The sequence below is a fragment of the Streptomyces nymphaeiformis genome (genome assembly GCF_014203895.1).
GTDB lineage: Bacteria > Actinomycetota > Actinomycetes > Streptomycetales > Streptomycetaceae > Streptomyces > Streptomyces nymphaeiformis.
Genome location: NZ_JACHJY010000004.1, coordinates 616,777 through 659,243, shown reverse-complemented (window position 1 = coordinate 659,243; position 42,467 = coordinate 616,777). Strand labels below are relative to the sequence as shown.

41 protein-coding genes, 3 tRNA genes and 1 pseudogene are annotated in these 42,467 nt (G+C 72.8%); 18 read left to right on the top strand and 27 right to left on the bottom strand.

Annotated features, from left to right (window positions below; translation table 11 throughout):
• Positions 1 to 107: 107 nt before the first annotated feature.
• Complete coding sequence (gene upp, locus GGE06_RS17150) at positions 108 to 743, bottom strand: uracil phosphoribosyltransferase (RefSeq protein ID WP_017240523.1); 636 nt, start codon at positions 741 to 743, stop codon at positions 108 to 110.
• Positions 744 to 835: 92 nt separating this feature from the next.
• Between upp and GGE06_RS17145 the strand changes: the two genes are divergently transcribed.
• From GGE06_RS17145 to GGE06_RS17105, 9 genes are all read left to right on the top strand, one after another.
• Entirely contained in the window at positions 836 to 1,045 is a 210-nt protein-coding gene (locus GGE06_RS17145; protein WP_116165408.1) for a hypothetical protein, read from the top strand.
• Positions 1,046 to 1,262: 217 nt separating this feature from the next.
• Positions 1,263 to 1,799 carry a tRNA adenosine deaminase-associated protein gene (locus GGE06_RS17140; RefSeq protein WP_116159856.1) on the top strand — a complete coding sequence of 179 codons (537 nt, stop codon included), beginning with the start codon at positions 1,263 to 1,265 and terminating at the stop codon, positions 1,797 to 1,799.
• Between the two features lie 77 nt (positions 1,800 to 1,876).
• A complete protein-coding gene (tadA, locus tag GGE06_RS17135) occupies positions 1,877 to 2,305 on the top strand; it encodes a tRNA adenosine(34) deaminase TadA (protein WP_221518243.1) in 429 nt (142 codons plus the stop codon).
• Positions 2,306 to 2,384: 79 nt separating this feature from the next.
• A tRNA-Ser gene (locus tag GGE06_RS17130) sits at positions 2,385 to 2,469 on the top strand.
• A gap of 407 nt (positions 2,470 to 2,876) precedes the next feature.
• Positions 2,877 to 3,041, top strand: coding sequence for a hypothetical protein (locus tag GGE06_RS17125; protein WP_181924568.1), 165 nt, complete (start codon positions 2,877 to 2,879; stop codon positions 3,039 to 3,041).
• Positions 3,042 to 3,050: 9 nt separating this feature from the next.
• Positions 3,051 to 3,344, top strand: coding sequence for a Dabb family protein (locus GGE06_RS17120; protein ID WP_116159858.1), 294 nt, complete (start codon positions 3,051 to 3,053; stop codon positions 3,342 to 3,344).
• A gap of 221 nt (positions 3,345 to 3,565) precedes the next feature.
• A complete protein-coding gene (locus GGE06_RS17115; protein WP_116165409.1) occupies positions 3,566 to 4,411 on the top strand; it encodes an RNA polymerase sigma factor SigF in 846 nt (281 codons plus the stop codon).
• Between the two features lie 235 nt (positions 4,412 to 4,646).
• Entirely contained in the window at positions 4,647 to 5,579 is a 933-nt protein-coding gene (locus GGE06_RS17110; RefSeq protein ID WP_116159859.1) for an RNA polymerase sigma factor SigF, read from the top strand.
• A gap of 50 nt (positions 5,580 to 5,629) precedes the next feature.
• A complete protein-coding gene (locus tag GGE06_RS17105; RefSeq protein ID WP_221518131.1) occupies positions 5,630 to 6,421 on the top strand; it encodes a hypothetical protein in 792 nt (263 codons plus the stop codon).
• Positions 6,422 to 6,485: 64 nt separating this feature from the next.
• On the opposite strand, the gene GGE06_RS17100 is transcribed toward GGE06_RS17105, so the two are convergent.
• Both GGE06_RS17100 and GGE06_RS17095 read right to left on the bottom strand, forming a co-directional pair.
• Entirely contained in the window at positions 6,486 to 6,968 is a 483-nt protein-coding gene (locus tag GGE06_RS17100; RefSeq protein WP_221518130.1) for a hypothetical protein, read from the bottom strand.
• A gap of 144 nt (positions 6,969 to 7,112) precedes the next feature.
• The gene (locus GGE06_RS17095; protein ID WP_184931182.1) at positions 7,113 to 8,036 is read right to left on the bottom strand and encodes an oxidoreductase; all 924 of its coding nucleotides are present in this window, start codon (positions 8,034 to 8,036) and stop codon (positions 7,113 to 7,115) included.
• Between the two features lie 48 nt (positions 8,037 to 8,084).
• Here GGE06_RS17095 and GGE06_RS17090 point away from each other — a divergent pair, with 48 nt between their 5' ends.
• A complete protein-coding gene (locus GGE06_RS17090; protein WP_116159862.1) occupies positions 8,085 to 8,720 on the top strand; it encodes a TetR family transcriptional regulator in 636 nt (211 codons plus the stop codon).
• 86 nt (positions 8,721 to 8,806) lie between these two features.
• Here the strand turns inward: GGE06_RS17090 and GGE06_RS17085 are convergent, their stop codons facing one another.
• A complete protein-coding gene (locus GGE06_RS17085) occupies positions 8,807 to 9,040 on the bottom strand; it encodes a hypothetical protein (protein ID WP_116159863.1) in 234 nt (77 codons plus the stop codon).
• Positions 9,041 to 9,198: 158 nt separating this feature from the next.
• Here GGE06_RS17085 and GGE06_RS17080 point away from each other — a divergent pair, with 158 nt between their 5' ends.
• Positions 9,199 to 9,642 (top strand): MarR family winged helix-turn-helix transcriptional regulator, encoded by a 444-nt coding sequence (locus GGE06_RS17080; RefSeq protein ID WP_184931181.1) that lies wholly within the window; start codon positions 9,199 to 9,201, stop codon positions 9,640 to 9,642.
• Positions 9,643 to 9,732: 90 nt separating this feature from the next.
• Positions 9,733 to 11,247, top strand: a pseudogene (locus GGE06_RS17075) (MDR family MFS transporter); the annotation flags it as partial.
• A gap of 87 nt (positions 11,248 to 11,334) precedes the next feature.
• On the opposite strand, the gene GGE06_RS17070 reads toward GGE06_RS17075, so the two are convergent.
• From GGE06_RS17070 to GGE06_RS17030, 9 genes are all read right to left on the bottom strand, one after another.
• A complete protein-coding gene (locus GGE06_RS17070; protein WP_116159866.1) occupies positions 11,335 to 12,120 on the bottom strand; it encodes a TetR/AcrR family transcriptional regulator in 786 nt (261 codons plus the stop codon).
• A 35-nt stretch (positions 12,121 to 12,155) separates the two neighbouring features.
• Entirely contained in the window at positions 12,156 to 13,658 is a 1,503-nt protein-coding gene (locus GGE06_RS17065) for an MFS transporter (RefSeq protein ID WP_116159867.1), read from the bottom strand.
• A gap of 76 nt (positions 13,659 to 13,734) precedes the next feature.
• Positions 13,735 to 15,978 (bottom strand): ArnT family glycosyltransferase, encoded by a 2,244-nt coding sequence (locus tag GGE06_RS17060; protein ID WP_184931180.1) that lies wholly within the window; start codon positions 15,976 to 15,978, stop codon positions 13,735 to 13,737.
• On the bottom strand, positions 15,975 to 17,234 hold the full coding sequence (locus GGE06_RS17055) for a bifunctional glycosyltransferase family 2/GtrA family protein (RefSeq protein ID WP_116159869.1): 1,260 nt from the start codon (positions 17,232 to 17,234) through the stop codon (positions 15,975 to 15,977). Before GGE06_RS17055 ends, GGE06_RS17060 begins: the two co-directional genes overlap by 4 nt.
• A 25-nt stretch (positions 17,235 to 17,259) precedes the next feature.
• The gene (locus tag GGE06_RS17050) at positions 17,260 to 18,828 is read right to left on the bottom strand and encodes a sensor histidine kinase (protein ID WP_312883166.1); all 1,569 of its coding nucleotides are present in this window, start codon (positions 18,826 to 18,828) and stop codon (positions 17,260 to 17,262) included.
• A gap of 5 nt (positions 18,829 to 18,833) precedes the next feature.
• Positions 18,834 to 19,589 (bottom strand): response regulator transcription factor, encoded by a 756-nt coding sequence (locus GGE06_RS17045; RefSeq protein ID WP_116165411.1) that lies wholly within the window; start codon positions 19,587 to 19,589, stop codon positions 18,834 to 18,836.
• Positions 19,590 to 19,675: 86 nt separating this feature from the next.
• Positions 19,676 to 20,548 carry an amidohydrolase family protein gene (locus tag GGE06_RS17040; RefSeq protein ID WP_116159871.1) on the bottom strand — a complete coding sequence of 291 codons (873 nt, stop codon included), beginning with the start codon at positions 20,546 to 20,548 and terminating at the stop codon, positions 19,676 to 19,678.
• Positions 20,541 to 20,876: an antibiotic biosynthesis monooxygenase family protein gene (locus GGE06_RS17035; RefSeq protein ID WP_116159872.1), complete on the bottom strand. Its 336-nt coding sequence runs from the start codon at positions 20,874 to 20,876 to the stop codon at positions 20,541 to 20,543. Before GGE06_RS17035 ends, GGE06_RS17040 begins: the two co-directional genes overlap by 8 nt.
• Before the next feature lie 74 nt (positions 20,877 to 20,950).
• Positions 20,951 to 21,817, bottom strand: a complete 867-nt coding sequence (locus tag GGE06_RS17030) for a DUF2797 domain-containing protein (protein WP_184931179.1) — start codon at positions 21,815 to 21,817, stop codon at positions 20,951 to 20,953.
• 27 nt (positions 21,818 to 21,844) lie between these two features.
• Between GGE06_RS17030 and GGE06_RS17025 the strand changes: the two genes are divergently transcribed.
• Entirely contained in the window at positions 21,845 to 22,249 is a 405-nt protein-coding gene (locus tag GGE06_RS17025) for a hypothetical protein (RefSeq protein WP_116159874.1), read from the top strand.
• On the opposite strand, the gene GGE06_RS17020 is transcribed toward GGE06_RS17025, so the two are convergent.
• Positions 22,234 to 23,043, bottom strand: coding sequence for a BRO-N domain-containing protein (locus GGE06_RS17020; RefSeq protein WP_116159875.1), 810 nt, complete (start codon positions 23,041 to 23,043; stop codon positions 22,234 to 22,236). The genes GGE06_RS17025 and GGE06_RS17020 overlap by 16 nt on opposite strands.
• A gap of 153 nt (positions 23,044 to 23,196) precedes the next feature.
• On the opposite strand from GGE06_RS17020, the gene sigJ reads away from it, so the two are divergent.
• Positions 23,197 to 24,144 carry an RNA polymerase sigma factor SigJ gene (gene sigJ, locus GGE06_RS17015; protein WP_116159876.1) on the top strand — a complete coding sequence of 316 codons (948 nt, stop codon included), beginning with the start codon at positions 23,197 to 23,199 and terminating at the stop codon, positions 24,142 to 24,144.
• Between the two features lie 92 nt (positions 24,145 to 24,236).
• On the top strand, positions 24,237 to 25,424 hold the full coding sequence (locus GGE06_RS17010; protein ID WP_116159877.1) for an NAD(P)/FAD-dependent oxidoreductase: 1,188 nt from the start codon (positions 24,237 to 24,239) through the stop codon (positions 25,422 to 25,424).
• A gap of 110 nt (positions 25,425 to 25,534) precedes the next feature.
• On the opposite strand, the gene GGE06_RS17005 is transcribed toward GGE06_RS17010, so the two are convergent.
• A tRNA-Arg gene (locus tag GGE06_RS17005) sits at positions 25,535 to 25,607 on the bottom strand.
• A gap of 319 nt (positions 25,608 to 25,926) precedes the next feature.
• Positions 25,927 to 26,017 (bottom strand) — tRNA-Ser (locus GGE06_RS17000).
• Positions 26,018 to 26,200: 183 nt separating this feature from the next.
• Here GGE06_RS17000 and GGE06_RS16995 point away from each other — a divergent pair.
• On the top strand, positions 26,201 to 26,665 hold the full coding sequence (locus GGE06_RS16995) for an SSI family serine proteinase inhibitor (RefSeq protein ID WP_376773554.1): 465 nt from the start codon (positions 26,201 to 26,203) through the stop codon (positions 26,663 to 26,665).
• 112 nt (positions 26,666 to 26,777) lie between these two features.
• Complete coding sequence (locus GGE06_RS16990; RefSeq protein WP_184931178.1) at positions 26,778 to 30,464, top strand: PAS domain-containing protein; 3,687 nt, start codon at positions 26,778 to 26,780, stop codon at positions 30,462 to 30,464.
• An 80-nt stretch (positions 30,465 to 30,544) separates the two neighbouring features.
• Here GGE06_RS16990 and GGE06_RS16985 read toward each other — a convergent pair whose 3' ends face one another.
• The 10 genes from GGE06_RS16985 to GGE06_RS16940 form a co-directional block, all read right to left on the bottom strand.
• Positions 30,545 to 32,197: a long-chain fatty acid--CoA ligase gene (locus GGE06_RS16985; RefSeq protein WP_116159880.1), complete on the bottom strand. Its 1,653-nt coding sequence runs from the start codon at positions 32,195 to 32,197 to the stop codon at positions 30,545 to 30,547.
• 133 nt (positions 32,198 to 32,330) lie between these two features.
• Positions 32,331 to 32,876 carry a SigE family RNA polymerase sigma factor gene (locus tag GGE06_RS16980; RefSeq protein ID WP_116159881.1) on the bottom strand — a complete coding sequence of 182 codons (546 nt, stop codon included), beginning with the start codon at positions 32,874 to 32,876 and terminating at the stop codon, positions 32,331 to 32,333.
• A gap of 142 nt (positions 32,877 to 33,018) precedes the next feature.
• Positions 33,019 to 34,137: a DUF1906 domain-containing protein gene (locus GGE06_RS16975; RefSeq protein ID WP_221518129.1), complete on the bottom strand. Its 1,119-nt coding sequence runs from the start codon at positions 34,135 to 34,137 to the stop codon at positions 33,019 to 33,021.
• 52 nt (positions 34,138 to 34,189) lie between these two features.
• Positions 34,190 to 35,356 carry a lipid-transfer protein gene (locus GGE06_RS16970; protein WP_116159883.1) on the bottom strand — a complete coding sequence of 389 codons (1,167 nt, stop codon included), beginning with the start codon at positions 35,354 to 35,356 and terminating at the stop codon, positions 34,190 to 34,192.
• A complete protein-coding gene (locus tag GGE06_RS16965) occupies positions 35,353 to 35,736 on the bottom strand; it encodes a MaoC family dehydratase (protein WP_184931176.1) in 384 nt (127 codons plus the stop codon). The genes GGE06_RS16970 and GGE06_RS16965 overlap by 4 nt, the downstream gene beginning before the upstream one ends.
• Positions 35,736 to 36,770, bottom strand: coding sequence for an acyl-CoA dehydrogenase family protein (locus GGE06_RS16960; RefSeq protein ID WP_184931175.1), 1,035 nt, complete (start codon positions 36,768 to 36,770; stop codon positions 35,736 to 35,738). The genes GGE06_RS16965 and GGE06_RS16960 overlap by 1 nt, the downstream gene beginning before the upstream one ends.
• Before the next feature lies 1 nt (position 36,771).
• Entirely contained in the window at positions 36,772 to 37,686 is a 915-nt protein-coding gene (locus tag GGE06_RS16955) for a bifunctional MaoC family dehydratase N-terminal/OB-fold nucleic acid binding domain-containing protein (RefSeq protein ID WP_184931174.1), read from the bottom strand.
• Positions 37,683 to 38,849 (bottom strand): acyl-CoA dehydrogenase family protein, encoded by a 1,167-nt coding sequence (locus GGE06_RS16950; protein WP_116159887.1) that lies wholly within the window; start codon positions 38,847 to 38,849, stop codon positions 37,683 to 37,685. The genes GGE06_RS16955 and GGE06_RS16950 overlap by 4 nt, the downstream gene beginning before the upstream one ends.
• A gap of 173 nt (positions 38,850 to 39,022) precedes the next feature.
• Positions 39,023 to 39,328: a hypothetical protein gene (locus GGE06_RS16945; RefSeq protein ID WP_116159888.1), complete on the bottom strand. Its 306-nt coding sequence runs from the start codon at positions 39,326 to 39,328 to the stop codon at positions 39,023 to 39,025.
• A gap of 441 nt (positions 39,329 to 39,769) precedes the next feature.
• On the bottom strand, positions 39,770 to 40,285 hold the full coding sequence (locus GGE06_RS16940; RefSeq protein ID WP_116165412.1) for an O-acetyl-ADP-ribose deacetylase: 516 nt from the start codon (positions 40,283 to 40,285) through the stop codon (positions 39,770 to 39,772).
• Between the two features lie 403 nt (positions 40,286 to 40,688).
• On the opposite strand from GGE06_RS16940, the gene GGE06_RS16935 reads away from it, so the two are divergent.
• Complete coding sequence (locus tag GGE06_RS16935) at positions 40,689 to 41,954, top strand: hypothetical protein (RefSeq protein WP_184931173.1); 1,266 nt, start codon at positions 40,689 to 40,691, stop codon at positions 41,952 to 41,954.
• 76 nt (positions 41,955 to 42,030) lie between these two features.
• Here GGE06_RS16935 and GGE06_RS16930 read toward each other — a convergent pair whose 3' ends face one another.
• A complete protein-coding gene (locus tag GGE06_RS16930) occupies positions 42,031 to 42,225 on the bottom strand; it encodes an antitoxin (protein ID WP_116159890.1) in 195 nt (64 codons plus the stop codon).
• Positions 42,226 to 42,467: the final 242 nt, after the last annotated feature.

Sequence of the window (42,467 nt, the reverse complement as noted above, 5' to 3'; positions counted from 1 at the left end):
CCGGCTGTTGCTTATTCGGCGGAGCCGGCTGTTGCTTATTCGGCGGAGCCGGCTGTTGCTTATTCGGCGGAGCCGGCTGTTGCTTATTCGGCGGAGCCGGCTGTTGCTTATTCGGCGGAGCCGTACATGCGGTCGCCCGCGTCGCCCAGGCCCGGGACGATGTAGCCGTTCTCGTTGAGGCGCTCGTCGACCGAGGCCGTCACGACGGTCACCGGCGTGCCCGCGAGCTCGCGCTCCATGACCTCGACGCCCTCCGGAGCGGCGAGGAGCACGACCGCGGTCACGTCGTCGGCGCCGCGCTTGATCAGCTCCTGGATCGCCGCGACCAGCGTGCCGCCGGTCGCCAGCATCGGGTCCAGGACGTACACCTGGCGGCCCGAGAGGTCCTCCGGCATCCGCGTCGCGTAGGTCGACGCCTCCAGCGTCTCCTCGTTGCGGATCATGCCGAGGAAGCCGACCTCGGCCGTCGGGAGCAGCCGGACCATGCCGTCGAGCATGCCGAGCCCGGCGCGCAGGATCGGGACCACCAGCGGACGCGGGTGCGACAGCTTCACGCCGGTCGTGGGCGTGACGGGGGTCTCGATGTCGACCTGCTCGGTCCGCACGTCCCTGGTGGCCTCGTAGGCGAGCAGGGTGACCAGCTCGTCGGCGAGACGGCGGAAGGTCGCGGAGTCCGTGCGCTTGTCGCGCAGGGTGGTGAGCTTGTGGGCGACCAGGGGGTGGTCGACGACGTGGAGACGCATGACTCAACAGTAGCCCGCCGAGCACTGGCGTCGACCCACGGCGCCGGGGCAGAGTGGGGGCACAGGGACCCAGCGATGGGGTGGTGTGGCCGATGCCCGACCTGGAAGAACCGGCCGAGGAGGCCGCCGAGGGGGCGGTCCGCACGCCGGCACCGGAGACCGACGCGGAGCGCCGCAGGCGCCGCGCCCAGTTCCTCCGTGAGCTCAACGAGGCCAAGGCGCTGCGCGAGCGCGTGCAGCCGCGGCGCGCCCGGGCCGCCCGGATGCGCCAGGCCATGCGCATGCGGACCTTCCGCTGGTGAGGCCGTACGGGGAGCGGGGCAGCGCTAACCGGCCATGCGCCCCCCTCGTGCGCCGGGGTCGCACGCCCACCCGATCGCGGGGTCGTTCAGACTGATGCACGACGCAAGAGCCGAAGACCTCTCCTGACGGCGACGTTTCTGTCACGATGCCGATTGGGCGGGGCATCAGGCTCGCGCCGCCGGAACGTCACACCTCTGATCAGTGGGAGAGAGTCAGGTGTACTTCGCCGCACTGCTCGCGCGCACCGAAGACGGGTGGGAAGCGAGCGACACGGAGCTCGACGACGTGGAGACCCTGTCGGATCTGGCCGAGCTCGCCCGTGAGGCCTCGGACGACGACACGGTGATCGTCTTCATCGAGCAGGAGGACGCGTGGTTCGGGATCGTCCGGATCGAGGGTGAGGAAGACCCTCGCATCTACGTCTCGGACGGGGCCGCCGCCGCCCGTTCCTCGTACGGGGAGATGCTCACCCGGGAACTCCTCGGCGACGACCTGGACGACCTGGTCGACGACCTGGACGACCTGGACCTGGACGGCACCGAGGACGGGGAGCCGCTCGACGCCGACGCGGACGAGGACGACGAGGCGGGCTCCGTCGCCGCCGAGGCCGTCCCGGCCGCCCCGGTGGGCGACCGGCTGATCCTGGCCGACCTCGGGATGTCGGCGGAGGACCTGCTCGCCCTCGACACCGACGCGCTCTCGGAGATCGCGGACGCGCTGGGCGCAGCCGAGGTCCTGGAGGCCGTCCGCTAGTGGCAGCCGCGGCACCCGCACCCGAACCGACGACCGAACCGCCGGGCGATCCCGTGCGGGACCCCTGGCGGGACGTCATGCGGCTCGCTCTCGCCGAGGCCGATGCGGCCGCGCCGGCCGGTGACGTACCGGTCGGCGCGGTCGTGCTCGGCCCGGACGGCACGGTGATCGCCCGCGCGCACAACGAGCGGGAGGCCACCGGCGACCCCACCGCGCACGCCGAGGTGCTCGCCCTGCGCCGGGCGGCCGCGGCGACCGGCGAGTGGCGGCTGACGGGCTGCACGCTCGTCGTGACCCTGGAGCCGTGCGTGATGTGCGCCGGCGCACTCGTCCAGTCGCGCGTCGAGCGGGTGGTGTTCGGGGCGCTCGACGAGAAGGCGGGCGCGACCGGTTCGCTCTGGGACCTCGTACGGGACCGCCGGCTGAACCACCGCCCCGAGGTGATCCAGGGCGTCCTCGGCGAGGAGTGCGCGGCGCAGTTGACGGCCTTCTTCCGCAGCCGCTGACGCACCCGCCGACCCCTGCTCCGACCTGGTCTTCGATACGGATTTCATGCCAGGGCCAACTTCGGCTAAGCTCTCTCTCGGTAGCGTGTCCGAGCGGCCGAAGGAGCTCGCCTCGAAAGCGAGTGTGGCGCAAGTCACCGAGGGTTCAAATCCCTCCGCTACCGCTTCGATCGAAGGGCCCGGCGCATCAGCGCCGGGCCCTTCGGCGTATCCCCGTATCCCCGGTCCGTACGGGAAAGGCCCCGGTCGCGCTCGTCACGCGGCCGGGGCCTTCTCACGTAGGACGGGGGGAACGGCATCGGGGGGACAAGCCGCTCCCCCCGATGAGAACCGGTCCGACAAGTCCTGCGCCACGGTCAGGGGGGAAGCTCGCGGCGCGGACCCCGCAGTGCGGTCCGGTTCCTTCGAGTCCCGCGGATTCCTGCCAGATCCGCCGGGCTCGACATCCATACTGCTCTGCCGTCACCCTTCCGGGGGACGGCGAAAGGCCCGGATCTCCGGGCCCTTGGTCCATAAGGCCTCGGTTAGAGTGGCGCGGTCGTACGGCGGGGAACAGGGGAGGGCCGGACAGATGGCGCAGGCGAAGAAGATCGCGCTCTACGCGGTCGTGGTCTTTGTGCTGTACACGATCGTCAACTCCCCCGCCCGGGCCGCCGACCTGGTCCAGGTAGGGTTCGAGGGCATTTCCAGCGCCGCCCAGGGCGTCGGTCAGTTCATGACCGAGCTCGTGAACTAGGAGCCCACCGTGATCCGCCATCTGGTCCTCTTCAAGCTCAACGACGGCGTCTCGCGCGACGAGCCGCGCGTGGTCGCCGGCGTCGAGGCGTTCCGTGCGCTCGGCGGGCAGATTCCGGAGCTGAGGTTCTGGGAGTGCGACTGGAACATCACGGACCGGCCGATCGCGTACGACTTCGCCATCAACTCGGCCGTCGAGGACACGGACGCGCTCCAGCGCTACCTGGACCACCCCGCGCACCAGGACGGCGTCGCCCAGTGGCGCGAGTTCTCCACCTGGGTGATCGCGGACTACGCCTTTTAGTCCTCTCTTCACCCCGAGGCCCCCTGCCGTCGCGGCGGGGGGCCTTTTCCGTGCGTGACCTCCCCTTTTTCCGCCACCATGCCCTCAACACGTCAGTATGCGGTGCTTGCACACAGTGGACATGTCTTGTGATGCTATGACCGCTTTTGACGGATGAGTTGACCGTAGTTGACCCAGTTACCCAGTCGACCAGCAAGACCAGCCAAAGGGGTGGCGTGAACGTGCCGGCCAGTACAGCACCTCAGGTCCCGCCCCAGCACGAGGCGGCCGGGCCGGAGGCTCCGCGTCCGCGGCCCCAGAGCACGCGCGGCGCCGACACCCGGGCCCTCACCCAGGTGCTCTTCGGGGAGCTCAAGAACCTGGAGCCGGGCACCACCGAACACCACCGGGTGCGCGGGGCGCTCATCGAGGCCAACCTGCCCCTCGTGCGGTACGCGGCGGCCCGCTTCCGCTCCCGCAACGAGCCGATGGAGGACGTCGTCCAGGTCGGCACCATCGGCCTCATCAACGCGATCGACCGCTTCGACCCCGACCGGGGCGTCCAGTTCCCCACCTTCGCGATGCCCACCGTCGTCGGCGAGATCAAGCGGTACTTCCGCGACAACGTCAGGACCGTGCACGTGCCGCGCCGGCTGCACGAGCTCTGGGTCCAGGTGAACGGCGCCACCGAGGACCTGACGACCGCCCACGGCCGCTCCCCCACGACCGCGGAGATCGCCGAGCGGCTGCGGATCGGCGAGGACGAGGTGCTCGCCTGCATCGAGGCCGGCCGCTCGTACCACGCCACCTCCCTGGAGGCCGCGCAGGAGGGCGACGGGCTGCCCGGGCTGCTCGACCGGCTCGGCTACGAGGACCCCGCCCTGGCCGGCGTCGAGCACCGCGACCTCGTCCGGCACCTGCTCGTCCAGCTGCCCGAGCGCGAGCAGCGGATCCTGATGCTGCGCTACTACAGCAACCTGACCCAGTCTCAGATCAGCCAGGAGCTCGGCGTCTCCCAGATGCACGTGTCAAGACTCCTCGCCCGCAGCTTCGCCCGCTTGAGATCCGCAAACAGGATCGAGGCGTAACCGGAACGGGTAGACCGGTTCGGAGCAGTTCGACGGCGCCTCAAATGCCGTACACCCCTTGTTTCCTGCGGATATGTCACCTCGCCGTGTCGACAAGTCACTACAGCGTGTTGCCGACATGTGACATTCTGCTGGAACCGAGTTTGCCGCAGCCCCGCCGCCGGTATTCAGGTGGTGGCTGCGTTCCTCAGATGGTCGCGGCCACCGCGACCGTCCGCGACCTCAAGGGGGTGGCATGTCCACAGAACTGGGCAGCTCGAAGGTGCTCACGCTCACGCCCGTTCCCGTGCCCGTGCAGACGACCGCGCCGACCGCGACCGACAGCACGGAGACCGTGAACACCGCTGAGACCACCGAGACCGCGCCTCCGCCGATGCTCGTCTCCCCCGGCGCCCTCGACACCCGCACCCTCTCGCGCTCCCTCTTCCTGCGGCTGCGCGCCCTCGACGCCGAGGGCGCCGCCGCCGACAGCCCGGAGCGGACCTACGTCCGCGACACCCTCATCGAGCTCAACCTCCCGCTCGTGCGGTACGCGGCGGCCCGCTTCCGCTCCCGCAACGAGCCGATGGAGGACATCGTCCAGGTCGGCACCATCGGCCTGATCAAGGCGATCGACCGGTTCGACTGCGAACGGGGCGTGGAGTTCCCGACGTTCGCAATGCCGACCGTCGTCGGCGAGATCAAGCGCTTCTTCCGCGACACCTCGTGGTCGGTGCGGGTCCCGCGCCGCCTCCAGGAGCTGCGCCTCGCCCTCACCAAGGCCAGCGACGAGCTCGCGCAGAAGCTCGACCGCTCCCCCACCGTGCCCGAACTCGCCGCTGTGCTCGGGGTGTCGGAGGAGGACGTCGTCGACGGCCTCGCCGTCGGCAACGCGTACACCGCCTCTTCGCTCGACTCCCCCTCGCCCGAGGACGACGGCGGCGAGGGCTCGCTCGCGGACCGCCTCGGCTACGAGGACACCGCCCTCGAAGGCGTCGAGTACCGCGAGTCGCTCAAGCCGCTGCTCGCCAAACTCCCGCCCCGGGAGCGGCAGATCATCATGCTCCGCTTCTTCGCGAACATGACGCAGTCGCAGATCGGCGAGGAGGTCGGCATCTCCCAGATGCACGTCTCGCGGCTCCTCACCCGCACCCTCGCCCAGCTGCGCGAAGGCCTCATCTCGGACTGACTTCCGCAAAACCCCGCCCTGTTGACGCCACGTCAGCCAGACTGGGGCGCATGTGGCGCAGGAAGCCGGGACTCGTGGCGGTGGCGCTCTGCCTCGGCGGGGCGCTGACCGCGTGCGGCAGCGGAGGGGACGGCGAGGGGTACGCGGCGGTCGGCGCCGGCCCCTCCCCGAAGGGCGCGGTCGCCCCTTCGGGCGTGGTCACCCTGGTCCCCCTGGAGCCCTCGGAGAGCGGGACGACGTCCAGCACGTCCTCCCCGTCCCCGGGGCCGTCCGGGCTGCCCGGGGCGCCTCCCACGGGCCGGAACGGGGCTTCTCCGGGCCCGTCGGGGACCTCGGCGGCCGCCGGAACCCCCGACACCCCCGGATCCTCCCGCACGAACACGGGCACGGGGTCCGGTACGGCCCCGACGACCGCGCCCGGTCGCGGAGGCGGCGGCACCCCGCCCCGTACCCCCTCCACGACACCGGGACCCACGCCGCCCGGCACCGGCACCGGCACGCCCCCGACCCCACCCGCGCCGACCACCCCGCCCGGGCCCGCCGTGCTCACCGTCTCCACGCCCGGCCTCGCGGCCGGCGACCACCGCTGGTGCCAGCGGGTCACCGTGACCTTCCGCAACACCGGCGGCTCCCCCGCCACCTCGGGCACGGTCACGTTCGCGACCCACGTCATCGGCCTGCTCGGCACCGACTGGGGCACGTTCACCAGCAACCAGCCCCTTCCCGCGCCGATCGCCGCCGGGGCGGCGCGCACGCGGACGTACACCGTCTGCGTGGAGTCGTGGCGGGTCCCGCTGGGGATGACCGTCGACACCCGGCAGGTCACGGCGGCCTGGTCCTGACACGCGAACGGCCGGCCGGAGGATCCGGCCGGCCGTCATCCACGGACCTTCGGTCAGGGGACCTCTAGTCGGGGACGGGCGTGAACATCGTGCTCGGCTGGTACCAGTTGGTGCACTCGACGACGTGGGTGCCGACCGGCGTCGTCACGTCGGAACAGGTGCGCATCCAGTCGCTGCCGTAGGCCACGCTGCTGGTACCGACGAACGAGAAGGTGGTGCGCAGCTTCTTGCCGTACGGACCGGTCCAGCTGGTCGGGTTGGGGCCCGTGGCGGCCTTGTCGATCCACACGGCGTTCACCTTGCCGCCGTTGATGTCGAAGGCCATACCCGTCGCCTTCTTGTCCACGGCGCAGTAGTTCCAGATCAGGCGGGTCTCGGAGTAGGCGCGCCGGACGATCTGCTGACGGAAGCCTTCGAGCTCGCCGCCCGTGCCGCAGCCCGGCGGGAGGTCGGCCTGCGTCCGGGCGACCGGAGCGGCGGTCGCCGCGTTGGCCTGCACCGTCCCGACACCGAGCAGGCAGACGGCGGCCGCGGACGCGGCCAGCATGCGGTGAAGCATGTTTCACCCTTTCCATGTATATGGCTTGGTGGTACGTGCAACTGCCGTCTCATCCTTCTCGGGCCGCCGAGGACCGACCAGGCAGAAAGGGTGGCGGAACCGGACAAAGGCCGGGCCCCGGAATCACCGGGGTCAGAGCGCGGGGAAGCGCACCCCCGTCAGGCGCTCCGACTCCTCCCAGAGCCTGCGGCCCGTCCCGGGGTCGCCCGCCGCGTCCGAGAGGCGCACCCGGGTCGGGGCCCCGCGCAGCTCGCCCATGCCGTCCGGGCCGATGAACTCCCCGCCCACGACGGACGCGTCGGTCGCCGCGTACAGCTGGGGCAGCGCGCCCCGCTCCGGACGCTGGGCGAGCAGCGGATTGCCGACCCGTCCGAAGAACAGCTTCGCCAGACCGGAGGTGTCCTTCATCTGCAGGTTCGTGGCCGTGTAGCCGGGGTGGGCGAGCACGCTGCGGACCGGGCTCGCGGCCGCGGTCAGGCGGCGGTGCAGCTCCGCGCCGAAGACGGCGTTGGCGAACTTGGACTGGTTGTAGAAGCCCATGGGCGAGTAGCCGCGCTCGCCGCTCAGGTCGTCGAAGCGGAGGCTGCCCTGCCGGTGGTTGATCGAGCTGACCGTGACGACCCGGGGGGCCTTTCCGGCGGCGAGCAGGTCGAGCAGCAGGCCGGTGAGCGCGAAGTGGCCGAGGTGGTTGGCGGCGAACTGGATCTCGTGGCCCTGGGGCGAGAGCGTGCGGGGCGGCGCCATGACGCCCGCGTTGTTGACGAGCACGTCGAGGCGCGGCTGCTCCGCGCGCAGGCGGTCGGCGAAGGCGCGCACCGAGTCGAGGTCGGCGAGGTCGATCCGGCGTACGGCGAGGAGGCGCGCGTCGACGTCGAGGCCCTCGACGGCGCGGCGGCCCTTCTCCTCGTCCCGCACCGCGAGGATGACGCGCCCGCCCCGGCGGGCGAGCTCGCGGGTGGTGGCCAGGCCGAGGCCGCTGTTGGCCCCGGTGACGACGAAGACCCGTCCGGTCTGGTCCGGGATCAGGTCGGCGGTCCAGCGCTGCTTGTCAGTCATACGGCACACGTTGCCGTTCGTGTCACCGAGTGTCAAGCGTGTCCGTGAATGCCATGGGCGGCACCGCGTTACCATCGGACCGTGACCACCCTCGCCCAGCGCAAACGCCAGCTCGTCGCGACCGAGCTCACCGAGGCGGCACTCCAGCTGCTCGCCCTCCGGGGCTTCGACGCGGTGACCGTCGACGAGATCGCGACCACCGCCGGGGTCTCCAAGCGGACCTTCTTCCGGTACTTCGCGTCCAAGGAGGACGTGGTCGTCCAGTTCCTGGCCGGGATGGGTGCCGACATGCGCGCGGGGCTCGCCGCCCGGCCCGCCGGGGAGCGCCCCTCCGAGGCGCTGCTGCACACCGTCTCCGTACCGCTGGCCGCCTGCGGCGAGCACGCCGAGCGCGCCCTTCCGGTGGTCAGGCTGATCCTGCGGACGCCCGCGCTGCTCGCCCGCTTCCTCGAGCACCAGGCCCGGTGGCGCGAGGAGCTGACGGAGGAGCTGGCGGCCCGGCTCGGGCGCGACCCCGGGACCGACCTCTACCCCCGGCTCGCGGCGGGCATGGCGCTGGCCGCGTTCGACGCCGTACTGCACCGGTGGAGCGAGGGTGGCGACTCCGAGGCCGCCGAGGACCCGGCCGCGCTGATCGGGGAGGCCTTCGCGGTGCTCGCGCCCTCCCTGGACGCCATCGCGTAGAGCGGGCAGAAGAAGAGCGGGCAGAAGAAAGGTGGACCGGTCCGCTCACTGCGGAACCGGCCCACCACGACGGGGGTACGGAGCGGTCAGCCCAGCGCCAGCCAGGCGGCGACCGCCAGGACGGCGATCACCGCGACGACGCCCACGATCAGGCCGACCCGGGGGCCGCCCGACGCGGCCACGGCCTGCGGCTGCTGTCGCTGCGGGGTGCCCTCGTCGACGAAGGCGCGGAACATCTGCGTGCTGCCGGCGGGGTCGTAACCCTCGGGGCCCTGCGGGGGCTGGCCCTGGCCGTACGGTGCTTGGGGGTTGTGTGCCATGGGCCAGGACCCTAGCGAAGTCGGGCTGGGGGGCCCAAGCCCCGGCTCCGGCGACCCGGCTTTGCCGATTCTTTAGCGCCGTTTGACCGATTTAGTTTGCCTGAAGCAACCATCCATCTCTATGGTTGCCCTAAGCAACAACATCAATGGGGTGCCCGATGGACAGAGGCAATCGGTACGAGAACCTCGCCCGCCAGGTGAGCGCCGTCGGAGCGGTGAAGCGCGGACTCGCGCGGACCCTGCCCGCCGACTGTCCCAGCGGATCCGCGATCGTCCTCGCCCTGCTGAACCACCACGGGGACGTACGGATGAGCCGGGTGGCGGAACTGATGGCCGTCGACCTCTCGGTCGGCAGCCGTCACGTGGCCCACACCGTGGACCGCGGATGGGTCGAGCGCCTGCCCGACCCGTCCGACAAGCGCTCCCGCATCCTCCATCTGACCCCGGCGGGCGCGGACATGCTCGCCACGCTCGACCGACGGCTGACCGCCATGCTCGCCCACACGCTCGCGGACTGGTCCGACGAAGACGTCGAACAGCTCACCACCCTGCTCGCCCGCCTCCGCGATTCCTTCGGGGACTGCCGGGCCCACCACGCTTGAGAACGAAGGAAGTTGATGGCTACGACCACACCCGAGACCGGTGTGCGCGGCGGGAGCGCCAAGGAGGGGGACACCTCCGGCGGCGCCCCCATGACCCACCGGCAGATCATGGAGGCGCTGTCCGGGCTGCTGCTCGGCATGTTCGTCGCCATCCTGTCCTCGACGATCGTCTCCAACGCCCTCCCCCAGATCATCACCGACCTGGACGGCGGCCAGTCCGCCTACACCTGGGTGGTCACCGCCTCCCTCCTGGCGATGACCGCGACCACCCCGCTCTGGGGCAAGCTCGCCGACCTCTTCTCCAAGAAGCTGCTCGTCCAGATAGCCCTGATCGTCTACGTCACGGGCTCGATCGTCGCCGGCCTCTCGCAGAGCACCGGCATGCTCATCGCCTGCCGTGTGGTCCAGGGCATCGGCGTCGGCGGTCTGACCGCCCTCTCCCAGATCATCCTGGCCGCGATGATCGCCCCGCGTGAGCGCGGCCGCTACAGCGGCTACCTCGGCGCGACCTTCGCCGTCGCCACCGTCGGCGGCCCCCTGCTCGGCGGCGTCATCACCGACACCGACTGGCTCGGCTGGCGCTGGTGCTTCTACGTCGGCGTGCCCTTCGCGATCATCGCCCTGATCGTCCTGCAGAAGACCCTGAAGCTCCCCGTCGTGAAGCGTGAGGTCAAGGTCGACTGGGCCGGCGCCTTCTTCATCAGCGCCGCCGTCTCCCTGCTGCTCGTCTGGGTCACCTTCGCGGGCGACAAGTACGACTGGATGTCCTGGCAGACGGCCGTCATGGTCCTCGGCGCGATCGCCCTCGGCGGGGTCTTCGTGCTCGTCGAGTCGAAGGCGAGCGAGCCGATCATCCCGCTCCGCCTGTTCCGCAACCGCACGATCACCCTCGCCTCGCTCGCCTCGCTCTTCGTGGGTGTCGCGATGTTCGCCGGCACGGTCTTCTTCAGCCAGTACTTCCAGCTGGCGCGGAACGAGTCGCCGACGATGTCCGGCGTCCTCACCATCCCGATGATCGGCGGCCTGTTCGTCTCCTCGACCGTCTCCGGCCTGATCATCACCAAGACCGGCCGCTGGAAGGCCTGGCTGGTCAGCGGCGGCGCCCTGGCGGCCGGCGGCCTCGGCCTGCTCGGCACGATCCGCTACGACACGGCGTACTGGCACATCGCGCTGTTCATGGCGGTCCTCGGCCTCGGCCTCGGCATGATGATGCAGAACCTGGTGCTCTGCACCCAGAACCAGGTGGCCCCCGCCGACCTCGGCGCCGCCTCCTCCGTCGTCACCTTCTTCCGCTCCCTGGGCGGTGCGGTCGGCGTCTCGGCGCTCGGCGCGGTCATGGCCCACCGGGTCACGGACTACGTCAAGGAGGGCCTGGCGGCGCTCGGCCCGAAGGCCGCGGCGGCCATGGGCCAGGGCGGCTCGGGCGGTGGCATCCCGGACATGGACAAGCTGCCGGCCCCGATCCGCACGGTCATGGAGGACGCGTACGGGCACGGCGTCGGCGACGTCTTCCTCTACTCGGCGCCGTTCGCGCTGCTCGCCTTCGTGGTGACGCTGTTCATCAAGGAGGTCGCGCTGAAGAGCAACGCGACGAAGGCGGAAGCCGAGTAACAGAGCTCCCGGGCGTGCTTCGAGCGGAGGCGCGGCCGGGTCCGGTACGGAGCGGCGGGCAGGGGACGGCCCGCCGCTCCGTCATTTCTGCCGTCGGGCGCCTTCGGCCTCGCGCGCGACCATGACCTCGATGCCGGCGATCAGGACGTCCAGGGCGTGGTCGAAGTCGCGGTCCCAGATGGCGCCGACGCTGCCGTGCGAGGCGCGCTCGTCGAGGATCTCCTGCATGCCCTCGATCTGGGGGCTGAACTCCGGGTCGTCCCGGAAGGCCTTCACCGAGTCCACGTAGAACTCGTCCTGCGACATCCCGGCCTCCGCCGCGCGCCGGCCGAACTGGGACTCGATCGTCCCGTAGCCGTACACGAACTGGAAGACCGCCGACATCGCGCCCGGCTGCCGGTCCAGCGAGAGGCCGGTGTCGCTGATCGCCTGCTGGATCTTGTACGCGACGGCGATCGCGTTCGGGCCGATGTTCAGGTACTGGCCGGCGCTCGGCGACATCCACGTGTGGCGGACCAGCATCGCCCGGTACTCCCGGGCGAGGACGCGGATCCGGTCCTGCCAGTCCCGGGCGGCGTCGATCGCCGCCAGGTCGAACTCGCCGTAGACGCTGTCCATGGCGAACTCGATGATGTCGTCCTTGGTGTCCACGTACCAGTAGAGGGACATCGCCGTGACGCCCAGCTCGGTCGCGAGCTTGCGCATCGACAGCTTGGCGAGGCCCTCCTCGTCGAGCATCCGGATCGAGGCTGCGACGATCCGGTCCCGGTCGAGACCGGCCGGACCGCCGCCGCTGCGGGTGGCCCGCTTCTCCAGCCACACGCTGGAACGCGCCGGGTTCTTGGCCCGATCGGCTGCCTTGACCATCGCGTTCCTCCGTCTGTCAGCTGTCCGTCACCATGCTAGGCAGCGACCGGCTGCTCGGCGGCCAGGGCCTTCTCGGCGCGCTCGGCCCGCTTGAGCAGAGCCGCCGCGAGCAGACCGCCGGCGAAGACGGCGATCGCGCCGACCAGCTGGCTGGTCTGGAGGCCGGTGGCGAAGGCGTCGGAGATCTGCCGCCGCTCGGCCTCGCCGCCCGCGGCGGCCAGCGCGGCCGGGAGCGAGCTCGCGGTCACGGCGACGAGCGCGGCGAAGCGGGCGTTGAGCACGGCGCCGAGGACGGCGACGCCCAGACCGTTGCCGAACTCGGCCAGGGTGCCGTTGATGCCGGCGCCCACGCCCGCCTTCTCCGGCGGGATCGCGCTCATGATCGCGTTGGCCATGGCGGGGTTGGCGACGGCGAGGCCGATGCCCATCAGGACCAGGCCGAGGAGCATGCCCCAGTAGGTGCCGTCCGTGCCGCCGCCGAGCAGGGCGATCGAGGCGAGCCCGGCCGCCACCAGGGTCATGCCGACGGCCACCGTGGGCGAGGTGCCGAGCTTCATCACGATCCGCGGGCCGACACCGGTGAGGTTGAGCGCGACGACGGTCAGCGCGAGCGGCGCCATCCGCAGACCGGCTTCGAGGGGCTCGTAGCCGAGGACGAACTGCAGGTGCTGGGTGAGCAGGAAGAGCGAGCCGCCCATGCCGAACATGACCAGGATCGCGCCGGCGACCGCGCCCACGAACTTCTCGTTGCGGAAGAAGTGCATGTCGAGCATCGGGTACGGGGTGTGCAGCTCCCACAGCGCGAAGGCGGCGAGGACGACGGCGCCGATCGCGGCCGGGACGAGCACCTCGGCCGAGGTCCAGCCGTGCGCGGGGCCCGTGATGATCGCGTACACGGTGGAGGTCATGCCGATGGTGGAGAGCAGCGCGCCGAGCAGGTCGGGGCGCTCGCCCTGGGGGTTCTTGGACTCGGGGACGAGCTTGAGGACGGCGACGAGCGCCACGACCGCGACCGGGATGTTGATCAGGAAGATCATTCCCCACCAGTAGTGGTTCAGGATCACGCCGCCGATCAGCGGGCCGCCGGCGAAGCCGAGGGAGGCGACGGTGGCCCAGATCGCGATGGCCTTGACCCGCTCCTCGTCGCCGAAGATCTGCATCACGACGGCGAGGGTGGTGGTCATCAGGAGCGCGCCGCCGACGCCCATGCCCGCGCGGGCGGCGATCAGCTGCGCGGTGGAGCCGGCGAGGCCGGCGGCGAGCGAGCCGAGGCCGAAGAGCGCGAGACCGGCGGCGAGCATCTTCTTGCGGCCGTAGCGGTCGGCGGCGTTGCCGGCGGTGAGCAGCAGGCCGGACTGGACGAGCGAGTACGCGTTGATCATCCACTGGATGTCGGTGGTGGACGCGTGGAGCTCGGAGGTCAGCGAGGGGATGGCGACGCTGAGGACGGTGTTGTCGAGCAGGACGGTGAGCTGGGCGAGGCAGATGACGCCGAGGATCAGCCAGCGCTGGGGATGGCTGCCGGTGGTTGCTGGCATGGGGAGCGACTCCTTGTACGGTGTACGAGGTCAAGGCTCGTACACCGTACAAGGACTCTCGTACGCTGTATAGGGATTATTTCCGCTCGGTCAGGTCGTAGAAGGTGGAGCTGCCGACGGTGACCTTCTCGAAGGTGGCCGTGACCCAGGCGGAGATCTCGGAGCTCGCGCCGGAGCCGCCGGCGGCGCCCATCTGCATGCGGTCGGACGAGACGAAGTAGTGGATCTTCCCCTCGGCGACGTAGCGCTTGAACTGGTCGAGCGTCGGGGACGGGTCGCTGCCGTTGAAGCCGCCGATCGCCATGACGGGCTTCCCGGTGGCGAGCTGGTAGCTGGCCGCGTTCTGCGCGCCGACGGCCGCCGCGACCCAGGTGTAGTCGTCGGCCTCCTTGAGCAGGGCCTCCCTGGCCTTCGTATCGACGCTCGCGCCGTTGAGCAGACCGCCGGGGCCGCCGCCGACGTACATGCCGGCCTGTCGGCTGCCGGGGCCGCCGCCGACGGGCCGGCCGGTGCCGGGGGGCTGCCGGCCGGTGCCGGGGGCCTGTCCGTTGGCGGGGGCCTGTCCGTTGGCGGGGGCCTGTCCGTTGGCGGGGGCCTGTCCGTTGCCGGGGGCCTGTCCGTTGGCGGGGGCCTGTCCGTTGCCGGGCATCTGACCGCCGCCGCCCGGGGCCTGGCCGCCGACCGGATTCTGGCCGCCCGGCATCGGGCCGAAGGCCACCCGGCCGTTCATCGGCCCCCGGCCGCCGCCCATCGCGCCACCCGGGCCCGCCGTCACGATCGAGCCCTGGTGCCCGGCGTCCACCGTCACCACGGTGTACGCCAACGGCCCCGCGAGCCCCGCCGCCAGGCCCAGGCCCGCCACCGCGAGGCCGAGGCGCCGGTCGACCCGGCCCGCGAAGAGCAGCCCGAGCGCCGCCACCGCACCGGCCACCAGGACCGTCCAGCGCAGCCACGGCAGCCAGTCCGGCGTACGGCCGAGCAGCGTCCAGGCCCACCAGGCCGTCACCGCCACCACCGCCGCGAGCGCCGCCGAGGCGGGCCACCTCGTCCGCTCCTCCCACAGCACCGCCGCGCCCATGCCGATCAGCGCCGCGAGGTACGGGGCCAGGGCCACCGTGTAGTACTCGTGGAAGATGCCGGCCATGAAGCTGAACACGGCCAGCGTCGTGAGCAGCGAACCGCCCCACACCAGGAACGCGGACCGCGCCGTGTCCGTCCGGGGCGCCCGCCAGGTGACGACGAGTCCGGCGAGCAGCAGGAGCAGCGCGGCCGGCAGCAGCCAGGAGATCTGACCGCCCACCGCCTCGTTGAACATCCGGCCGATCCCGGTCTCGCCCCAGCCACCGCCACCACCGCCGCCGGGGCGGCCGGGCAGTTCAAGGCCGACCGGCAGGTTCTCGGCCGTCCCGCCGGGACCGCCCGCACCGCCCCGGCCCCCGCCGCCGACGCTGCCGACCTCGTCGCCGTTGATGCGGCCGAGGCCGTTGTAGCCGAAGGTCAGCTCCAGGAAGCTGTTGTGCTGCGAGCCTCCGACGTACGGACGGGAGGACGCCGGCCACAGCTCGACCAGGGCCACCCACCAGCCCGCCGAGACGAGCATCGCGAGCCCGCCGAGGGCGAGGCGGCCGAGCCGCCGCACGAAGCCGCCCGGCGCGCACGCCACGTACACGAGGGCGAGCGGCGGCAGGATCAGGAAGGCCTGGAGGGTCTTCGCGAGGAACGCGAAGCCCAGGGCGACCCCGGCCCACACCAGCCACTTCGCGCTGCCCGACTCCCGCTCCAGGGCACGGAGCACGCAGTACACCGCGACCGTCATGAGCAGCGCGAGCAGCGCGTCCGGGTTGTTGAAGCGGAACATCAGCGCGGCGACCGGCGTCAGCGCGAGGACCGCGCCCGCGATCAGACCGGCGCCCGCGCCGAACCGGCGCCGGACGGCCGCGTAGAGCACGGCGACCGTGCCCACGCCCATGAGCACCTCGGGCACGAGGATCTGCCAGGAGCCGAGCCCGAAGAGGCGGACGGAGAGGGCCATCGGCCAGAGCGCGGCCGGCGGCTTGTCGACGGTGATGGCGTTGGCCGCGTCGAGGGAGCCGAAGAAGAAGGCCTTCCAGCTCTCGGAGCCCGCCTGGACGGCGGCGGAGTAGAAGGAGTTGGCGTAGCCGGAGGCGCTCAGGTTCCACAGGTAGAGCAGCGCGGTCGCGGCGAGCAGGGCGAGGAGGGCGGGCCGGACCCAGGGGGCGTCCTCGGCGCGTCCGCGCCACAGCCGGGCGAGCCGGCCGGTGCGGGGCGCCGCGTGGACGGCGGTGGGCGCAGTGGTCATCGTTCGTTCCTTGCTGAGGCGCGGTCCGGGAAGACCCAGAGCCGGAAGAGGAGGAAGCGCAGGACGGTCGCGGCGAGGTTGGCGACGATCAGGACGGCGAGCTCGGTGGAGTGCGCCGGATCGCCGGTCGCCGCGCCGAGGGCGGCGAGCGAACCGCTGGTCAGGGCGAGGCCGATGGCGAAGACCACGAGCCCCTGCGCCTGGTGGCGGACGGCCCGGTCCCGGCCCCGCACGCCGAAGGTGAGGCGCCGGTTGGCGGCCGTGTTGGCGACGGCGGAGACGAGGAGGGCGGCGGCGTTGGCGAGCTGCGGGCCGAGGCCGAGCCGGAAGGCCGAGTACAGCGCGAGGTAGAAGAGCGTCGACAGGACCCCGACCACGCAGAAGCCGACGAGCTGGCGGGCCAGGCCGCCGGGCACCCCGTTCAGGTCACGGTCCCGGGGGTCGTCGCCGAACGGCCGGGCGAGCCGGTCCAGGGGCAGCGAACCCGTCGCGAGGGCCCGCCCCACCCGCCACACGCCCTTCAGGTCGTCGGTCGCCGTCCGCACGATGTGGACGGTCGAGTCGGGGTCGTCGACCCAGTCGACCGGCACCTCGTGGATCCGCAGACCGGCCCGCTCGGCGAGGACCAGCATCTCGGTGTCGAAGAACCAGCCGGTGTCCTCGACCATCGGCAGGAGCCGCTCGGCGACCTCCCGCCGTATCGCCTTGAAGCCGCACTGCGCGTCGGAGAACCGGGCGGCGAGCGAGGAGCGCAGGATCAGGTTGTAGGCGCGCGAGATGAACTCCCGCTTCGGCCCGCGCACCACCCGTGAGGAGCGGGACAGCCGGGAGCCGATCGCCAGGTCCGAGTGGCCGGAGATGAGCGGCGCGACCAGCGGGAGCAGGGCGTTGAGGTCGGTGGACAGGTCCACGTCCATGTAGGCGAGGACGGGCGCGTCCGAGGCCGACCACACCGTCCGCAGCGCCCGGCCGCGGCCCTTCTGTTCGAGGCGTGCGGAGCGCACCTCGGGCAGCTCGGCCGCGAGGGCGGCGGCGACGGCGGGCGTCGTGTCGGTGGAGGCGTTGTCGGCGACGGTGATGCGGAAGCCGTACGGGAAGGTCCTCAGAAGGTGCGCGTGGAGCCGGCGGACGCACGGCTCCAGGTCCTTCTCCTCGTTGTAGACGGGGATCACGACGTCCAGGACGGGCCGTCCGGTGTCGCTCACCGGCAGGTGCTCCCGGGCGGGGAGGGCTTCCCCGAGGGTTTGGGTTGGCATGCTCCGACACTCGCCGGGGCCGCTGTCACGGCTGTGTGATGAGCCTGTGGCCTGCCTGTGAGTCCTGTGCGGCGTCCTGGTCGGCCGGCAGCCGGACGGTGAAGACGGTCCGGCCGGGGGCGCTCTCGACGCCCACCTCGCCGCCGTGCGCGAGCACGACCGCGCGGACGATGGCGAGGCCGAGGCCGGTGGATCCGGCGTTCCGGGAGCGGGAGGCGTCGCCGCGCGCGAAGCGCTCGAAGACGGCGGGGAGCAGCTCGGGCGGGATACCGGGGCCGTCGTCCTCGATCTCGACGAGGACGTCCGGGACCTCGGTGCGGGGCTCCGTGCGGGCCGCCGTGCGGACCCGGGCGGTGACCTTCGTGCCGGGCGGGGTGTGGGTACGGGCGTTGGCGAGGAGGTTCACCAGGACCTGCTGGAGCCGGGCGCCGTCGGCCCGTACGGCCGCGCCGTCCGTGGGCAGTTCGAGGCGCCAGTGGTGCTCGGGCCCGGCCGCGCGGGCGTCGCTGACCGCGTCCACGACGAGCGGGACGAGGTCGGTGGTCTCGTACGAGAGGGGGCGGCCGGCGTCGAGCCGGGCGAGCAGCAGGAGGTCCTCGACCAGGCCCGTCATCCGGGTCGCCTCGGACTCGATCCGTCCGAGGGCGTGCCGGGTGTCGGGGCCGCACTCCTCGCGGCCGCGCCGGGTGAGCTCGGCGTATCCCCGGATCGAGGCGAGCGGGGTGCGCAGTTCGTGGCTGGCGTCCGCGACGAACTGCCGGACCCGGGTCTCGCTCTGCTGGCGGGCGTCGAGGGCCGAGTGGACGTGGTCGAGCATGCGGTTGAGGGCCGCGCCGACCTGGCCGACCTCGGTGCGCGGGTCGGCCTCCGTCTCCGGGACGCGCTGATGGAGCGCCACCTCCCCGCTGTGCAGCGGGAGCCGGGCGACCTGACGTGCGGTGCCGGCGACCCGCCGCAGCGGGCGCAGGGCGATCCGGACGAGCACCGTCCCGGCGAGCGAGGCCGCGACGAGCCCGGCGCCGGTGACGCTCAGTTCGACGAGGACGAGGGTGGAGAGGGCGTCCTCGACCTCGGCGAGGGAGATGCCGGTGAGGAACTCGCCGTGCAGCCCGGCGGCGTACTCGACCCGGTACGAGCCGAGCCCGCCGGGCAGTTCGACGGTGTGCGGCCGGCCGTCGCGGGGGACGGCGGCGAGCGCGGCCCGCTGGGCCGCGTCGAGTTCGGTGACCCGTATGTTCCGCTCGTACGGCCCGCTGCCCCCGGCCTCCTTCGAGTACCCGGCCGAGGTCACCTCGCCGTCCTCGATGACCGCACCGAGGGTGCCGAGGGGGGCGCCGGGCCCCGCGACGAACGCGAGGGGTTTCTTCTCGGCGACCGGGTCGAGCGGGCCGGGCACGGGGGCCACGGCGACGGGCGGGCCGGCCGCCCGGTCGGCGACGGCGTGGACCTGCTCGTCGGCCTGGTCGTACAGGTACGAGCGGAACGCGATGGTCGTCACCGTCCCGATCACGGTCGCGACGACCGCGATCAGCGCGACCGCCGAGACGACGAGCCGCGTCCGCAGCGACCAGGGCCGTCCTCTTCGTACGCGCACGGACGCTACTCTCCGGGCTTGATCAGATAACCGGCCCCGCGCCGGGTGTGGATCATCGGCGAGCGTCCGGCGTCGATCTTCCGGCGCAGGTAGGAGATGTAGAGCTCGACGACATTGGCCTGGCCGCCGAAGTCGTACGACCAGACCCGGTCGAGGATCTGCGCCTTGCTGAGCACGCGGCGCGGATTGCGCATGAGGTAGCGCAGCAGCTCGAACTCGGTCGCGGTGAGGTGGATGGAGTCGCCGCCCCGCGTCACCTCGTGGCTGTCCTCGTCCAGGGTCAGATCGCCCACGGCGAGCAGCGACTCGCTGCGCGTCTGCGCGGCCCCGGACCTGCGGATGAGGCCGCGCAGCCGGGCCACGACCTCCTCCAGGCTGAAGGGCTTGGTGACGTAGTCGTCGCCGCCGGCGGTGAGCCCGGCGATGCGGTCCTCGACGGCGTCCTTCGCCGTCAGGAACAGCACGGGCACGTCGGGCAGTTCACGCCGGATCGAGCCGAGCAGGCTCAGCCCGTCGGCGTCCGGGAGCATGATGTCGAGGATGACGGCGTCCGGCCGGAACTCGCGCGCGGAACGGAGGGCGGCGGCTCCGTCCCCGGCGCTGCGGACCTGCCAGCCCTCGTAGCGCAGGGCCATGGAGAGCAGCTCGGCGAGCGAGGCCTCGTCGTCGACGACGAGGACGCGGACGGCGGTGCCGTCGGCGCGGAGCATGTCGGCGTGGGTGCCGGTGCGGGCGCCGGTGCTTCGGGTGGTCACGGTCATGGCACCCACGGTGGCGGCCGCCGCTGAGAGGCCTCTTTCCCTTTCCTGTGAATTCCCTGAGAAAGGGCCTCAGGCACGTGAGTGGCTCACCGTTTCACGTGAAACATCGCGGCTCCGTTCTCGTACAGGACCCGCCGGAGCCAGTCGTCGCCGAGCCCCAGGCGTTCGAGGGCGTCGAGCTGGTGGACGTACGGATACGGGATGTTCGGGAAGTCCGAGCCGAGGAGGATCCGGTCACCGAGGTCGAGGAGCCGCTTGCGCTCGGCCTCGGGGAAGGGCGCGAGCCGCTCGCTGAAGTCGGTGAAGGCCATGGTGGTGTCCAGGTGGACGCCCTCGTAGCGCTCGGCCAGGTCGAGGAAGTCGCCGTACTCCGGCATCCCCATGTGCGCGACGATCACCCGCAGCCGGGGGTGCCGGGCGAGGAGCCGTCCCATGGGCCCGGGGCCGGTGAAGTTCCCCGGGCTGGGACCGGAGCCGCAGTGCACGACGGCGGGGGTGCCGCTGTCGGCCAGGGCGCCCCAGGCGCCGTCGAGCGCGGTGTCGGCCGGGTCGAAGCCGCCGACCTGGAGGTGCACCTTGAAGACCCGGGCGCCGGCACCGAGCGCCTGGTGGACGTACGCGTCGACGCCCGGCTCGGGGTAGAAGGTCGCCGTGTGCAGACAGTCGGGGGTGCGGGCCGCGAAGTCGGCGGCCCAGGAGTTCAGCCAGGCGGCCATGCCGGGCTTGTGCGGGTAGAGCATCGCGGTGAAGGCGACCGCGCCGAACCCGCGCAGGAGGGCGAGCCGGCGCTCCTCCTCCTCGCGGTAGGTGATGGGCCACTCGACGCCGGTCAGGGGCCCGACGGCGTCGAAGTACGCCCAGACCTTGTCGAGGACGTTCTGCGGCATGAAGTGCGTGTGCACGTCGACGAGCCCGGGGATCCCGAGCCGCTCGACGATTCCGCGGCTCTCGCTAGTCACGCGCGTACCCGTAGCTGCGCTCGACCTTCCCGATGTGCACGCTGTAGCTCTCGTACCAGTGCTCTCGGCCGTACTCCTTGGCCGCCCGGTGCTCGGGGTGCCGCGCCCAGCTCTCCAGGGACTCCAGGTCGCGGAAGTACCCGACGGTGATGCCGATGCCGCCGGGGGTGCGGGCGGACTCGTAGCCGAGGAAGCCGGGGATCTCCCGGACGAGCTCCTGCATGCGGACGGAGGTCTCGGCGTAGCCCTCGGGGGACTCGGGACGGACGGACGTGAAGACAGCGGTGTAGTAAGGCGGTTCGATGCCCGCCACGAGCTTCTGGGTCATGTGATCACCCTCGCGGGGCGGGCCGGGGGATGTCCACGGCCCCCGGCCAAAGGGATCCAAGACTTTACGAAGCCTCAGAACAGCCCTTCCTGCGCAGCGGAATCGACCCCGGTCCGGGGAACGACCGGCACGGTGAAGGCACTCTCCTCCCCGGCCGGCTCCAGGACCCAGCCGCCCATGAGCCGGGTGTCGAGGGCGAGGCAGCGCCCGTCGGGGGCGAGGAGGTGCAGGTCGGGCCCGGCGGCGGCGAGCAGCCGCCCGGCGACGACGCCGCCGTCGACGAGCTCGGCGACCGTGCCGTCGAGGCGCGGCAGCCCGTCGAGACCGAAGACCCCCACGTGGTCGTGCGCGGCGAACTCCAGCGGATCCAGGGTCTCCGTCCAGCCGCCGACCGCGCGGGCGCGCCGGTACAGCTCCTCGACCTCGCGGGCCCGGTCCCCGGCGGGCGGCAGGGCGTGCCGGGCGGCCCTCTTCCGCTCGTACGCCACCCGGTCGGGCACGCCGAGGGCCTGCCGCAGCACCTCCTCGGTGCGCCGGGCGGCCATGAGCGGGCCCCGGCCGAGCCAGCTGAAGGCGACGGCGCCCTGCTCCAGGAGCCGGGCGTCGCCGCGGGCCTCGGCGGTGATCCCCACCTTGGTCATCCCGGGCCCGAACCAGGCCAGGTAGACGCGGTACGGCTGCGGGTCGTCGGCGATCGTGTCGGCCGCGACGGAGTGGGCCCGGTCGAGCCGCGCGCACTCGGGACACCGCCCGCCGGTGGCCCGCCCGGGCACGACGGCGTCCAGGGGGCAGGGGTTCCCCCGGGCCCCGGGGCACCGTCGGACCCCGACGACCCGGAAGGCGAGCCGCTGCCCGTACACGAGCGCGCTGACGCGCCCACCCCGCCACCGCAGCCCGGGCGCCCCACCACCCCACCCGATCCCCCGAACCCGCCACTCCACGCCGCCGCGCCTCCCTAAGCTCCCCGCATGCCACCCAGTCTCCGCCACATCCGCTTCCAGTCCCCGACGAGAGGCCCGCGCGGCCACCACCCCGGCGTCTTCGGCCTGGCCAACGCCCTGGCCGGGGAAGGAAGGCTCTCCCCCGAGGAGTGGACGATCTGGCGCGCCTCGAACGACTGGTACGACGCGCATTTCCCGAACCCGGCGGCCGTGGACCCGACGGTCTACGACCCGGCGGTGAACCCGGGGGCCGCCGCCTGGTTCCTGCCGACGGCGGCCGAGGCGCTGGCCCGGGTCGCCCCGTACCTGCGCATCCTGCGGGACCACGGCGTGCCGTGCGTCCGCCTGGAGTCGGCGGACCCGGGGCGGATCGTGTACGCGGACGCGTACCAGGTGGTGGCGGTGGGCCCGGCGGGTCACGGCAGCACGTAGATGCGGGTGCCGTCCGGGGCCGGGGTGCCCACCTCGCGCATGTAGCCGCGTTCCAGGAGGAGGCGGACGCAGGCGCGGACGCGTTCGCAGGAGAGGCCGGTGCGGTGGGTGACGTCCTGGGGGCGGTAGCGCACCCCGCCCCGTACGAGCGCGGGCGCCAGGCAGGAGGCGACCGTCCGCATGTCGCCGGTGATGGCCCAGGACTCCACGAGCGCCTGCGGGGTGAGCGTGACGGCGGCGCCGGTGCGCTGGCGGGGCACGGCGAGCCTCTCCAGGGAGTCGGCGACCCTGGAGAGGCTCTGCCGGGTCTCGCGGAGCAGCTCCGCGTGCTCGGCGTACGCGAGGGACTGCTCGTCGAATCGCCCTTCGAGCCGTACGAGGACGTCGACGAGCTCCGGCGGCAGCAGGAACCCGGCGTGCACCGGCGAGGGTTCGAGCCCGTATCCGCCGTATCGCTGGACCGCCGCCACGACCCCCGCCGTCCACGCCCGGAACGGCCCGGCCTCCGGGGTCCGGCACGCCCCGACGAGCTGGACGAGCCCCTCCAGGCTCACCATCCGCGTCGAGGCCCGGATCCCCGAGGCCCTGATCCCGTCCCCGCCCAGGTCCCGCGCCGCCGCCAGGCACTCCTCGGGGAGCGTCACGGTCCGCAGCGCCTCCCGCGTCCCCGCGTACCCCAGCCGCTTCGCCACGTCCACCACCGGGAACCAGTGGGTCCCGTCCGGCGCGGTCAGCCGCCGCAGGCGGGCTCCGGTGGCGGCGTGCACCAGGTCATCGATGTCGATCGCGTCCATCGATCATCACCTCCGCCTCGCAAGCTAGGCCGAGGGCATATTCAACTGACATGCAAATCAGACAGGTTCACCCAAAAGGGGAGGGTCCCCAGGTCAGGAACCGGTCGGCGGCCGGTCGCCCGCGCGCACCCCGACCGCACTAAAATCCGCACCATGGTGCTGACCATGGACGACGTGGACCGGTTCGAGACTTCCAGGCCCCGCCTGGAGGCGATCGCCTACCGCCTGCTCGGCTCGGCGAGCGAGGCCGAGGACGCCGTGCAGGACACCTTCCTGCGCTGGCAGGCCGCCGACGTCGACCTCATCGAGGTCCCCGAGGCCTGGCTGACCAAGGTCCTCACCAACCTGTGCCTCAACCAGCTCACCTCGGCCCGCGCCCGCCGCGAGACCTACGTGGGCGAGTGGCTGCCCGAACCGCTGCTCGCCGGCGACCCGATGCTCGGCCCCGCCGACACCGCCGAGCAGCGCGAATCCGTCTCGTACGCCGTCCTCGCCGTCATGGAGCGCCTCTCCCCCAACGAGCGCGCGGTGTACGTGCTCCGGGAGGCCTTCGACTACCCGCACCGGGAGATCGCCGAGATCCTCGACATCACCGAGGCCGGCAGCCAGCAGATCTTCCACCGCGCCAAGAAGCACGTCGCCTCCGGCAAGGCCCGCACCGAGATCGACGAGGCCGAGGCCCGGCGGATCGTCGAGGAGTTCCTCGCGGCCGCCACCAGCGGCCGCACCGAGCCGCTCGTACGGCTGCTCACGGGCGACGCCGTCTCGATCGGCGACGGCGGCGGCAAGGTCCCGGCGCGCGCCCGCGCGTTCGAGGGCGCGCTCGCGGTCGCGACGTTCATGCGGGGCCTCTTCAAGCCCGGCATCGCCAAGCGCAAGGTCATCGGCGGTTCGCCCGACGTCTACGCGACGACCGCCAACGGCGTCCCGGCGATCGTGGCGGTCCTTGACGGCCGGGTCGTCGGCGTCATGTGCCTGGAGGTCACGGCCGAGGGCATCACGGCCTTCCGCAACCAGGTCAACCCCGACAAGCTCGAGCGCGCGACGAGGCACTGGGCGGCGTCGGAGCACGGCGCCCCGCTGCTGACGGCAGCCTTCTAGAAGCATGTGACCCAGGTCACATCACTCACCTGTCAGGGATCGCGGGGCTGCCCGGTTCAAGGGGCGAAACCACGCGAGACAGGAGCAGGGACATGCAGCAGCACCGGATCATCGTCCTCGGGGCCGGCTACACCGGAGCCATCGTCGCCGGGCGCCTCGCCAAGCAGCTCCACCGCGAGGACGTCGCCATCACCCTCGTCAACGCCGAGCCCGACTTCGTCGAGCGGGTCAGGCTGCACCAGTTGGCGGTCGGCCAGGAGCTCGTGCACCGGCCCTTCAGCGAGATGTTCGCGGGTACGGGCGTCGAGCTGAAGCTGGCGACGGTGACGGCGGTCGACGCCGAGCGCAGGACCGTCTCCGTCACGACGGGAACCGGCGCCGAGGACCTGGCCTACGACACCCTCGTGTACGCCCTCGGCAGCGGCTGGAACACCCAGGGCGTCCCCGGCACCGCCGAGCACGCCCACGAGCTCTCCAGCCGCCCGGGGGCGCTCCGGCTGCGCGAGCGCCTGGCCTCCCTGGAGGCCGGACGGAGCGTGGTCGTCGTCGGCGGCGGCCTCACCGGCCTGGAGGCCGCCACGGAGATCGCGGAGGCCCGCCCGGACCTGGCCGTCACGCTGGCCGCCCGCGGCGAACTCGGCGACTGGCTCTCGGAGAAGGGCCGCCGGCACGTGCGGAAGGTCTTCGCGGACCTCGGCATCACCGCACTCGAGAACACCTCGGTCACGGCCGTCGAGGCGGACCGCGTCACCACCCCCGAGGGCTCCGTCCCGGCCGCGGCCACCGTCTGGACGACCGGCTTCGCGGTCCACCCGATCGCCCGCGCCACCACCCTGGACGTCACCGAGACCGGCCAGATCGTCGTCGACGGGACCATGCGTTCGGTCTCCCACCCCGACGTGTACGCCGTCGGGGACGCGGCCCGGGCCATGGGCCCGGGCGACAAGCCGCTGCGGATGTCGTGCGCCTCGGGCACCCCCATGGCCTGGCAGGCGGCCGACGCCATCGCGGCCCGCCTGACCGGCGGCAAGCTCCCGAAGACGCCGCTGCGCTACTTCAACCAGTGCATCTCGCTGGGCCGCAGGGAAGGCCTCATCCAGTACGTCACCGCCGACGACCGCTCGGTCGGCGCCGCCCTGACGGGCCGGCTCGCCGCGCGCTACAAGGAACTGATCTGCAAGGGCGCGGCCTGGGGCGTGGCCAACCCGAAGATGGGCATCCCCACCCGCCGCCGCCACGTCCTCACCACCCGGCCCGCCCCCGCCGAGGCCACGGCCTGACCACGCCCGCGGCCGGGCGCTCCCCACAAGAGCGCCCACCGCGGCCGCCGCCCCGACTCCCACCCGACAACGCAAGAGGCCCGGACTCTCGTCCGGGCCTCTTGTCTCTGTGCACTCGGCAGGATTCGAACCTGCAACCTTCTGATCCGTAGTCAGATGCTCTATCCGTTAAGCTACGAGTGCTTGTTTTTAGTTCTTGTCTCCGTTTCCCGGCCCTTTCGGCCCGCTGTCCCGGCGACAGGAAGAACATTACATGAGTCCCGCCGTCATGTGAAATCCATTGGCTCCACCCCTTCTGACCTGCGGAAACGTGATGCGCGAGCGAGGCGGACGGAGGGGCTCCGGGGCGGAGCGGGAGTGCTTCGCGCACCGAAAACGAGCGGAAAGAGACCGGGGTCACATCAGGTCTGCGCAAGGGTGCGGGCGTGCGGATGCGCAGGGGCGCGGGCACGCAGAAACGATCGAAGCCCCGGCCTCAAGGGCCGGGGCTTCGATCGTCTTGCGGAGGCGGAGGGATTTGAACCCTCGATGGGCTTTAAGACCCAAACCGCATTAGCAGTGCGGCGCCATAGACCGGACTAGGCGACGCCTCCTCGCACCGTGCGCATGCGCGGGTGGTGCGTGCAGATGATGACACAGGCGAACCGGCTGTCACCAATCGATTCTCACCGTACCGGTCGTTCGGGGTCCAGGGCAAAGCCCGGCCCCCGCCCGGCGCACCCCGGTTGCGCAACGCCGGGGCGGGCGGAGCGTTAGAGGGGAGGGGCGTGTCGTGCGTGCGCGCCCGTCGTCCTTCCGCGCTCCTGGAGATCCGCATGCTGCGCAGTCTCGTCCTCGCGTCCCTCGCCACCGCCGCCGTGGGGGCCGCCGGTCTCGGCCCCCTGCCGCCGCTGAACCTGTTCTCGTCCCCCGACAGCCTGACCGTGACCGTGGAGAGGAGCGGGCACCGCGACGCCGACGGCACCTTCCGGCTGACCTGTGGCGACCCCGTCGAGGGCGACCACCCGGCCGCCGAGGACGCCTGCAGGCGGCTGGGGCAGTTGGGGAGAGAGGGTGGAGATCCGTTTGCGCCCGTGCCCGAGGGACAGATGTGCACCCAGGTGTACGGCGGGCCCGCGGTCGCCCACGTCACCGGCACCTGGCAGGGCCGTCGGGTCGACGCCCGGTTCTCCCGGGCGAACGGGTGCGAAATCGACCGTTGGGAAAATCTGGAGCCTCTGCTTCCCCTCGCCCGGGGGTGACGCCCGGAGGCTCCCTTAGACTCCCCTCAGTGACAGGCTGCGGCCCGAGGGGCAAGATGGGGCCGGGCCGATAGGGCGAGCACGTGCAGTGCGTCAGGGAGGAAGCGTCGTCGTGAGCAGCAGGCCATCCCGGGGCGCTGCTCGCCTCGCAGCCATACTCGACGCCCTCCCCGACGGCCTCGTGCTCGTCAACTGCAACGGCACGGTCGTCAACGCCAACACCATCGCCCTCGGCATGTTCGAGACGCCCGGCACCGCGCTCGTCGGCCGCGGCCTCCTCGATCTGCTGCCCACCTTCGACTCGCGCCTCATCCCCGGCTCCATGCGCCGGCCCGACGGCGCCGACGAGCGGGGCCGCACCAAGCCGACCCGGATGATCGCCCGCCGCACGGACGGCTCCGAGTTCCCCGTCGAGGTGTCCAACGCCAGCCTGGAGGACGGCCGCGAGGCCTACGACTCGTACGGCGGCTACACCGGCGACGAGCTGCTCATGCTCGTCGTCCGCGACCTCACCGGCACGCTCGACACCGAGGCCGAACTCGCCCGCTCGCAGCGGCAGACCGAGATGATCCTGCGCGCCGCTGCCGAGGGCGTCGTCGGCACCGACACGGACGGCCGGGTCGTCCTCGTGAACCCCGCCGCCGCGCAGATCCTCGGCTACCGCGCCGGAGAGCTCGGCGGCCAGGAGCTGCACCCGCTGATCCTCGCCAAGCGCGCCGACGGCGAGCCCTTCCCGTACGAGGAGTCGCCGCTCGCCGACACCCTCAAGTCCGGGCGCAAGCACCGGGTCCGCGGGCAGGTCCTGTGGGCCAAGAAGGGCGACCGGGTGCCGGTCGACCTGACGACCGCTCCGGTGCGGGACGGGGACCAGCTCGTCGGCGCGGTGATGACCTTCACCGACCGCAGGCCGTACGAGCAGCTCGTCGAGGAGCACGCCGCCGAGCTCGCCGACCGCGCCGAGCGGCACGCGGCGGAGCGCGAGGCCCAGGCGGAGAAGTACGCCTCCCTCGCCGCCCGCCACGAGCAGCTGACCGCCGTCCTCGCCGAGTCGCTGCGCGGGCCCCTGGAGGAGCTGCGCACCCAGCTCGGCACCCTCGCCGCCGACGACGCCGGGCAGCTGTGGCCCGAGGCCAACCAGGTCCTGCACCACCTCGCCGCCGGGTACGCCCGGATGACCGCCCTCGTCGACAACGTCCTCGGCTACCAGCGGCTCGACGCCGGTGACGAGAAGCTGGCCAAAGAAGTGGTGCTGCTCGACGGGATCGTGACCGGCGGCATCGACAGCGCCGTCGAGCTGATCGGGCCCGGCCGCGCCCAGTTCGCCGTGCACGCGCCGCCGATCGAGGCCGAGGTGGACGCGGCGCGCCTGAAGACCGCCCTCGCGCACCTCGTCGCGGACGTCGCCGGCGTCGACGCGACCGGCAAGAGCAAGGCCGAGCGGACCCCGAGCGACTCCACGATCGTCGTCGCGGCCGCGCAGCGCGGTGACGTCGTACGGATCGAGGTCCGCGGCCCGTACGCGGGCGGCGACCCGGTCCACGGGCCCGTCGTGCGCGGGATCGTGGCGGCGCACGGCGGTGTCGTGCAGACCCACGAGGTGCCGGGGACGAGCGGCGGCGCGTACGTGGTCGAGGTGCCGCTCGGGGCCGGCCGGGGCACGGTCCCCGCGCCCGCGCCGGAGCCGGGCGACGCGCCCGCCGGCGCACGCGCGGCCCTCGCGCTCCCGGCGCAGGCCTCCGGGGACCCCGTCCCCGAGACGCCGTCCGTCGCGGCTCCCGGCGGGCTCCCCGGCGCGGGTACGGCTCCGGGCGCGGCGCCCGACGGGGCCCCCGCCGGTGCCACGGTCGCGGGTTCCGGTGCCCACCCGGCTCCGGCCGCGATCCCCGGCCCCGAGACCTCCGGCGGCGGGCGTCGGCGGGCCCGGCGTGCTTCGACGGACGCCTTCCTGGAGAGCGCGGTCGCGCCCGAGGGCGGTGCCGAGCCGAGCGGGCGCCGCCGTGCCCGTACGGGAGAGCCCGCCGAGCTGATCCCCGCCCAGCAGAACGCGGCCGTGGACCCCCCGGTGCCCTCCGGCACCCCCGTGGAGCCCACCGGGCGCCGCCGTGGCCGCCCTGCCGAGGGTTCCGTGGTGACCGCCGCCGAGGGCGCGCAGGGGCGTCCCGCGCTCGGCGCGGCCGTGCCGCCGCAGGGCGTCGCCGTCGAGCCGGCGGGGGCTCCCGCCCTGGCCCTCGCGCTGCCCGCCGTCGCCTCCGCCCCCGTCGAGGAGGCGCAGCCGAGCGGCCGCCGCCGGCGTGCGCTGGCCGCCGCGCAGGAGCGGGCCGCCGCGGCCGAGGCCGGGCCCCGCACCCCGTTCGCGCTCGGGCCCGTCGAGGCCGACCGCGAGGCCGAGCCGGCGCTCCCGGCCGCCGCTCCCGTGACCGGTCCGCCGCCGGTCTCCGACGAGGGGCGGCACGAAGCCGTACGGGGCGTCCCGGACGCCGGCCACACGCCGCCGCAGCCCCACCCGCACGTACAGCCGCAGGCCGGGGCGCCGACGGCCGTCGAGCCGACCGGACGGCGGCGCGCCGTGGCGTTTCCGCGGCCGGAGACCGCGACGGAGGCCGCACCGGAGCCCGCGCAGCCCGCGCCGGGCAACAGCACCGGAACCGGCACCGGCTCCGTACCGCTGCCTCCCGAGCTGCCGATGCCGATGACCGTGTCGAAGGACTCGACCCAGGGGCGGGCGTTCAGCGTCCGTACCCTCGGGCAGGGCGTCCCCTTCGTCCCGCCGGCCCCGACGGCCGCTCCCGCCGTGCCCGCGCCCTCCAACGGCTCCGGGCGGCGGCGCAGGCTCGCCACCCCGCCCGCGGTCGACCCGCCGGTCCCGGCCGCGCCGCCCGCGCCCGCCGAGGCCAGGCCGCACCCGCAGCCGACCGCGCCGGCGCCCTCCCCGAACGACACCCCGGCCGAGGGCCGCGCGTACGCCATAGGGGCGCCCGCCGAGGGTTCCGCCGAGGGGCCCGAGCCGCTCGACGGCCCGGGTGGCGCGGTCGAGGTCGCCAACCGGCCCGCCCCGCAGCCCGTCGACGACGAGCTGCCCCCTGAGCCCCTGGACAACCCGCGCCGGCTGCTCGTCTGGCCCGCGCCCGACGTCTCCACCCAGCAGGCGCTGAGCGACCGCGGCTACCGGCCGGTGATCGTGCACTCCCGCGAGGAGGTCGACGCGCAGATCGCCGCCTTCCCGGCCGCGCTCTTCGTCGACCCGCTGACCGGGCCCATCACCCGGACGGCGCTCCAGTCGCTGCGTCAGGCCGCCGTCGCCGCCGAGGTGCCGGTGCTGCTCGCGGCCGGGCTCGGGCAGGCGACCCGGGAGGCCGCGTACGGCGCGGATCCCGCCGTGCTGCTCAAGGCGCTCGCTCCGCGCGACAGCGAGCAGCACCCGTCCCGGGTCCTGCTGATCGAGGAGAACGAATCCATCGCGGAGGCGCTCGCGACCACCCTGGAGCGGCGCGGGATGCAGGTCGCGCAGGCGGAGACGGACGCCGAGGCGGTCATGCTGGCCACCCAGACCCGGCCGAACCTGGTGGTGATGGACCTGATGCAGGTGCGCCGCCGCCGGGCCGGGATCATCGACTGGCTGCGCGCGAACGGGCAGTTGAACCGCACGCCGCTCGTCGTCTACACCTCGGCCGACCTCGTCGAGGAGGAGCTGCCGAAGCTGGACTCCGGCGAGACGGTCCTGTTCCTCGCCGAGCGGTCGAACAGCGCCGAGGTCCAGGCGCGGATCGTCGACCTGCTCGCGAAGATCGGCACCAACTAGAACCAACCGGTCGGCACCGACCGGAACGGGAGACGGGGAGGGCCTCGGCCCTCCCCGTCTCCCGTTCCCGTTCCTGTTCGCTACAGCTGGGTCACGTCCAGCTCGCCCTCCGCGTACTGCCTGCGGATGACCTTCTTGTCGAACTTGCCGACGCTCGTCTTCGGCACCGCCGGGACGATCGCCCAGCGCTCCGGCAGCTGCCACTTCGCGATGCCGCCCTCGTCGGCGAGGAAGGCCCGCAGCGTCTCGTAGTCGGCCGTCTCGCCCTCCTTGAGGACGACGGTGGCGAGCGGGCGCTCGCCCCACTTCTCGTCCGGCACCGCGACGACGGCGGCCTCGGCGACCGCCGGGTGCGCCATCAGGGCGTTCTCGAGCTCGACGCTGGAGATCCACTCGCCGCCCGACTTGATGACGTCCTTGGCGCGGTCCGTGAGGGTGAGGTAGCCGTCGGGGCTGATGACGCCGACGTCGCCGGTCTTGAGCCAGCCGTCCTCGCTGAACTTGTCGGCGGGGCGGATCTCCTCGGCGTCGATGCCACCGAAGTACGAGCCCGCGATCCAGGTGCCGCGCACCTCCAGCTCGCCCGCCGACTCGCCGTCCCAGGGGAGGTGCTCGCCGCCGGGGCCGACGAGGCGCGCCTCGACGCCGGCGGGGAAACGTCCCTGCGTGACGCGGTACGGCCACTCCTCCTCGGCCGTGAGGCCGTGCGGCGGGTGGGCCATCGTGCCCAGCGGGGAGGTCTCCGTCATGCCCCAGGCGTGGCAGAGGCGGACGCCGAGCCGGTCGTACGCCTCCATGAGGGAGGGCGGACAGGCGGCACCGCCGATGGTGACCTGGGTCATCGAGGAGAGGTCGCGGGGGTTCGCGGTGACCTCGGCGAGCAGGCCCTGCCAGATGGTGGGGACGGCGGCCGCGTGGGTCGGCCTCTCGCGCTCGATCATCTCGGCGAGCGGCGCCGGCTGGAGGAAGCGGTCCGGCATGAGCATGTTGATGCCGGTCATGAAGGTGGCGTGCGGCAGGCCCCAGGCGTTGACGTGGAACTGCGGGACGACGACCAGGCTCGTGTCCTTGGCGGTGAGCCCCATCGACTCGGACATGTTCACCTGCATGGAGTGCAGGTAGATGGACCGGTGGGAGTAGACGACGCCCTTCGGGTCCCCGGTGGTGCCGGAGGTGTAGCACATCGCGGCGGCCGTGCGCTCGTCCAGCTCGGGCCAGTCGTACGCGGTCGGGCGGCCGGCGATCAGCTCCTCGTAGTCGTGCACGCGCGGGGCCGCGCCGTCCAGGACGGAGCGGTCGCCCGGGCCCGTGACGACGACGTGCTCGACCGTCGGCAGGTGCGGGAGCAGCGGGGCGAGGAGGGGCAGCAGGGAGCCGTTGACGAGGACGACCCGGTCGGCGGCGTGGTTGACGATCCACACCAGCTGCTCGGGGGGCAGGCGGAGGTTGAGGGTGTGGAGCACCGCGCCCATGGAGGGGATCGCGAAGTACGCCTCGACGTGCTCGGCGTTGTTCCACATGAGGGTCGCCACGCGCTGGTCGCCGGTGACGCCGAGTTCGTCGCGCAGGGCGTGGGCCAGCTGGTGCGCGCGCGTTCCGGCCTCAGCGAACGTGCGGCGCTGCGGCTCCGGCTCGCCCGTCCAGGTGGTGATGGTGGACTTCCCGTGGATCGTCATCCCGTGCTGGAGGATGCGGCTCACGTTCAGTTGTACGTCCTGCATGGTGCTGTACACGGGGCGTCCTCCCGGTGGGCGCTACGTGGCAGAAGGGGTGTGGAGATTCTGCGCACATACCAAGCGGTATGTCACTACCCGGGAGTACGTGAATTGCCAGTGATTACTGGCGTGAGTCGACAAGCGGCGCGTCCTACCGTACGGGCGTCAGCTCCGGGTCCTCGCGGAGCTTCCCGAGCGCCCGGGACACCGCGCTCTTCACCGTCCCGACCGACACCCCGAGCACCTCGGCCGTCTGGGCCTCGCTGAGGTCCTCGTAGTACCGCAGCACCACCATCTGCCGCTGCCGCTCCGGCAGCTTCAGGACCGCACGCCACATCGCGTCGTGCAGCACCTGCCGCTCGGCCGGGTCCGGCTCCGGGAGACCGGACGGCTCCGGCAGCTCCTCGCAGACGAACTCGTCGACCTTGCGCTTGCGCCACTGGGACGTACGGGTGTTGAGCAGCGCGCGGCGGACGTAGCCGTCCAGGGCGCGGTGGTCCTCGATGCGCTCCCAGGCCATGAACGTCTTGGCCAGCGCGGTCTGGAGGAGGTCCTCCGCGTCCGAGGGGTTCGCGGTGAGGGAGCGCGCGGTGCGCAGGAGCACGGGTCCACGCGCCCGTACGTACGAGGTGAAGGTCGGGAACGACGCGTACTGCGAGGCACCGGCGCAGACGGGGCCAGAGGGTGGCGGAGTCATGACTCCACGCTAGGAGCGCACGGGACCCGGCGGATCGGCCCCAGGTCCCGAACCGCCGTCCGCCTCAGGTTGTAGGGGTGGGGACGGCTGCACCTCCTCTGGGTGGAGACCCGGGTCACCCGCGTCAGGGTCGGCGCCCCCGTCAGGGGCGCCGGGAGTCCACGAACGACAGGGGCACGGGGACGCGGGCCGCGAACGCGGCGGGGGTGGTGACCCGGGCGACGGGCGCGTCGATCGCGTTGCGGTCGACGGCGAGGGTGCGCCCGCCGTACGTCTCGGTCACGTTCCCCACGTACTGGTGGATCCGGGCGTGCGGCGTCCAGGCCTCGGGGTGCAGCACCGACTCGGTGAGCAGCGCCGGCACCCCCCGCCAGCGCGCGAACCACATCACGTCCGGCAGGTCCTTCGTCCCCGCCACCCGCTGCTTCTCCATGTCCCGCACGCCCGTGTCGGCGCTGCTGTAGAAGCCGGGCAGGTAGCCGAGGCGCCGCACCTCGCGGTTCCAGGCGCGGACGAAGGCGAGGGTGGTCGCGGCGCAGCCCGTGTCACCCCGCCGGTACGCCTCGATGTCGAGGTAGAGCGGGCTGCTCGTGCCGATCCCGAGGGCCTTCGCCGCCTTCACCGCGTCGCCCCCCTCCTTGGTGCCCTGGCTCGTGGGGTTGCTGCCGATGGCGTACTTCCGCTTGGCGAGGGAGTCCACGCACGGCGCCTGGGAGCCGACGAAGAGCGGCAGCAGCCGCCAGCCCATGGCGTGCGCGGAGGCGACCCAGGCGGGGGTGAGCTCCTTCTGCACGGGGCAGCCGCGCCCCCGCCCGCCGAAGTAGATCCCGACGGCCCCGTACGGGGATCCCCGCCAGGCCTTCATGACCGTGAGGGACGGCGCCTCGCAGGTGTCGAAGGCCTTTCCGGAGAAGGTGACGGGGGTGGTGGCGGCTCCGCCGGGGGCCCCGGCCCCGGCCATCGCGCGGGTCGCCGTGGCGGCGGCGGGCGCCCCGGACGCGACGGCCCCCGACGGTGGCGGGGGCGGGGCGTTCAGGAGGACCGTCCCGGCCAGCGCCGCCGTCAGGGCGGCGGCCACGGCCCGCGCCCGCGCCCCGGGAGGCGGCGCGGAGTGCGGACGGACCGGTGTCCCCGGTGCCGGCGGTGCGACCGGGCGGGGTGCGAGGACGGCTCCGGATGCGAGGACGGCTCCGGATGCGGGGGCGGGGACGGCTTCGGGGGCGGGGACGGCTTCGGGTGCCGGCGGCGTGCGAGTGCTCATGGCGCGAGTGAAGAACCGCCCGCCCGGCCCGGCCACCGCTCAGGCCGTCGCCTCAGCCGTCCGTGCCCAGGATCAACCCGGACGTGGGAACCCCCGTGCCCGCCGTGACCAAAGTCCGGGCCGCGCCGGGCACCTGATTCACCGACGTGCCGCGGATCTGCCGCACGGCCTCCGCGATGCCGTTCATGCCGTGCAGGTAGGCCTCGCCGAGCTGCCCCCCGTGGGTGTTCAGCGGGAGCGCGTCCGCCGCCACGAAGCCGGCCGCCTCCCCGGGCCCGCAGAAGCCGAACTCCTCCAGCTGCATCAGGACGAACGGGGTGAAGTGGTCGTAGAGGATCCCCACGTCGATGTCGGAGGGCACGAGCCCCGACGTCCGCCAGAGCTGACGGGCCACCACGCCCATCTCCGGAAGCCCGGTGAGACCGTCCCGGTAGAAGCTGGTCATGGCCTCCTGCTTCCGCCCGGCGCCCTGGGCCGCCGCCAGGATCACGGCGGGCGGCCGCGGCAGGTCGCGGGCGCGCTCGACGGAGGTGACGACGATCGCCTGGCCGCCGTCGGTCTCCTGGCAGCAGTCGAGGAGCCGGAGCGGCTCGACGATCCAGCGCGAGGCGGCGTGGTCGGCGAGGGTGATCGGCTTCCCGTGGAAGTACGCGGCGGGGTTGGTCGCCGCGTACCGCCGGTCCGTCACCGCCACGTGCCCGAAGGCGTCCGGGGTGAGGCCGTACGCGTGCAGGTACCGCTGGGCGGCCATGGCGACCCAGGAGGCCGGGGTGAGCAGCCCGAACGGCAGCTGCCAGCCGAGCGCGGCGCCCTCGGCGGAGGGCTCGCGCTGCTGCACCCCGGAGCCGAAGCGGCGCCCCGAGCGCTCGTTGAACGCCCGGTAGCAGACGACGACCTCGGCGATCCCGGTGGCGACGGCGAGCGCGGCCTGCTGCACGGTGGCGCAGGCGGCACCGCCCCCGTAGTGCACCCGGGAGAAGAACGACAGCTCGCCGATCCCCGACGCCTGCGCGACGGTGATCTCGGGGTTGGTGTCCATCGTGAAGGTGACCAGGCCGTCGACGTCGGCGGGGCCGAGCCCGGCGTCGTCGAGGGCCGCGCGCACGGCCTCGACGGCGAGGGAGAGTTCGCTGCGGCCGGAGTCCTTGGAGAACTCGGTCGCCCCGATGCCCACGACGGCCGCCCGCCCGCCGAGCGCGTCCCGGCCGCGGACGCTCATCGCGCCACCTCCACGGTGACCGTCCCGGTGACGTGGTGCCCGAGCCCGTTGGCGCCGACGACCCGGACGCTCGCCGTGTCCCCGTCGACGTCGGTGACCGTGCCGGTGAGGATCATGGTGTCTCCGGGGTAGTTGGGGGCGCCGAGCCGGATGGCGACCCCGCGGAGGACGGACCGGGGGCCGAAGTGGTCGGTGACGTACCGGCCGACGAGCCCGTTGGTCGTGAGGATGTTCATGAAGATGTCCGGGGAGCCCTTCTCCCGGGCCAGCTCGGCGTCGTGGTGCACGTCCTGGTAGTCGCGGGAGGCCACGGCCCCGGCGACGATCAGGGTGCGGGTGATCGGGATGGCCAGCGGCGGCAGCTCGTCCCCGGGCTTCATCACAGGTCCCTCTCTGCGAGCAGGTCGCCGAGTCCGGCGAGGAGTTCGGTGCCGCAGCCCAGGTACGCGTCGAGCTGCCGGCCCCAGAGGAAGTGCCGGTGGACGGGGTGGTCGAGGTCCGCGCCCGTGCCGCCGTGGAGGTGCTGCCCGGCGTGCACGACCCGCTTGCCCGCCTCGGAGGCCCACCAGGCGGCGGTCAGGGCCGCCCCGGCGGCGTCGAGGCCCTCGTCGAAGCGCCAGGCGGCCTCGTAGGCCGTGACCCGGATGGCCTCGGTGTCCATGTGGGCGTCGGCGGCCCGCAGTTGCACCGCCTGGTGGGTCGAGAGCGGCCGCCCGAACTGCTCCCGCACGGAGGTGTACTCCACGGCCCGGGCGAGCGAACCGGCGCACACCCCCGCCTGCAGCCCGGCGAAGGCGATCCGCGCGGCGGCGAGCACGTCGTCGTACGGGGCTCCCGCGTCCGCCGGCCCAAGCCGCTCGGCCGGCGTCCCGTCGAGGACGAGCCGGGCCGCGGACCAGGGCGCGGTGAGCTCGACGGCCTCCACGGCGGCCGCGTCCTCGGTGCGGACGAGCCAGAGGGCGCGCTCCTCGTCCGGTACGAGGACGTGGGTGGCGCCCCTGAGCCAGGGCACCCAGTCCACGGCGCCGCTGAGCCTCCCGTCGGCCGCCGCGACCGTGCCCGGTGCCGGGAGCGCGCCCGTCACCACCGCCGTACCGTCGCGCAGACCGGGCAGCAGCCGGGCGCGCTGCTCCTCCGTACCGTGCCGGGCGACGGCGAGGACGCCGTACACACAGCTCGCGGCGAACGGCACCTGCGCCGTCCTGCGCCCCTGCTCCTCCAGGAGCAGGACCAGGCCGAGCAGGCCGGTCTCCTCGACGGCGCCCGGCAGCCCGGCGGCGCACAGCGCCTTCCAGAGCTCGGCGTCCGTGCCGGTCCCGGCGGCCCTGAGCCGCTCGTGGGTGGAGAGGTCGGCGAAGATCCGCCCGGCGAGCTCCCGGGCGGCCTCCTGCTCCTCGGTGGGGGTGAAGTCCATGTCAGTCCTCCCCTCCCGCGCGGAAGACGGGGAGTTCGAGCTCCTCGTCGACCCGCAGGAACTCAAGGCGTACGGGCATCCCGATCCGCACCTTGTCGTACGGCACCCCCACCACGTTGCTGATCATCCGCACGCCCTCGGCGAGCTCGATCAGCCCGACCGCGTAGGGAGGCTCGAAGGCCGGGAAGGACGGGTGGTGCATCACCACGTACGAGAACACCGTCCCGACGCCGCTCGCCTCGACCGTGTCCCACTCCCGCGAACCGCAGTCGGCGCACCCCGGCAGCCAGGGGAAGCGCAGGGCCGCGCAGTCGCCGCAGCGCTGGATCAGCAGCCGGTGTCCGGCCACGCCCTCCCAGAACCCGGCGTTGTCCCGGTTGATCACGGGCCGGGGGCGGCGGGGCTTCTCGGCCTCGGGGGACGGCCGGGCGGCGGGGGCGTACTTGAGGATGCGGAAGCGGTGGGTGCCGGCGAGTTCACCGCCGGCGCGGACGTCCGTCCGGGTCGTCACGAAGTGGCCGGTGCCGAGCTTGGTGGTCTTGCGCGGCGACACGGACTCGATGACGGTGTCGAAGCCGATCTCGTCCCCGGGGCGCAGCGGCCGCAGGTACTCCTGCTCGCAGTCGGTCGCGACGACCGAGGTGTATCCGGCGCCGTCGAGGAGGGCGAACAGCTCCTCGTACGCCGAGGAACGGTCGGTGTGCCCGGAGAGGCCGCCCATCGTCCACGCCTGGAGCATGGTCGGGGGCGCGACGGCGTCCGGTCCCCGGTAGGCGGGGTGCTCGTCCCCCATGGCCTCGCACCAGTGCCTGATCATGGGCAGGTTGACCGGGTCCTTGCCGGTCCAGGCGGTGGCGGCGGGCAGCCCCTCGAAGGCCGCGAGCCGCTCGTACAGCGCGTCGTCCGTGCCGCTCATCGCCGGCCCCTCGCCTTCATGCCGAGCCGCATCCTCGCGACGATCTCGCGCTGCACCTCGCTCACGCCTCCCCCGAAGGTGTTGATCTGCGCGGCCCGGTTCATCCGCTCCAGCTCCCCGCCGTCGAGGTCCCCCGGCGATCCCGCCCGCACCGTCCCCGGACCGCCCGCGATCTCCTGGCAGATGCGGTACACCTCCACCGCCGACTCGGTTCCCGCGAACTTCACGCCGCTCGCGTCCCCCGGGGCCAGCCGGCCGGCCCCCACGTCACCCACGAGACGCCAGTTCAGCAGGCGGGTCGCGGCCAGACGGGCGTGCGCCTCGGCGGCCCGGATCCGGACCCACGGCTCGTCGATGCGCCGCCTGCCCGTCACCGGATCGGGGGTGCGCGCCCGGTCGAGGACGGCCGCGAAGAAGTCCTCGGCCTGCATGCCGATCGCGGCGAGCGCGACCCGCTCGTGGTTGAGCTGGCTGGTGATGAGGCCCCAGCCGCCGTGCTCGGGCCCGACGAGGTTGCCCGCGGGGACCCGTGTCCCGTCGTAGTACGTGGCGGTCGTCGTCAGTCCGCCCACCGTCTCGATCGGGGTCCAGGAGAAGCCGGGGGAGTCGGTGGGGACGAGGACGATCGAGATCCCGCGGTGCGGCGGCGCGCCGGGGTCGGTGCGGCAGGCGAGCCAGATCCAGTCGGCGTTCTGGGCGTTGGACGTGAAGATCTTCTGCCCGTCGATCAGCCAGGAGTCCCCGTCCCGTACGGCCCGGGTACGGAGCGAGGCGAGGTCGGTGCCGGCCCCGGGTTCGCTGTAGCCGATGGCGAAGACGGTCTCGCCGCGCAGGATCCGGGGCAGGAAGAAGGCCTTCTGCTCCTCGGTCCCGTACGCCATGAGCGTGGGTCCGACGGTGTTGAGGGTGACCATCGAGACGGGGGCGCCCGCCCGGTACGCCTCGTCGAAGAAGACGAACTGCTCGTCGGGCCCGCGCCCCTGCCCGCCGTACTCCTCGGGCCAGCCGAGGCCGAGCAGCCCGTCGGCGCCGATCCGGCGGAGCAGCCGCCGCTGTGCGGCGGTGTCGGTGGCGGGCGGCGGACCGTCGGGCATCACGTCCCGGAAGTACGCGCGGAGCTCGGCGCGCAGCCGCAGCTGCCGCTCGGTCGGGGCGAGGTGCACGGCGACGGCCTCCCGTGGGACGACTGAGGTTTCTGACTGTCCGTCAGATTCCACATCCGTGTCAAGGCGCGCGAACGCGCGACGGCCCGCGCGCCGGTACCGAAGTACCGCCGCGCGGGCCGTCGTTCACACCACGGTCACGCCCCCCGTCGGGCCGGTCGCCGTGCTGCCGGTCACCACCACGGGTGGAAGTTGACCACGTTGTCGGACTGGTCGATGTGGGTGAAGGCCGAGCCGTTCACGCTCGCGGTGTTGTTCTGGTTGGAGGCACCGGAACCGGTCGCCACCTGCTGCGTCGTGGTCGCGTTGCCGAAGTTGGCCCCGCCGACTCCGCTGCCGATGATCGAGGCGACGCTCGTGTTCGATCCGTCGTCCGCGAAACCGCCGTTGTCGGCCTGGGCCACCCCGGTGAAGAGCGCGGCGGCGAGGGGCAGGGCGGCGACAGCGGCGAGAACACGGGCGGTACGGATGCTTGCCATGTCTGTTCCTCCGGGAACTGAAAGCTGATGCTGGTGCACGGAACTGCGTTTCGGAACTACTGCAGGAACTGCTCAGGAACTCTGAACCACGGCCATGTCCAAGGCAGTTGGCCGACCGCCCCGGTCGTTGTGCTCGACGTCGCGAATCCAGAGTTGCCCACCGAATCCCCGGCGAACCACCCCGGAGCGACCGATTCCCCCGCAAGCGTGAGGACAAGCAGATAAACCCCGGCAGCCCGAGGAAAGCCGCAGCTCACACGGGCGGAAGGGGGCCGGGGACGGCACGGCCGGTGTGCCGCAAGGGAGGAAGCGTTCCGGCAGATTTCCGGCCGGTCCCGCTTTCGGCGCGGCATGACGGCGCGCCCCCGGCGCGTCTTCCGCCCGGAGGAACCGAACAGCACGCCTGAAAGCGGGAAGGTGTTCGACGGCGAGGACCGACGCCTACGAGTCGTCCCCCACGGCCGCCTCGAAGGCGCCGTACGCCGCCGCGTCGAAGAGGACGAAGCGGACCTCCTCGACCTCGGTACGGGCCGCCCGCACCGTCTCGACGGCGATCCGGGCGCCGTCCGCCATCGGCCAGCCGTAGATCCCGGTGGAGATGGCCGGGAAGGCGACCGTGCGGTCCCCCAACTCGTCGGCGACCCGCAGCGATTCGCGGTAGCAGGAGGCGAGCAGCTCCGAGCGGTCCTCGTCCCGCGACCAGACCGGACCGACCGTGTGGATCACGTGCCGGGCCGGCAGCCGCCCCGCCGTGGTCGCCACGGCCTGCCCGGTCGGCAGGCCCTTGCCGTAGTGGGAGCGGCGCAGGTCCTGGCAGGCGGCGAGGATCTCGGGGCCGCCCTTCCGGTGGATGGCGCCGTCGACCCCGCCGCCGCCGAGCAGCGAGGAGTTCGCGGCATTGACCACCGCGTCCACCGCCTCGGCGGTGATGTCCCCCTGCACCAGCACGACGCGCATCTCCACTCCTCCGTCTCCTCGGTCCCCGGACCCTACCGGCCCCGTCCGCGGAGGAGCAGTCGCTTTACCACCTCTCCGGAGCGGGAAACCCCCGTCCGGAGCCGTCGGCGGCCACCGCACGGGAGGATGCATACGTACGGGCTGACACCGCGGGAAGCGGCGTCACGCGTACGAGTGGGTGTCAGGACGCCGCGGCCCGGCTCCGCGGCGGCCGCCCGGGGGGACGCGCGCCTCCGGAGCCCGCCGGGCGGGAGAAGCTAAATACCCGGCTCAGAAGGCGTTTCCGGCCCTCGATCGATCAACGCCGTGCGCGTGTCTAACCCCAAGCCGACGCCTAAATTGTTCAGAATGTCATCTACTGCCCCAGTTGAAACTACGAGGTTTCATCGCCTAGGAGCGTGTCATGCAGATTCGCAGGTGGCTCCCTGACCAGCCCACCCTCATCGGCCGCCACAACTGGCCGGACGAGGACGGCAAGGGAACACATCTGCGACTCCGGGCCGGCTCCATCGTCGTGCTGGACCGGCGGGCGTGGCGCGTCCTGGAGATCACCGGTTACCCCGGCAACTCATGGCCGAAATCCTATGAGAAGGCCTGGCGCGACCACGTGGAACTGTGGTGGCACGCCAACGAACTGCGGCGGGCCGAGAACCAGGCGCTCAAACCGGCCCCCGATCGCGCCGAGTTCTACAGGCGACCGGTGGTGCTCGTACTGCGCGACGAGAACCTGCCCCGGTCGGCGGTGAAGCACTGGTGCGCCCCCGCCAGCCTGGACTGGCAGGTCCTCCCCGAGCACTACGCCGTCTGCCGGGCCTGCGGCGAACTCCCGCCCTGCCAGCACGGGGAGAACCGCCCGGAGGGCGGCCCCCGGCGTCCGGAGCAGAGCGGCGGCATCCCGCTCATCGTGCCGGAGGGCTGCTGCATGGGGTGCGCCGAGCAGATCAAGCCCCGCATGCGGACCGTGCGTTTCCCCGGCCCCAACCTCTGGTACCCGGACCTCGGCGACGACACCGCGGTCTTCCACTCCCGCTCCTCCTGCGAGGACCAGGTGGAGTACTACCGCGCGCAGTGGCAGAGCGAGTACCCCCAGCCCGCCACGCACCCGACCACGCAGGCGTTCCCGGGCTTCGACCACCTGGTCCTGCCCCGGGCCCGCCAGTCCCAGACCCCGGTCCCCCAGCACGGGCAGGCACCGGCCCCGCTCCCGCAGCACGACCAGGTTCACGTCTCCCACCACGGACAGGGTTCGGTTCCCCCGCACGGGCAGGAGCACTTCGCGGTCCTCCAGCACGGGCAGGCCCCGGTTCCCCAGCACGGACAGGACCACTTCGCGGTCCCGCACGTCCAGCAGGAGGCGCACACCTCCCTGGCCGTCGGCTCCGGCACCTTCTCGCCGTCCTTCGACGGCTACCGCACGGAGCCCGAGCCGTACCCCGCCGCTCCCCCGCCTCCCCCTCAGAGCGCGGCACCCGCGCCCGCGGCCCCTCCCGCGGCCGCCGAGGACGCCGGCCCCGCCGTCCGGGCCGCGGAGGAACTGAGCCGCTCCCTCACGAACCGCCCGGTCTTCCACAACGCGGAGCAGGCGGCCCGGGTGATCGAGGAACTCACCGCAGCGGTCCGCAACATCGCCCTCTGCCTGAACAACCCACAGGCCCGCAGCCACCCCTGAACCCGCCCGAGCCCCTCAACCGGCGCGAGGGGTGTCCCGGAGCGACTCCGGGACACCCCTCACCACCGGTACACCACTACCGGGGCGGGGAGTCCTGCCCCCGGCCCTCGTCTCCCAGCTGCTCCTTGAGCTTCTCCTGGGCGGTGTCGACCTGGCTCTCGTACTTGCCCTGCGTCTTCCCGTCGACGAAGTCACCGGCCTTGTCGATGCCTTGGGCGGCCTGGTCCTCGTGGCCCTTCAGCATTCCCTTGAGCTTGTCCAGCACAGACATCCTGGTCCTCCTAGCGGTGTTCCAGCCCCTTCAGCATCAGGGGCCCCCACCGAAACCGCATCCGGAGGCACCGCCCAAGGCGAAGGCCCCCGGCCGACGATGTCGGTCAGGGGCCTTCGGCGTGCGCGGTGGGTGTGGGATTTGAACCCACGGAGACATCGCTGCCTCGACGGTTTTCAAGAGGGTTGTAGTACGGACAACTTCACTCGCCTGAACTGGCTTTTTCCCTCTTCCTTGCCCGG

Excerpts from the sequence above, each read along its gene's own strand:
- upp (WP_017240523.1), bottom strand. The coding sequence starts at position 743 with ATGCGTCTCCACGTCGTCGACCACCCCCTGGTCGCCCACAAGCTCACC.
- GGE06_RS17145 (WP_116165408.1), top strand. The coding sequence starts at position 836 with ATGCCCGACCTGGAAGAACCGGCCGAGGAGGCCGCCGAGGGGGCGGTC.
- tadA (WP_221518243.1), top strand. The coding sequence starts at position 1,877 with ATGCGGCTCGCTCTCGCCGAGGCCGATGCGGCCGCGCCGGCCGGTGAC.
- GGE06_RS17125 (WP_181924568.1), top strand. The coding sequence starts at position 2,877 with ATGGCGCAGGCGAAGAAGATCGCGCTCTACGCGGTCGTGGTCTTTGTG.
- GGE06_RS17110 (WP_116159859.1), top strand. The coding sequence starts at position 4,647 with ATGTCCACAGAACTGGGCAGCTCGAAGGTGCTCACGCTCACGCCCGTT.
- GGE06_RS17105 (WP_221518131.1), top strand. The coding sequence starts at position 5,630 with ATGTGGCGCAGGAAGCCGGGACTCGTGGCGGTGGCGCTCTGCCTCGGC.
- GGE06_RS17100 (WP_221518130.1), bottom strand. The coding sequence starts at position 6,968 with ATGCTGGCCGCGTCCGCGGCCGCCGTCTGCCTGCTCGGTGTCGGGACG.
- GGE06_RS17095 (WP_184931182.1), bottom strand. The coding sequence starts at position 8,036 with ATGACTGACAAGCAGCGCTGGACCGCCGACCTGATCCCGGACCAGACC.
- GGE06_RS17090 (WP_116159862.1), top strand. The coding sequence starts at position 8,085 with ATGCCATGGGCGGCACCGCGTTACCATCGGACCGTGACCACCCTCGCC.
- GGE06_RS17085 (WP_116159863.1), bottom strand. The coding sequence starts at position 9,040 with ATGGCACACAACCCCCAAGCACCGTACGGCCAGGGCCAGCCCCCGCAG.
- GGE06_RS17080 (WP_184931181.1), top strand. The coding sequence starts at position 9,199 with ATGGACAGAGGCAATCGGTACGAGAACCTCGCCCGCCAGGTGAGCGCC.
- GGE06_RS17070 (WP_116159866.1), bottom strand. The coding sequence starts at position 12,120 with ATGGTCAAGGCAGCCGATCGGGCCAAGAACCCGGCGCGTTCCAGCGTG.
- GGE06_RS17065 (WP_116159867.1), bottom strand. The coding sequence starts at position 13,658 with ATGCCAGCAACCACCGGCAGCCATCCCCAGCGCTGGCTGATCCTCGGC.
- GGE06_RS17060 (WP_184931180.1), bottom strand. The coding sequence starts at position 15,978 with ATGACCACTGCGCCCACCGCCGTCCACGCGGCGCCCCGCACCGGCCGG.
- GGE06_RS17055 (WP_116159869.1), bottom strand. The coding sequence starts at position 17,234 with ATGCCAACCCAAACCCTCGGGGAAGCCCTCCCCGCCCGGGAGCACCTG.
- GGE06_RS17045 (WP_116165411.1), bottom strand. The coding sequence starts at position 19,589 with ATGACCGTGACCACCCGAAGCACCGGCGCCCGCACCGGCACCCACGCC.
- GGE06_RS17035 (WP_116159872.1), bottom strand. The coding sequence starts at position 20,876 with ATGACCCAGAAGCTCGTGGCGGGCATCGAACCGCCTTACTACACCGCT.
- GGE06_RS17025 (WP_116159874.1), top strand. The coding sequence starts at position 21,845 with ATGCCACCCAGTCTCCGCCACATCCGCTTCCAGTCCCCGACGAGAGGC.
- GGE06_RS17020 (WP_116159875.1), bottom strand. The coding sequence starts at position 23,043 with ATGGACGCGATCGACATCGATGACCTGGTGCACGCCGCCACCGGAGCC.
- sigJ (WP_116159876.1), top strand. The coding sequence starts at position 23,197 with ATGGTGCTGACCATGGACGACGTGGACCGGTTCGAGACTTCCAGGCCC.
- GGE06_RS17010 (WP_116159877.1), top strand. The coding sequence starts at position 24,237 with ATGCAGCAGCACCGGATCATCGTCCTCGGGGCCGGCTACACCGGAGCC.
- GGE06_RS16980 (WP_116159881.1), bottom strand. The coding sequence starts at position 32,876 with ATGACTCCGCCACCCTCTGGCCCCGTCTGCGCCGGTGCCTCGCAGTAC.
- GGE06_RS16975 (WP_221518129.1), bottom strand. The coding sequence starts at position 34,137 with ATGAGCACTCGCACGCCGCCGGCACCCGAAGCCGTCCCCGCCCCCGAA.
- GGE06_RS16970 (WP_116159883.1), bottom strand. The coding sequence starts at position 35,356 with ATGAGCGTCCGCGGCCGGGACGCGCTCGGCGGGCGGGCGGCCGTCGTG.
- GGE06_RS16965 (WP_184931176.1), bottom strand. The coding sequence starts at position 35,736 with ATGAAGCCCGGGGACGAGCTGCCGCCGCTGGCCATCCCGATCACCCGC.
- GGE06_RS16960 (WP_184931175.1), bottom strand. The coding sequence starts at position 36,770 with ATGGACTTCACCCCCACCGAGGAGCAGGAGGCCGCCCGGGAGCTCGCC.
- GGE06_RS16955 (WP_184931174.1), bottom strand. The coding sequence starts at position 37,686 with ATGAGCGGCACGGACGACGCGCTGTACGAGCGGCTCGCGGCCTTCGAG.
- GGE06_RS16945 (WP_116159888.1), bottom strand. The coding sequence starts at position 39,328 with ATGGCAAGCATCCGTACCGCCCGTGTTCTCGCCGCTGTCGCCGCCCTG.
- GGE06_RS16940 (WP_116165412.1), bottom strand. The coding sequence starts at position 40,285 with ATGCGCGTCGTGCTGGTGCAGGGGGACATCACCGCCGAGGCGGTGGAC.
- GGE06_RS16935 (WP_184931173.1), top strand. The coding sequence starts at position 40,689 with ATGCAGATTCGCAGGTGGCTCCCTGACCAGCCCACCCTCATCGGCCGC.
- GGE06_RS16930 (WP_116159890.1), bottom strand. The coding sequence starts at position 42,225 with ATGTCTGTGCTGGACAAGCTCAAGGGAATGCTGAAGGGCCACGAGGAC.